This is a genomic window from Acidovorax sp. LjRoot38 (assembly GCF_964252975.1).
Lineage (GTDB): Bacteria > Pseudomonadota > Gammaproteobacteria > Burkholderiales > Burkholderiaceae_C > Acidovorax > Acidovorax facilis.
Genome location: NZ_CAXUPT020000001.1, coordinates 512497 through 569282, shown reverse-complemented (window position 1 = coordinate 569282; position 56786 = coordinate 512497). Strand labels below are relative to the sequence as shown.

General features: G+C 62.9%; 49 protein-coding genes and 4 pseudogenes (2 of these 53 only partly in view). 20 read left to right on the top strand and 33 right to left on the bottom strand.

All coding sequences use genetic code 11. The features are described 5' to 3' along the window. The 3 genes from ACSQ22_RS02555 to ACSQ22_RS02545 all read right to left on the bottom strand — a co-directional run. On the bottom strand, positions 1 to 888 hold the 5' portion of the coding sequence (locus tag ACSQ22_RS02555; RefSeq protein WP_255424298.1) for a heavy metal translocating P-type ATPase. 1509 nt of this gene lie to the left of the window's left edge; the window shows 888 of its 2397 coding nt (coding positions 1-888); its start codon is at positions 886 to 888; the stop codon falls past the left edge of the window. Between the two features lie 220 nt (positions 889 to 1108). Further along, positions 1109 to 2446: a heavy metal sensor histidine kinase gene (locus tag ACSQ22_RS02550; RefSeq protein WP_082836287.1), complete on the bottom strand. Its 1338-nt coding sequence runs from the start codon at positions 2444 to 2446 to the stop codon at positions 1109 to 1111. Beyond that, the gene (locus ACSQ22_RS02545; protein ID WP_063459324.1) at positions 2443 to 3129 is read right to left on the bottom strand and encodes a heavy metal response regulator transcription factor; all 687 of its coding nucleotides are present in this window, start codon (positions 3127 to 3129) and stop codon (positions 2443 to 2445) included. The genes ACSQ22_RS02550 and ACSQ22_RS02545 overlap by 4 nt, the downstream gene beginning before the upstream one ends. Before the next feature lie 156 nt (positions 3130 to 3285). Between ACSQ22_RS02545 and ACSQ22_RS02540 the strand changes: the two genes are divergently transcribed. The 7 genes from ACSQ22_RS02540 (at position 3286) to ACSQ22_RS02510 (ending at position 11882) form a co-directional block, all read left to right on the top strand. Continuing rightward, complete coding sequence (locus tag ACSQ22_RS02540) at positions 3286 to 3624, top strand: DUF4148 domain-containing protein (protein WP_069103149.1); 339 nt, start codon at positions 3286 to 3288, stop codon at positions 3622 to 3624. Positions 3625 to 3698: 74 nt separating this feature from the next. After that, on the top strand, positions 3699 to 4058 hold the full coding sequence (gene czcI / locus ACSQ22_RS02535; protein ID WP_082836286.1) for a cation efflux protein, CzcI family: 360 nt from the start codon (positions 3699 to 3701) through the stop codon (positions 4056 to 4058). A gap of 157 nt (positions 4059 to 4215) precedes the next feature. Further along, positions 4216 to 5571, top strand: a complete 1356-nt coding sequence (locus ACSQ22_RS02530; protein ID WP_082836285.1) for a TolC family protein — start codon at positions 4216 to 4218, stop codon at positions 5569 to 5571. A 2-nt stretch (positions 5572 to 5573) separates the two neighbouring features. After that, positions 5574 to 7190: an efflux RND transporter periplasmic adaptor subunit gene (locus ACSQ22_RS02525; RefSeq protein ID WP_082836284.1), complete on the top strand. Its 1617-nt coding sequence runs from the start codon at positions 5574 to 5576 to the stop codon at positions 7188 to 7190. 15 nt (positions 7191 to 7205) lie between these two features. Next, positions 7206 to 10394, top strand: coding sequence for a CusA/CzcA family heavy metal efflux RND transporter (locus ACSQ22_RS02520; RefSeq protein ID WP_063459323.1), 3189 nt, complete (start codon positions 7206 to 7208; stop codon positions 10392 to 10394). A 63-nt stretch (positions 10395 to 10457) separates the two neighbouring features. Then, a complete protein-coding gene (locus ACSQ22_RS02515; protein WP_063459322.1) occupies positions 10458 to 10838 on the top strand; it encodes a hypothetical protein in 381 nt (126 codons plus the stop codon). A 408-nt stretch (positions 10839 to 11246) separates the two neighbouring features. Next, entirely contained in the window at positions 11247 to 11882 is a 636-nt protein-coding gene (locus ACSQ22_RS02510) for a hypothetical protein (protein ID WP_233559556.1), read from the top strand. Positions 11883 to 11915: 33 nt separating this feature from the next. On the opposite strand, the pseudogene ACSQ22_RS02505 reads toward ACSQ22_RS02510, so the two are convergent. Beyond that, positions 11916 to 12125 (bottom strand): annotated as a pseudogene (locus ACSQ22_RS02505) (EamA/RhaT family transporter); the annotation flags it as partial. 1 nt (position 12126) lies between these two features. Between ACSQ22_RS02505 and ACSQ22_RS02500 the strand changes: the two are divergent. The 5 genes and pseudogenes from ACSQ22_RS02500 to ACSQ22_RS02480 all read left to right on the top strand — a co-directional run. Further along, positions 12127 to 12576: pseudogene (locus ACSQ22_RS02500) on the top strand (chromate transporter); the annotation flags it as partial. Between the two features lie 19 nt (positions 12577 to 12595). After that, positions 12596 to 12964, top strand: a pseudogene (locus tag ACSQ22_RS02495) (Fe-Mn family superoxide dismutase); the annotation flags it as partial. Between the two features lie 231 nt (positions 12965 to 13195). Further along, positions 13196 to 13516 (top strand): rhodanese-like domain-containing protein, encoded by a 321-nt coding sequence (locus ACSQ22_RS02490; protein WP_051022504.1) that lies wholly within the window; start codon positions 13196 to 13198, stop codon positions 13514 to 13516. Beyond that, a pseudogene (locus ACSQ22_RS02485) lies at positions 13513 to 13932 on the top strand (chromate resistance protein ChrB domain-containing protein). Before ACSQ22_RS02490 ends, ACSQ22_RS02485 begins: the two are co-directional and overlap by 4 nt. A 101-nt stretch (positions 13933 to 14033) precedes the next feature. Next, positions 14034 to 14366 carry a hypothetical protein gene (locus tag ACSQ22_RS02480; RefSeq protein ID WP_015013008.1) on the top strand — a complete coding sequence of 111 codons (333 nt, stop codon included), beginning with the start codon at positions 14034 to 14036 and terminating at the stop codon, positions 14364 to 14366. 433 nt (positions 14367 to 14799) lie between these two features. Here the strand turns inward: ACSQ22_RS02480 and ACSQ22_RS02475 are convergent, their stop codons facing one another. From ACSQ22_RS02475 to ACSQ22_RS02410, 14 genes are all read right to left on the bottom strand, one after another. Then, positions 14800 to 15855: an EamA family transporter gene (locus tag ACSQ22_RS02475; RefSeq protein ID WP_436129332.1), complete on the bottom strand. Its 1056-nt coding sequence runs from the start codon at positions 15853 to 15855 to the stop codon at positions 14800 to 14802. Positions 15856 to 15860: 5 nt separating this feature from the next. Continuing rightward, positions 15861 to 16256: a hypothetical protein gene (locus tag ACSQ22_RS02470; RefSeq protein ID WP_015013011.1), complete on the bottom strand. Its 396-nt coding sequence runs from the start codon at positions 16254 to 16256 to the stop codon at positions 15861 to 15863. Positions 16257 to 16356: 100 nt separating this feature from the next. Beyond that, positions 16357 to 19503, bottom strand: a complete 3147-nt coding sequence (locus ACSQ22_RS02465; protein WP_291467581.1) for an efflux RND transporter permease subunit — start codon at positions 19501 to 19503, stop codon at positions 16357 to 16359. Between the two features lie 14 nt (positions 19504 to 19517). Next, on the bottom strand, positions 19518 to 20648 hold the full coding sequence (locus ACSQ22_RS02460) for an efflux RND transporter periplasmic adaptor subunit (protein ID WP_436129336.1): 1131 nt from the start codon (positions 20646 to 20648) through the stop codon (positions 19518 to 19520). 32 nt (positions 20649 to 20680) lie between these two features. Next, on the bottom strand, positions 20681 to 21313 hold the full coding sequence (locus tag ACSQ22_RS02455) for a hypothetical protein (protein WP_436129331.1): 633 nt from the start codon (positions 21311 to 21313) through the stop codon (positions 20681 to 20683). Then, positions 21310 to 22476 (bottom strand): TolC family protein, encoded by a 1167-nt coding sequence (locus ACSQ22_RS02450; protein ID WP_291467562.1) that lies wholly within the window; start codon positions 22474 to 22476, stop codon positions 21310 to 21312. Before ACSQ22_RS02450 ends, ACSQ22_RS02455 begins: the two co-directional genes overlap by 4 nt. Positions 22477 to 22724: 248 nt before the next feature. Continuing rightward, positions 22725 to 23081, bottom strand: coding sequence for a hypothetical protein (locus ACSQ22_RS02445; RefSeq protein ID WP_436129330.1), 357 nt, complete (start codon positions 23079 to 23081; stop codon positions 22725 to 22727). 158 nt (positions 23082 to 23239) lie between these two features. Continuing rightward, complete coding sequence (locus tag ACSQ22_RS02440; RefSeq protein WP_436129329.1) at positions 23240 to 23782, bottom strand: Rrf2 family transcriptional regulator; 543 nt, start codon at positions 23780 to 23782, stop codon at positions 23240 to 23242. Between the two features lie 60 nt (positions 23783 to 23842). Beyond that, a complete protein-coding gene (locus tag ACSQ22_RS02435) occupies positions 23843 to 24334 on the bottom strand; it encodes a hypothetical protein (protein WP_436129328.1) in 492 nt (163 codons plus the stop codon). Further along, entirely contained in the window at positions 24331 to 25656 is a 1326-nt protein-coding gene (locus ACSQ22_RS02430) for a hemolysin family protein (protein WP_436129327.1), read from the bottom strand. Before ACSQ22_RS02430 ends, ACSQ22_RS02435 begins: the two co-directional genes overlap by 4 nt. Positions 25657 to 25858: 202 nt before the next feature. Continuing rightward, on the bottom strand, positions 25859 to 26200 hold the full coding sequence (locus ACSQ22_RS02425) for a hypothetical protein (protein WP_436129326.1): 342 nt from the start codon (positions 26198 to 26200) through the stop codon (positions 25859 to 25861). A gap of 25 nt (positions 26201 to 26225) precedes the next feature. Continuing rightward, complete coding sequence (locus ACSQ22_RS02420; protein WP_436129325.1) at positions 26226 to 26759, bottom strand: DUF6036 family nucleotidyltransferase; 534 nt, start codon at positions 26757 to 26759, stop codon at positions 26226 to 26228. After that, complete coding sequence (locus ACSQ22_RS02415; protein WP_436129324.1) at positions 26756 to 27424, bottom strand: helix-turn-helix transcriptional regulator; 669 nt, start codon at positions 27422 to 27424, stop codon at positions 26756 to 26758. Before ACSQ22_RS02415 ends, ACSQ22_RS02420 begins: the two co-directional genes overlap by 4 nt. Positions 27425 to 27522: 98 nt before the next feature. Continuing rightward, a complete protein-coding gene (locus ACSQ22_RS02410) occupies positions 27523 to 28722 on the bottom strand; it encodes a tyrosine-type recombinase/integrase (RefSeq protein ID WP_436129323.1) in 1200 nt (399 codons plus the stop codon). A gap of 90 nt (positions 28723 to 28812) precedes the next feature. On the opposite strand from ACSQ22_RS02410, the gene ACSQ22_RS02405 reads away from it, so the two are divergent. Beyond that, the gene (locus tag ACSQ22_RS02405; RefSeq protein ID WP_063459308.1) at positions 28813 to 29820 is read left to right on the top strand and encodes a DNA-binding protein; all 1008 of its coding nucleotides are present in this window, start codon (positions 28813 to 28815) and stop codon (positions 29818 to 29820) included. Positions 29821 to 30195: 375 nt separating this feature from the next. Here the strand turns inward: ACSQ22_RS02405 and ACSQ22_RS02400 are convergent, their stop codons facing one another. Genes ACSQ22_RS02400 through ACSQ22_RS02390 form a run of 3 tightly spaced genes read right to left on the bottom strand, consistent with a single transcriptional unit; the run spans position 30196 to position 33122 of the window. Next, entirely contained in the window at positions 30196 to 30750 is a 555-nt protein-coding gene (locus ACSQ22_RS02400) for a superoxide dismutase (RefSeq protein WP_436129322.1), read from the bottom strand. 33 nt (positions 30751 to 30783) lie between these two features. Further along, positions 30784 to 32157, bottom strand: a complete 1374-nt coding sequence (gene chrA, locus ACSQ22_RS02395) for a chromate efflux transporter (RefSeq protein WP_436129321.1) — start codon at positions 32155 to 32157, stop codon at positions 30784 to 30786. Continuing rightward, on the bottom strand, positions 32154 to 33122 hold the full coding sequence (locus ACSQ22_RS02390) for a chromate resistance protein ChrB domain-containing protein (protein WP_436129320.1): 969 nt from the start codon (positions 33120 to 33122) through the stop codon (positions 32154 to 32156). Before ACSQ22_RS02390 ends, chrA begins: the two co-directional genes overlap by 4 nt. A 273-nt stretch (positions 33123 to 33395) precedes the next feature. Here ACSQ22_RS02390 and ACSQ22_RS02385 point away from each other — a divergent pair, with 273 nt between their 5' ends. Beyond that, positions 33396 to 35330: a propionate--CoA ligase gene (locus ACSQ22_RS02385; RefSeq protein WP_436129335.1), complete on the top strand. Its 1935-nt coding sequence runs from the start codon at positions 33396 to 33398 to the stop codon at positions 35328 to 35330. 75 nt (positions 35331 to 35405) lie between these two features. On the opposite strand, the gene ACSQ22_RS02380 is transcribed toward ACSQ22_RS02385, so the two are convergent. From ACSQ22_RS02380 to ACSQ22_RS02360, 5 genes are all read right to left on the bottom strand, one after another. Next, a complete protein-coding gene (locus ACSQ22_RS02380; RefSeq protein WP_436129319.1) occupies positions 35406 to 35954 on the bottom strand; it encodes a hypothetical protein in 549 nt (182 codons plus the stop codon). A gap of 136 nt (positions 35955 to 36090) precedes the next feature. Beyond that, entirely contained in the window at positions 36091 to 39909 is a 3819-nt protein-coding gene (locus tag ACSQ22_RS02375; RefSeq protein WP_436129318.1) for a sensor domain-containing protein, read from the bottom strand. A gap of 154 nt (positions 39910 to 40063) precedes the next feature. Next, the gene (locus ACSQ22_RS02370; RefSeq protein ID WP_436129317.1) at positions 40064 to 40990 is read right to left on the bottom strand and encodes a DMT family transporter; all 927 of its coding nucleotides are present in this window, start codon (positions 40988 to 40990) and stop codon (positions 40064 to 40066) included. Continuing rightward, the gene (locus ACSQ22_RS02365) at positions 40987 to 41544 is read right to left on the bottom strand and encodes a methylated-DNA--[protein]-cysteine S-methyltransferase (RefSeq protein WP_228895318.1); all 558 of its coding nucleotides are present in this window, start codon (positions 41542 to 41544) and stop codon (positions 40987 to 40989) included. Before ACSQ22_RS02365 ends, ACSQ22_RS02370 begins: the two co-directional genes overlap by 4 nt. A gap of 65 nt (positions 41545 to 41609) precedes the next feature. Beyond that, the gene (locus tag ACSQ22_RS02360; protein WP_436129316.1) at positions 41610 to 43193 is read right to left on the bottom strand and encodes a DNA-3-methyladenine glycosylase 2 family protein; all 1584 of its coding nucleotides are present in this window, start codon (positions 43191 to 43193) and stop codon (positions 41610 to 41612) included. Positions 43194 to 43350: 157 nt separating this feature from the next. Between ACSQ22_RS02360 and ACSQ22_RS02355 the strand changes: the two genes are divergently transcribed. From ACSQ22_RS02355 to ACSQ22_RS02335, 5 genes are all read left to right on the top strand, one after another. Beyond that, a complete protein-coding gene (locus tag ACSQ22_RS02355; RefSeq protein ID WP_055401757.1) occupies positions 43351 to 44739 on the top strand; it encodes a phosphomannomutase/phosphoglucomutase in 1389 nt (462 codons plus the stop codon). A gap of 59 nt (positions 44740 to 44798) precedes the next feature. After that, positions 44799 to 45575 carry a carbon-nitrogen hydrolase family protein gene (locus ACSQ22_RS02350; RefSeq protein WP_436129315.1) on the top strand — a complete coding sequence of 259 codons (777 nt, stop codon included), beginning with the start codon at positions 44799 to 44801 and terminating at the stop codon, positions 45573 to 45575. Between the two features lie 20 nt (positions 45576 to 45595). Continuing rightward, positions 45596 to 46939: a 3-deoxy-D-manno-octulosonic acid transferase gene (locus ACSQ22_RS02345; protein ID WP_436129314.1), complete on the top strand. Its 1344-nt coding sequence runs from the start codon at positions 45596 to 45598 to the stop codon at positions 46937 to 46939. A gap of 139 nt (positions 46940 to 47078) precedes the next feature. Continuing rightward, positions 47079 to 47537 (top strand): hypothetical protein, encoded by a 459-nt coding sequence (locus ACSQ22_RS02340; protein ID WP_436129313.1) that lies wholly within the window; start codon positions 47079 to 47081, stop codon positions 47535 to 47537. A 70-nt stretch (positions 47538 to 47607) separates the two neighbouring features. Further along, positions 47608 to 48150: a hypothetical protein gene (locus ACSQ22_RS02335; protein WP_436129312.1), complete on the top strand. Its 543-nt coding sequence runs from the start codon at positions 47608 to 47610 to the stop codon at positions 48148 to 48150. Positions 48151 to 48286: 136 nt separating this feature from the next. Here the strand turns inward: ACSQ22_RS02335 and ACSQ22_RS02330 are convergent, their stop codons facing one another. Genes ACSQ22_RS02330 through ACSQ22_RS02305 form a run of 6 tightly spaced genes read right to left on the bottom strand, consistent with a single transcriptional unit; the run spans position 48287 to position 55925 of the window. Beyond that, entirely contained in the window at positions 48287 to 49621 is a 1335-nt protein-coding gene (locus ACSQ22_RS02330) for a TolC family outer membrane protein (RefSeq protein ID WP_436129311.1), read from the bottom strand. Between the two features lie 56 nt (positions 49622 to 49677). After that, positions 49678 to 50019, bottom strand: coding sequence for a rhodanese-like domain-containing protein (locus tag ACSQ22_RS02325; protein ID WP_436129310.1), 342 nt, complete (start codon positions 50017 to 50019; stop codon positions 49678 to 49680). 31 nt (positions 50020 to 50050) lie between these two features. After that, positions 50051 to 50764, bottom strand: a complete 714-nt coding sequence (locus ACSQ22_RS02320; RefSeq protein ID WP_436129309.1) for a protein-L-isoaspartate O-methyltransferase family protein — start codon at positions 50762 to 50764, stop codon at positions 50051 to 50053. Positions 50765 to 50805: 41 nt separating this feature from the next. Continuing rightward, positions 50806 to 53988 (bottom strand): efflux RND transporter permease subunit, encoded by a 3183-nt coding sequence (locus ACSQ22_RS02315; RefSeq protein ID WP_436129308.1) that lies wholly within the window; start codon positions 53986 to 53988, stop codon positions 50806 to 50808. Between the two features lie 24 nt (positions 53989 to 54012). Continuing rightward, the gene (locus ACSQ22_RS02310) at positions 54013 to 55200 is read right to left on the bottom strand and encodes an efflux RND transporter periplasmic adaptor subunit (RefSeq protein ID WP_436129307.1); all 1188 of its coding nucleotides are present in this window, start codon (positions 55198 to 55200) and stop codon (positions 54013 to 54015) included. 2 nt (positions 55201 to 55202) lie between these two features. Continuing rightward, complete coding sequence (locus tag ACSQ22_RS02305; RefSeq protein ID WP_436129306.1) at positions 55203 to 55925, bottom strand: TetR/AcrR family transcriptional regulator; 723 nt, start codon at positions 55923 to 55925, stop codon at positions 55203 to 55205. Between the two features lie 95 nt (positions 55926 to 56020). Between ACSQ22_RS02305 and msrA the strand changes: the two genes are divergently transcribed. Continuing rightward, positions 56021 to 56557 (top strand): peptide-methionine (S)-S-oxide reductase MsrA, encoded by a 537-nt coding sequence (msrA, locus tag ACSQ22_RS02300; protein WP_436129305.1) that lies wholly within the window; start codon positions 56021 to 56023, stop codon positions 56555 to 56557. 73 nt (positions 56558 to 56630) lie between these two features. Here msrA and ACSQ22_RS02295 read toward each other — a convergent pair whose 3' ends face one another. Next, positions 56631 to 56786, bottom strand: the 3' end of a protein-coding gene (locus ACSQ22_RS02295; protein ID WP_436129304.1) for a hypothetical protein. Its footprint extends 291 nt past the window's final position; 156 of the gene's 447 nt are visible here — the last part of the coding sequence; the start codon falls outside the window, past its right edge; it ends in the stop codon at positions 56631 to 56633.

Here is a 56786-nt window from a genome sequence, read left to right as displayed (position 1 = left end):
CTCTTCGGGCGCCAGTTCCAGCAAGCCCTTGATAGCGTTTCGGGCCCGGTCCACTGCCTTGGCTTCGATGAGCTCCGCAATCGCGTACAAAGCCATCACCATCGCGGCTTCTGGCCACTGACCAATGAGGAATGCGCCGGTGACGGCCACCGACATCAGCGCATTGATGTTCAGCTTGCCGCGCAGCAGCGCCGCAATGCCTTTTTTGTAGGTGTCGATGCCGGCCAGCCAGATAGCCAGAGCGGCAATCGCCATGCCGGCCACTTTCCAGGCCATATGGTCGGGCGCGAAGAACGAAAGTACCTCAGCGCCTGTGGCGAACACCAGCGCGGCTACCAGCCGGGAGATGCCGCCTGCAAAACCATGTCCATGGTCGTCGCCTTCGGCTGGTTCGCCCGCCTGTCCGCCCTCGGAGCCATTGGCGCCTGGAACTGGCTGCGGATCGAAGCCCGCTTTGCGCATGGCGTCGAGTGCCAACGGGTAGGTGCCTTCGTTGGCATCGATCTTGAGCGTCCGCGCGCCGAGCTGAAAGCCCAGAGAGCGGATCCCATCCAGAGGCTCCAGCGCTCGGCGAATCTCCGCCTCCTCGGCGCTGCAGTCCATGGTCGCAATGCGAAACACCCGGCCTAGGCTACCCTGGGTGTTTGCCGCAGTGACCACGGGCTGTGGATCGAAACCCGCCTTGCGGATGGCATCGAGCGCAAGGGGCAAGGCGCGATCCTCCGCATCGATCTTCAGCGTGCGCGCGCCGAGCTGGAAACCCAACGAGCGGATTCCCTCAAGCGGTTCCAGAGCCCGCCGGATCTCCGACTCTTCGGCACTGCAGTCCATGGTGGCGATTCGGAACAGCTTGCCCTGGCCCGGGCTGCTTGTGGCTGCAGGGACCACTGCTGCGGTACTGGAACAGCCCGAGGAGCAGCAGGTGTCAACAGTGGTGGGAGGTGTGCTTGTTTCTGATTTCATAGCCCAATTGGAACCCTTCAAGTAGCTTTAAAGTCAAGCAGCAAAAAAGAATATGGCTGCTTTGTCCTGGGTAAATCGGATTTCTTAACGGTCCGTACTCAGTCGCAGGGGCACAGGATCGACCCCACCCCGTCGAAAAACAACATCAATTCGGGGGGATTTCGATTCCCACATTCGTTACCCCGTTTTCTGACGATGCAAAGGGCTTTCCCTGGTGCATGCGTGCAATAGCTCCTACTATGGCCAACCCAAGGCCATGGTTACTCTGCCCATGACTACGAGCCGGATCTGCACGGAAGAATCGGTCAAACAGCTGCGGGAGTAGCTCGGGATCGATAGTGCTGCCGTAGTTGGTGACACTGATCAACACACGGCCCTCATCGATAGTTCTGAGGTTGACTTGGACGATTGAGCCAGGGTTCGCGTATCGGGTGGCGTTGCCGAGCAAGTTCGACAGGGCCCGGCGCAACAACGGCACGTCGAAAGCGCCATGCGCATCGCCGACCACCTTAGCGGTGAGACCAGCCTCGGCCAGTGCCGCTTCGTGGTAATCCAGTACGTCAGCAGCCACTGATGCAAGAGTCGCAACGGGGGCCCGACGTGCTCCCACACCCCGATCCGCCTGGGACAGGAACAGCATGTCATTGACGATGCCCGTCAGGCGGTGCAGCTCCTCCAAATTGGACGCCAGCACCTCGCGAATATCCGCCTGCTCAGGGCGCAGCAAAGCCAGTTCATTGTTGGCAATGAGCGTGGCCAAAGGCGTGCACAACTCATGCGCCACGTCCGCATTGAAGCCTTCCATCTGGGAATAGGCCTTCTCAATGCGAGCAAGGAGCGCGTTGAACTGGTCGATCAAAGGCACGAGCTCAAGGGGCTGCTCGGCGCTGTCGAGACGTTGATGCAGATTGTCAGCCGACACTGCGCGCGTCTGACTGGCCAGTCTTCGGACGGGCGCCAGGCCCAAGTTGACCAGGGAGAATCCGCCTAGCGATACAACGACGGCCCCACCGATGGCTGCGACCAGCAAGGTAAGAGCAAGTCGGTGCAACAACTGGTTGTCGGTTTGGATATCCAGCGACAGCTGAACGCGCAAGTTCTTTGAGGGAGTCTGGTCCGTAGTCTGTGCTACTTCGAACTGCCGTTGGCGCCATACCGTCTTCGCATTCTGGTTGCGGGTGTGGGCGTAGAGAACAATCCCGTCCGCCCGCGCGACTTCGAGCGACAGATCTCCGTGCCCAACAAGGAAGTCATCGAGTTTGTGCGCAAGGTCTTCCGAATCCCCATGCTCCTTGCCATCCACTAGCAAGTGCCGAATGACGTTTTCCTTTTGCGCCAGCGTTTCCTCTTGCCGATCACGAAAGTTGAACTCGGTCACCAGATACACCGCCAGACAGACCACCCCGAGTCCGGCAAAGCTCTGCAGCGCCAGCCACCAAGACAACCGCTGGCGCAATGAGCGATGTTGGGCCAGCTCCTTCATCCGTTGCGGTCCTCCATCACGTATCCCATGCCGCGAATAGTATGGAGCAGCGTAGTGTCAAACGGCACATCGATCTTGGTACGGAGGCGCCGGATCGCGACCTCCACCACGCTGGTATCGCTGTCGAAGTTCATGTCCCACACCTGTTCAGCGATCTCAGTGCGAGAAAGCACTTCGCCTTTTCTTCTCAGAAACAGAGTCAGCAGCAGAAACTCCTTCGCAGTCAACTCCAAGCGCTGGCCACACCGGGACGCTTTGCGCCGTACCAGGTCTAATTCCAGGTCGCCCAACCGCAGTTGCGTGGGCTCTGCGGCATCCCGCGCGCCATGGGTCCGCCGCAGCAGCACCTGGATGCGGGCGCTCAGTTCGGAAAACGCAAAGGGCTTGACCAGATAGTCGTCGGCACCCGTCTTGAGTCCCAATACCCGATCCTCGACGCGGACCCTTGCTGTCAACATCAAGACCGGAGTCTGCTTGGTCTTGCGAAAGGCCGTTAAAAGGCTGAAGCCGTCGATCCCTGGGAGCATCGCGTCCAAGACCAGCAGATCGTGCACGCCTTCCAGAGCCATGTGAAGGCCATCTACCCCGTTGTGCGCAACGTCCACCACGTAGCCAGCCTCTCCCAGGCCCTTGCGCAGGTACTCGGCCAGCTTGACTTCGTCTTCGATGAGCAGAATTTTCATGCCGCCATTCTCGAAGAATGCGGCCAGTTGGTAGTTTACAAATTTGTAATCTGGCTGTTGGCGCCGTGTCGCGCGCGGATTTTTACAGTGTCTCCGTGTCGAAAGGCATAGTCCCGGCAGATCGCCGAGGGCTAACTGATATCAAGGGACAACACCATGACTGTTCGCAAACCCCTCGCCCTCACTCTGATCGCCTTCACAATTGCGGCTCCAGGATTTTCATCTGCCTCGTCGCTGTACCATCCTGCTGGTGGCGAAGTGGGCATGACCACACATCCCGACCACATGCAAAGCGCAATGTCCCGTGGCGATGTGCTTCAGGCTGTCGAAGTAGCGCGCAAGGATGGCACGCTGGCAGTCCTTTCGCGCGGGGGTGCGCTGCCAGTCAAAGCAACAGGCTCAACAAAGACGCGTGAGCAGGTCCAACAGGAATTTCTCAACATGTCGGCAGCTGAAAAGAAGGCGCTTCTGGACATGAACGGCGGCGCTCGCTGATTTCCCAACCCAGTGCCCTTCAGCGGCCATCCAAGCCTCAGTACGCCCTTCATGACGCATGCTAGACTTCAAAAATGCGCCGCTTGATCGCTGTTTTTATGCTTGCATTGCTTCCGTTCCAGTTCAGCTGGTCTGCGGTGGCTGCTTATTGCATGCATGAGAGCTCAACCGCGCAGTCGCAGCACCTTGGGCATCACGAACACAAGCATGAAGCCAAAGGCGGGACTGGTCAGGCCGAAAAGTCCAGCCAGGGAGCCGATGCATTTGATGTTGACTGCTCAGTCTGTCATGGCGCGGGTATCGGGGCCTTGAACTGGTCAGATGCAAAGCCAGTCTTCATCCATGAAAGCCGCGTGGAGCCTCCTTCAGGCAAGCGCCTGCTGGCTGTAACCCCCACGCCCCCAGACCGCCCTCAGTGGTCCGTCCTCGCCTGATCGGCGGGGGCATCTCACTTTTCTTTTTCAGTCTTGTCCGCCATCGCGGCCGAAGCAGTTGCGTGTGTTGCAGCTGGAGTGACTGACGAGTTGCCAGGCAGCTGCACGGTTGCCAGTCCGCCGATTCCCTCGTGTTTTGAAATCACTGGAGAATCGGATGTTCAAGGGTACTTACCTTCAAGAGATGCCGCACGCATGGCGCGGCGGTAGAAAGATCAAGCTCGCGGCAGGCGCCGCAGCTATATGGCTGAGCGCCTCGGGCGGTGCCTTTTCCCAGGGCCTGCCACCAGGGCCAGCCGTTGGCGAACGAGCACCTCAGTCTGCTGCAGCGGCCGCAGCTGAGCCTTTGTCGCTGGCCAAGGCCATCGAACTGGCCCTGGAGGGAAATCCGGAGGTGGCTGCGGCAAAGCGCCAATGGGAGGCAACCGAAGGACAGGTTCTTCAAGGACGCTCGCGCCCCAATCCAGAGCTCGCGTACTCGCTGGAAGACACACGCTCCAAAACACGTACGCAAAGCTGGCAACTCAATCTTCCCGTAGAACTGGGTGGAAAGCGTGCGGCACGCACTAAGGCGGCCGAAAAAACGCGCGAGCAAGCACAAGCCCAACTCGCCGAGCTGCAAGCCACCGTGCGGGCCAATGTCGCTGCCGCTTACTTTGATGTTCTGACTGCGCAGGAACGATTGGTACTGGCCAGAGACAGCGCAGCGCTGGCCAAATCCTCAACGGATACCGTCTCAAAGCGTGTAGCCGCTGGCAAAGTATCCCCTGTGGAAGAGTCCAAGGCCCGGGTTGCAGAAGCCGGCGTTCGCGTCGAACTCGCCCAGGCCGCGAGCGAACAACGCAATGCTCTGTCCCGCCTGTTCGCGCTGTTGGGACAGATCGATGCGCCTTACACCGTGCTGGAGGGCAAGGCCGAGAAACTGCCCTCGGTCCCGAGCCTCGCCGATCTCCAGCCCTTGATTTCTTCTGCGCCAGGCGTGGTACTTGCGCGAATCGAGGTGGATCGGCGCAAGGCATTGACCGCCCTGGAGCAAAGCAAGCGCGTGCCCGATGTCACCGTCAGCGTCGGCATGCAGCGCAGCAACGAAACGCAGCGCAACGTCCTTCTTTTCGGGGTCTCTGTGCCTCTTCCCGTCTTCGACCGCAACCAAGGCAACCTCCTGGAGGCGCTGAAACTTGAGGACAAGGCCCGCGATGAGCTGCAAGCAGCCACCGTGCGCCTGCACAGCGAAGTGGCGCAGGCACGAGAGCGCCTTTCCACGATCACCGCAGAGGTTCAGTCACTGCAGCAGGAAGTTCTGCCCGGTGCGAAGTCGGCCTATGACGCCGCCACCATTGGGTTCGAGAACGGTAAGTTCAATTTCCTGGAAGTGCTCGATGCCCAACGCACTTACTTCACAGCCAAATCCCAGTACCTCAAAGCCCTTGGCGAAGCACACCGTGCAGCGGCTGATATCGACCGCCTGCTCGGGGCCAGCATGGTTCCCGGCCTGATCGCAACGCAACACTGAGCATGACCATGAACACGAACTCCAGCAAATCCACCATCAGTAAAAAACACCTGATCGCCATTGCAGTAGTCCTCGCAATAGGGGGCGGCGCGGGAACCTTCATCTTGCAAGGTGGCGGCAAGCCCAAAGCCGCAGCCACCGAGGACGATGGCCACGGTCACGGCGGCCATACCGAGGCCAAGGGACACGGCGACGGCGAGCACCATGGCAAGGGTAGCGAAAAGGGCCACGACGATGACAAGGGGCATGCCGATGGTGAACACCATGAAAAGAGCGAAGCCAAGGGACCACATGGCGGTACCGTGTTCAAGGAAGGCGACTTCAGCTTGGAAGCATTGTTGTCTGAAGACGGTGGCGAGCCTCGACTGCGAATCTGGCTGTCCGACAAAGATAAACCGCTGCCCCTGAATGCTGCAACGGTCACGGCAACTGTGACCCGCCCGACAGATGAAAAGCAGAAACTGACGTTTGCCGCTGAAAAAGACAGTCTTGTCAGCCGAGAGATCGTTGCTGAACCCCATGCTTTCGACATCGAGATCATTGCGCAGACTGCCACAGAGCCTTTCATGTTCGTGATGAGCAAGGAAGAAGGAAAGATCGAACTGACCGATGCCCAGATAAAGGCTGCATCCATCAGCCTGGACGCTGCTGTGAAAGCCAACATCAAGACGGCGTTGCTCCTTCCCGGGGAGATACGCTTGAACGAAGATCGCACGTCTCACGTTGTTCCCCGGCTTGCGGGAGTCGTGGAAAGCGTCAATGCCAGCTTGGGCCAAGTGGTCAAGAAAGGGCAAGTTTTGGCGGTGATCGCGAGCCCGACTGCTTCCGAGCAACGCAGCGAGCTGCAGACGGCCCAAAAGCGCTTATCGCTGGCAAAGACCACCTACGAGCGAGAAAAAAAGCTGTGGGAGCAGAAGGTGTCTGCCGAGCAGGACTACCTGCAGGCCAAGCAGGCCTTGAGCGAAGCAGAGGTCGCAGTAGCCAACGCCAATCAGAAACTGAGCGCGATGGGCCTGTCCGCCTCGTCGGTAGCAGGACTGAACCGTATCGAGTTGCGAGCGCCCTTTGATGGCATTGTCATCGAGAAGCACCTTAGTCTCGGCGAAGCCGTGAAGGAAGATGCTGCGGTTTTCACCATCTCGGACCTTTCCCAGGTGTGGGCTGAGATCAATGTTCCGGCGAAAGATCTGCCATCGGTTCGTGTGGGCGAAAAGGTCACGATCAAGGCCACCGCCTTTGACGCCTCCGCTACAGGCACTGTCGCTTTTGTAGGAGCGCTCATTGGCGAGCAAACCCGCACGGCAAAAGCCCGCGTGGTTCTTGACAACCCCAAGGGCGCTTGGCGCCCCGGCCTGTTTGTCAATGTTGAGGTGGTGTCCGAAGAAACGGCAGCGCCTGTAACCATCTCGGCCGACGCCGTCCAAAACGTCGGGGAAAAGCCGGTGGTCTTCCTCAAGGTTGATGGAGGCTTTATCGCTCAACCCGTGAAGCTGGGCCGAAGCGATGGCAAGCGGGTCGAAGTCCTCTCGGGTCTCAAAGCCGGTATGCCCTACGCCTCGACCGGCAGCTTCGTCGTGAAGTCTGAACTCGGCAAGGGATCTGCCGAACACACGCACTGATCGCGGAGCGCATACATGTTTGAAAAACTCATTCGATTCTCGATCGAGCAGCGATGGTTGGTGCTTCTAGCGGCCCTGGGCATGGCGGCGCTTGGCGTCATCAGCTACCAAAAGCTGCCTATCGATGCGGTCCCTGACATCACGAACGTCCAGGTTCAGATCAACACACAGGCCGCAGGCTACTCGCCTTTGGAGACTGAGCAGCGGGTTACATACCCCATTGAGACGGTCATGGCTGGCCTGCCAAACCTGGAGCAGACCAGGTCGCTTTCGCGGTACGGTCTGTCGCAGGTGACCGTCATTTTTAAAGACGGAACCGACATCTATTTTGCTCGGCAGCTCGTCAACGAGCGTATCCAGGAGGCGCGCGACAAGCTGCCTGCCGGCATCACGCCAGCGCTGGGGCCCATCTCGACCGGGCTGGGCGAAATCTATCTCTGGACTGTCGAAACCAAGGACGGGGCGAAGAAGCCCGATGGCTCACCCTATACCGCAACAGACCTGCGCGAGATTCAGGACTGGATCATCAAGCCACAGCTGCGAAATGTTCCTGGCGTGACCGAGATCAATTCCATTGGCGGCTTTGCCAAGGAATACCAGATCGCGCCCATCCCTGAACGCCTGGCTTCTCTGGGCGTGACACTGCAGGATGTGGTCACTGCGCTGGACCGCAACAACGGCAATGTGGGCGCGGGCTATATCGAAAAGCGTGGCGAGCAGTATCTGATTCGTGCACCTGGTCAGGTGAAGTCGCTGGAAGACATCGGTAACGTGATCCTCAGCAGCGCCAACGGTGTTCCTGTGCGCGTTCGCGACGTGGCAGAAGTTGGCATTGGCCGGGAACTGCGCACAGGTGCTGCAACAGACAACGGACGCGAAGTGGTCCTCGGCACGGTGTTCATGCTGATCGGCGAGAACAGCCGGACTGTCTCGCAGGCGGTGGACAAGAAGATGTTGGAAGTCAACAAGAGCCTCCCAGAGGGGGTGCACGCGGTGACTGTCTACGACCGTACCGTGCTTGTTGACAAAGCCATCAGTACGGTGAAGAAGAACCTGCTGGAAGGCGCGGTTCTGGTGATCGTGATCCTGTTCCTCTTTCTGGGCAACATCCGTGCCGCCATCATCACGGCAATGGTCATCCCCTTGTCGATGCTTTTTACCTTCACGGGTATGGTTCAGTACAAGGTGAGCGCCAACCTGATGAGCCTGGGAGCGTTGGACTTCGGCATCATCATCGACGGAGCGGTGGTGATCGTTGAGAACTGCGTACGGAGACTTGCCCATGCACAAGCGCACCACGGTCGGCCACTGACGCGGGCTGAGCGCTTCCATGAGGTGTTTTTGGCATCCCAGGAGTCAAGGCGTCCATTGCTGTTCGGACAGCTCATCATCATGGTGGTGTACCTGCCCATCTTCGCGCTGACAGGCGTTGAAGGGAAGATGTTCCACCCCATGGCATTCACGGTGGTCGCGGCACTGCTGGGCGCCATGGTTCTGTCGGTGACATTCATCCCCGCAGCGGTGGCCCTGTTCATCGGCAATCGGGTCAGCGAGAAGGAAAACTTCCTGCTGGGCCATGCCAAGCGCTTGTATGGTCCACTGCTCGACCGTGTCATGGCCGCCAAGGCGGTCGTACTGACCGCAGCTGCAGTTGCGGTGATCTTGTGCGGGTTGATCGCCACGCGTATGGGCAGCGAGTTTGTACCCAATCTCAATGAAGGCGACTTTGCGATCCAGGCGCTGCGCATCCCAGGCACCAGCCTTTCCCAGTCAGTCCAAATGCAGCAGCAAATTGAAAGGACCTTGAAAGAGAAATTCCCCGAGATCGAGCGCATCTTCGCCAGAACCGGTACTGCGGAGATTGCCTCGGACCCCATGCCGCCGAACATTTCGGACGGGTACATCATGCTCAAGCCAATGGCCGAATGGCCCGAACCTCGAAAAACCCGCGACGAATTACTCGCGGCGATTCAGGAAGTCATCGGGAAAATCCCGGGCAACAACTATGAGTTCTCCCAGCCCATTCAGCTGCGCTTTAACGAGCTGATCTCCGGGGTGCGCAGTGACGTAGCCGTGAAGATCTTCGGTGACGACATGGATGTCCTGAACAAGTCCGCAGAAGAAGTCTCCGCAATGCTGCAGAAGATTCAGGGCTCCTCTGAGGTGAAGGTTGAGCAGACGACGGGGCTTCCGATGCTCACCGTGAACATCGACCGCCAGAAGGCTGCTCGCTATGGTCTGAACGTTGCCGACATTCAAGACACCGTGGCCACCGCTATCGGTGGACGCGAGGCCGGCACTATGTTCGAGGGCGACCGCAGATTCGACATCCTGGTTCGTCTGCCTGAATCCCTGCGCAACGATCTCGAAGGGATGAAGCGCCTTCCTATCCCGCTGCCGCGTTCTGCCAATGGGACAGAGGCCAAAACGAACTTCATCCCGCTGGGCGAGGTAGCAACATTCGAGCTTGCTCCTGGCCCCAACCAGGTGAGCCGAGAAAACGGCAAGCGCCGCATCGTCGTGAGCACCAACGTGCGCGGGCGCGATGTGGGCTCTTTCGTCGCAGAGGCTGAGAAAGGCCTGGCCCAGATCAAGATTCCTACCGGCTATTGGACGAGCTGGGGCGGAACCTTCGAGAACTTGCAGTCGGCCACGCAGCGCCTGCAGATCGTCGTGCCGGTGTCCCTGCTGCTGGTTTTCGTGCTGCTGTTCGCTATGTTCGGCAACGTCAAGGATGGTCTGCTGGTCTTCACTGGCATCCCATTCGCTTTGACGGGGGGCATCCTGGCGCTTTGGCTTCGCGACATTCCGATGTCTATCTCTGCGGCTGTCGGCTTCATCGCGCTTTCTGGGGTGGCCGTGCTCAATGGTCTGGTGATGATTTCGTACATCCGCAGCTTGAGGGAAGGCGGCGTTGGTCTTGACGAAGCAATCCGTGACGGCGCGCTCACCCGGCTACGGCCGGTTCTGATGACTGCCCTGGTGGCCTCGCTGGGCTTCATTCCAATGGCCATTGCGACAGGCACCGGCGCTGAAGTCCAGCGTCCCCTGGCCACCGTGGTGATCGGCGGAATTCTCTCGTCCACGCTGCTCACGCTTCTCGTGCTGCCGATTCTTTACCGTCTGGCCCACCGGCCCGATGAGGAAGATGAGGACGTGTCCGCTGAGCCCTCGCATCCCCCAGACGTGTCCGCGTCCGCGTAGTTGAAACGGTCCCGCTCGCTGATCGTGGGGCCGTCCCTTTTCTCCACCCCCAAAGGAACTGTCATGAAACTTTCCCAACTCATTCTCGCCCTGTCTGTGTCGATCTCGGGCGCAGCCTTCGCTGCGGACAATCACGGCCACGACCTAAAGCCGATGCACGGTGGTGCTGTCGCAGAAGCCAAGGAGGTCGAGTACGAATTCGTTGCCAGCGCCGACAAGCTGCAGCTCTATATGCGCGACCATGGAAAGCCCGTTGCCGTTGCGGGAATGACCGCCAAGGTCACGCTGCTGGCAGGCAGCGAGAAACAGGATGTCCAGCTCCAAGCCGGTGACGGCAAGCTGGAAGCCACGGGCAGCTTCAAAGTCCCCGCCGGTACCAAAGTCGTCGTCGCCGTCTCGAAGGCTGGCAAGTCGATTGCCTCCGTCCGCTTCACGCTGAAGTAGTACACGAAGGCCGGCTGGGGGGATTGCCTTCGCAACGCTTCCAGAAGTGATCCCACTTTCCGCAGTCCGTTCACGTCAAAGCAGCTGACTACATATCGGCGAGTTCGGACCGCCCATCGGCAACATGCCTGTGCTGGAGGCCAAAAAAGGAGCGATCCATGTCAATGCAGGCTGCACAGGTCGCGCTCTTTGCCAAGCTGTTCTGGATTTGGATCGGCTTGTTGACCTCCGTGTTTGTGTTTTGGAGGCTGCGGCGTATCTGGCTCAAACGCCACCCGCCAATGGCGGTGAGAGTCAAGTACAGCCGACGCTTGGCCAAGAGACTGAGGGATCGACAGGCAATGCGTTTCAAACACCGAAAAACACCGAAATCGCGGCACCGCCATATGCAATCCAAGGAGGCAGACCGTGGGTGACGGTACCGGGGTCGCTGATGAAGCTTCAGGCAATACGCAACAACCTCCACAGCAAAAAAACAGATCCATGACAAAAATACCTGCATATTCAGGCACCCGCCGCCTCTCCGTGATCCTCAGCTCTGTGCTGGCAGCTAGCCTGCTGGCGGGTTGTGCTACCTCTACTGGGGCCGATCCCTCCGCCGAAGCGCCATACTGCTACAAGACCAGTAAGGGCAGAGTAGTCGCGTGCACTCGGGTACCCGCCCCCAGCCTGAATGCCGACGCTCAGGCGAAGCGCTTTACTCCCGATCCGAATGCGCTCACCGTCTACGTCGTACGGCGCAACTGGGGAGATGGCGGGCGGTTTGTGAAGATCAGCGCGGATAACGCAATGGCCGCCGAGACTCTCCCCAACACGATGGTGCGCTTCAAGTTGAAGCCAGGAACGCATACGTTCACCTTGGATTTCGAAGGAGAGCGTCAAGTCGCAACCGTGGATGGTAAAGCTGGTGACCTACGATTTCTTCGGATCGATGGAACGGTTTGGGCATGGAAGAGCACGTTTGTATGGGCGACTGACGGCGAGGATGCAATTCGGGAAAGGGCTTACAAGGCTCGCCTGGTCGCCGACCTGACGGTCAAGTGACCTCGGGGGAGCAGACAAAAAAATACCGGGGGTTCAGTGAACGTGTTGATGGTGCACGTCAGGAGCATGGGGATGGGCGTGGGTCATAGGTTCATGGGTGTGCTTGTGACTGTGGCTGCCCTTTGGCATCACATCGTGCACATGTGAATGGTGCCCATCGTCGTGCCGGTGGGCATGCTCATGCTCAAGCACTTCGTGTGTGTGCTCGTGACCATGGCCTTCCGCCAAGTGCAGTACCACTCCCGTGGTTAAGGAGTACGCATGGCTCACGGATCGCCAGTTCGTGGACGCCGTGGCCGTGGCCATGATCACCCCCGGCCCGGTGGTTATCACGACAGGATTTATCGGCTTCCTCATCAGCGGCTTCTGGGGCGCGGTCGTCGCGGCGTTGGCAACCTTTATGCCCTGCTACTTGCTCACCGTGATTCCCGCGCCGTACTTCGAGAAGCATGGCAAACATCCTGGTGTGCTGGCGTTCGTTGACGAAGTGACTGCTGCTGCCGTGGGCGCCATTGCCGGTGCGGTGGTGGTGTTGGGCCAGCGATCCGTTGTGGATTTACCCACAGCTGCGCTGTTTCTTGCCACCGCTGCCGTCCTGTGGCGGTTCAAGAAGCTGCCCGCGCCTGTGGTGTTGCTTGCCGCTGCCTTGATGGGTCTGGCCGTGTATCCGCTTGTGGCCCACGTCCAACCCTGACCATTTGACGGAGAACCCCATGAACTACCAAATCCGTCCGCTGACGCTGAACCCCGATCAACTCTCTGGCTTTTCGAACCGTCTAATCACCAGCCACCACGAAAACAACTACTCGGGTGCGGTCAAGCGCCTGAATGCCATACGCAACGAACTCGCAGCGTTGGACTGGAGCAATGCTGCAACTTTCACCATCAATGGCCTCAAGCGCGGGGAGTTGATCGCCGCAAATTCAGCATTCCTGCACGAGCAGTATTTCGACAATCTGGGGGGCAACGGTGTATTGCCTTCCTGCGGGTTGTCCATTGCGCTCACGCGTGACTTTGGCTCCGTGGACGCTTGGCGCAGCCAGTTCACTGGGCTGGCCAAGGCCATGGGGGGCGGATCGGGATGGGCCTTGCTGTCCTGGTCCTCCCGCGAGAGCCGCCTCATCAACCACTGGGCGGCCGACCCACACGCACCTCCTGGCCGGCGCAACGCCCGTACTGGCGCTGGACATGTACGAGCATGCGTACCAACTGGACTTCGGGGCCAAGGCGGGCGCCTATGTGGATGCCTACATGGCGAAATCCAGTGGGACAAGGTCTACAAGCGCTAAGGCGCTGCTGTCGAGGCGGATGCGTTGGCATTTGGCATCGACACAGGCTCTGCGCTGGCCGGTGCGGCAGGTGCGTTTGACTTGCGACTTGAGGAGGACTATCTGCAGAGCCCGCAGGTCATTGCCGGAGTGTCCTCGCGCGATCCGTCGCGCGTGTTGGAGTGGAGCCAGGAACTGGACGCCACGAAACCTGTGCGGCTGTATTGCTTGCGCGGCAAGGACATTGGCCGCTCTACGTTCCTGGCGCTGCGGGCACGCGGCATGAACGCGCGCTACCACGTGGGCGGCATCGAGGCCTGGCAAGCCGCTGCCCTGCCTCTGGAAACGCAAGGAGGTGCCGCATGAAATGGGTCACCCGCGAGCGGCCCAAGATCGACCGCATTGCCTGCCCCTGGCTGATTGCCCGGTTCATCGACAAAGAGCCGGAATTCCTCTATAAGCCTACAGCCTCGGTGCTTCAGGTGGCCCAGGACACGGGAGCGATCCCCTACGACGTGCGCGGCGTCGAATTGACCCACGACGGTGACCTGTGCAGCTTTGACGCCTTTCTCAAGAAGTACGAACTCACCGATCCCGCCCTACAGCAACTGACCGTGATCGTGCGGGGCGCAGACACATCCAGGCTGGACCTGGCGCCGCAGTCTGCGGGCCTCTAGGCGCTGTCGCTTGGCCTGTGCAAGACCTTCAGCGATGACCTTGAGATGCTAGGGCATGGCATGGTGATGTACAACGCGCTCCATGCTTGGTGTAAGTCCTGCTAGGCAGAAACCCACAATTGGCCCCCGAGTATGGCCGCATGACGGCGGGTGCTAGGCGGTGGCTCAGCCGCTTTACCAAGGCGTTGTGAGCGCATTTCCTGTGCATGACGCTTGCTCCGTTGGCCTGCGCGGCGCCCCCGGAAACGAAACTGACCACCGCGCAGATCCGCGCCACGCTGGGCGGGCACCATGTCACCGACGGACGCCATTGGGGGCATGACTATTTCCTGGACGGCCGCCTAGAGCGTTCAGAAAACGGCCGCACACGCGCCGGACGCTGGAGCACGCAGAACAACCAACTCTGCCTGCTGCTGCCCGAGGTCAGCAAGGTCTCGCCCGTCTGCTTTGACGTGGTGCGCGTGGGGGAGGAATTGCAGTATCGCGATGCGGGCAGTGTGGTGTACGCAGGCACGGTCAGAAAGAGTCCGTCTCGTTGAGGCTCCTCGTCAGTCTCTACGGCGTTTGCCCCGCCTTGGCCCCACGCGGGGCCTTCGGCACTATTGGAGGTTGGTCACACTTCCACGCGTTGAAGTAAACCTCATCGCCCACGGCCATGCCGGAGCCCGCGTCAACTCTGGCGAAGTGCCCACGGGTTCGGGTGACTTCCCGCCATCGGATGACTGCAATCTGGTCGGTGGGGCCGAGCTCCATTTGCCGGCAGCGAGAGCCGCTCACCTTCAAGAATTCGTCCGCTTGGATTAATTTGGTAACTTTGCCGACCCTCCAGCCTTCGGACCAAGCGTACCGGTCCTCGTAGACAGGTGTGCTGCAGCCGGAGATCGCAAGGAATGTCAGCGCAGCAGCTGACAAGAGCATTGATTTTTTCATCATGAAATTTCCTTAGCCGCTGTCTCGGTACCGCTCAATGAGTCAATGCCTGTGCTGATGGTGCACATCCGGCGCATGGGGATGGGCGTGGGTGACCGGCTCATGGAAGTGCACATGGCTGTGGCTCCCCGTGGGCATCACGTCATGAACGTGCGAATGGTGTCCATCGTCATGACGGTGGGCGTGCTCATGCTCCATCGGCTCGTGCGTATGTTCATGCCCGTGGCTCTCGGCCAAATGCAGCAGCACCCCCGCAAGCATCAGAAGACCACCGAGCAGCATCAACCACCCCGCAGACCGTTCACCGAAGCCGAACGCTACAGCCGCACCGATGAAAGGTGCAAAGGCGAACAAGGAGCCAGTCCGCGCCGCCCCAAAAGCCCGCTGCGCCAGAAGGTAGAACCGAAGACTCAAGCCATACCCTGTGGCCCCCACGGCAAAGAGCCCTAGAGCTGCCGTCAGGGGTGGCAAAGGCTCTCCCCACGCAATGGCAAGACATGCTGTCGCAGCAGTACCCAGCGAGGCCTTCGCCATCACCACCTGGCCGGGATCGCGTTCGGCCAGTCCCCGGGACAGGGTGTTGTCCACGCCCCAGGCCACCGTCGCCAGTAGCACCGCAAGCAGACCGAGCAGCTGCGTGCCGCCCTGCAGGCCCTGGTCCATGACCAAAGCCATGCCACCGGCCAGCAAAAGAAGCATGGCTGCCCACACACGGCGGTCCATGGTTTCGCTATACAACCACCACGCCAGAGTGGCTGTGAACAGCGCTTCCAGCGTGAGCATGAGCGACGCGCTGGCGCCACTCGTGTGTTGTAGCCCCCAGGACAGGGCGACAGGACCTAGGGCAGCGCCAAACCCCGCCATGCCGATGAGGCGCCAGGCGTCGGATCTTTGCATCCTTGCCTCGTGGGCAGCGGTCCGCAGGGACAAGGCACCAACGACAGCCGCCCCTGCATACAGCAGCGCGGCCGTTGTGAACGCGCCCAGCCCGGCACCCAGGCGTTGAACCAGCGGGGTGCTGATGCCAAACAGGGCTGCAGCCAGCAAGGCCAGCAGACCACCTTGCAGTGCAGGCAAAGACAGAGAGCCGCGCGCCATGGGCCTTACTTCACCGTGAATCGAACAGTGACGGTCTTTTTGCTGTTGGTCGTGATCAGCGCAACCACCTTCGTCCCTTTGACCAACTTCACGCCCTTGGCCTCCAGCTTGTTGCCGCCTGCTGATTTCAGGGGCGCCTCTGCCTTTTCGGTACCGTTGAGCACGGTAACCTTGCCGCCAAACTTGGATGCGTCCGCATCCTCGTCGTGGTCCACGATGTAGATTGCCGCACCTTCAGCGGTGGCGACCAGCTCGAACGACAGATCGGAAGCGGTCTGCACCACGCCGCCGTGAGCGGGTTCGGCTGAACCATGGGCCATTGCCGCAGGCGCACTCGCCAGGGATGCCATCACGATTGCGGTGGCTGCCATCAGTTGGGAGAAGTTCTTTTTCATGATCATTTGGGATTCCTTCAGTTGAGTTTGTTTCACTGGCGCGCTTCAAAAGGCAGCGTGCCCAGGCCTATCAGAAATTTGCGGAAAATTCAGCTGGAGCCTGGGGTCAGAAGGCCTCCTGGCTTGTCGGTTCGCTTTCAGCTTGTGCGCTGCCGCCCTCAATCAAGCGCCGGGTCGCACTTTCGCCGAAAAGCCAGAACATCACGGGCGTCAGCAGCGTGTCCAGCAAGGTCGAGCTGACGAGTCCACCAAAAATCACGACCGCCACCGGATGCAGGATTTCCTTACCAGGTGCATCGGCCGCTAGCAGCAGCGGGGTCAGCGCAAAGGCAGCCACCAGCGCCGTCATCAACACCGGGGTCAACCGCTCCAGCGAGCCGCGCACGATCATGGGTTGGCCGAAGACCTCTCCCTCGAACTTGCACAGGTTGATGTAGTGGCTGACCTTCAAAATCCCGTTGCGCGTGGCAATGCCCGCCAGTGTTATGAAGCCCACCATGGATGCAACAGACAGGCTCACCCCCGCCAGCCACATCGCTACTACGCTGCCGATCAGCGCAAGCGGAATGTTGGCCATGATGATCCCGGCCAACACCGCCGACTTGTAGCGTACATACAGAACGAGAAAGATCATTGCCAAAGACACCAGCGACAAGCCGACGATCAGTTGCATCGCTTGCTCCTGGGCCTGGAACTGGCCTTCCAGACTCAGAAAGGTCCCCGGTGGCAATGGCGTCTTTGCCATCACCGCACGAATGTCTGCAATGACGCGGCCCATGTCGGAGCCGTCCGTGTTGGCATAAACGACGATGCGCCGACGACCGTTTTCTCGGCCAATCTGGTTGGGTCCATCGGTTTCCTGGACCGTGGCGATGGCAGACACCGGTATCTGCCCCGCAGGCGTGTCGATCAGCGTGCGAGCCAGATCCTGAGGACTGCGTTTGTCATCGGGCAGGCGCAGCACCAGTTCATAGCGGCGCAGGCCGTCCACAATCTGCGCACCATGGGCACCATCCGTCAGGGCCTGCAGCACCCGCACCGCCTCGCCCGGAGACAGCCCAACCTGCGCGGCCTTGCGGTGGTCCAGCCGTACCGTGATCTGGGGGATCAGCACCTGCTTTTCCACCGTCAGATCCACGAGCCCTGGAACGCCCGAGAGTCCCTGGCGCATCTGTTCGGCCAGGCCCCGCAAGGTGTCCGTATCGTCGCCGAAGATCTTGAGCGCGATCTGCGCCCGCACCCCTGACAAGAGGTGATCCAGGCGGTGGGAGATAGGCTGGCCAATGGCCACCTGGGCTGGAAGGACGGCCAAACGGGCACGGATGTCTGCCATCACGGCCTCGCGGTCCCGAACGGACCGCTTCAGGTCCACATCAATCTCGGCCGAATGCACGCCTTCGGCATGTTCATCCAGCTCGGCCCGCCCCGTCCGGCGCCCCACCTGGGTGACCTCGGGAACCTCAGCGATCAGCGTCTCGGCCAACGCCCCCATGCGATTGGCTTCCGCCAGCGCAGTGCCTGGGTTGAACACCATGCCCAACACCAGCGAACCCTCATTGAAGGCAGGCAGAAAGGCGCGTGGAAAAAACGGGACGCTTGCAGCTGCTGCAGCTACCGCCAGTGCAGCGACAGCCATCAGCACCTTGGCGCGAGAAAACGACCAGCTGAGCACTTGCGCATCCCGCCGCTTGAGCCAGGCGACCAGGGTGCTGTCACCATGGTTCAACCGTTTCATCCCCGGCAACAGGTAAAGGCACAGCACGGGCGTAACCGTCATTGAGACCAGCATCGATGCCAGCACCGACACGATGTAGGCGATGCCCAGGGGCGTGAACAGGCGACCCTCGATGCCCGGCAGCGCAAACAGCGGCACAAACACCAGCACCACGATGGCGGTGGCGTAGACGATGCCCGAGCGGACTTCCACGCTCGCCCGGCGCACGACCTCCAGCATGGACAGTGGATTGCCCTGGGCACGGTTCTGCTTCAGCCTGCGCAGGATGTTCTCCACATCCACCACCGCATCGTCTACCAGCTCGCCAATGGCAATCGCCAGGCCTCCCAGGGTCATGACGTTGATGGACTGATCCAGCAGCCGGAACACCATGGCTGTCACGGCCAGCGACAAGGGTATCGCCACGAGCGAGATCAAAGTGGTTCGCGCGGACAACAGGAAGGCGAACAACACGATGGCCACCATGATGGCGCCGTCCCGCAAGGCCTCGGTCACGTTACCGATGGACGCCTCGATGAAGTCAGCCTGGCGAAACAATACCTTCGGAGCAGCCAAGCCCACGGGCAGCCCCTGCTTGAGATCCCCCAATGCCGCTTCGATGGCGTGGGTGAGCTTGACGGTATCGGCCGCAGGCTGCTTTTGCACACTGACGATGACGGCAGGCACGCCGCTGTATCCGGCGTCGCCGCGCTTCATGGCTGCAGCGAACCGGACATTGGCCACCTGTTCCAGCAAGATGGCCCGGCCGTCCTTCCAGGCCACCGCCACGCCCTGCAGGTCCTCGACACGGCTGGTACGGCCGATGTGGCGGATGAGGAATTCACGGCTGTTGAGGTCGATGAAGCCACCTCCCGCATTCCCCGCAAAGCCTCGAAGGGCCTGCTCGATCTGCGTCAATGTCACCCCGAACTGTGCCATGCGTGCCGTGTCCGGCTCCACCCGCAACTGGCGCACTTCGCCGCCGATGGGGATGACCTGTGAAACCCCTGGAATCGACAGCAGTCTTGGGCGCAGCACGAAGTCCGCGTACTCACGGGCCTGCATGGGTGTCGCTGCGGCGGCCTTACCATCGCCTGCTGCCAACGGCAGTGCGATGAGCATGACTTCGCCCATGATGGAAGACACCGGTCCCATGACGGGCGTAATGCCTCCGGGGAGTTGCTCCCGCACCAGTGCCAGGCGCTCCGCCACGAGCTGGCGGTTGCGGTAGATGTCCGTCCCCCAATCGAACTCGGCATAGAGGATGGACAGGCCCACGCCGGACGTGGAGCGCACGCGCGTGACCCCCGGCATGCCGTTGAGCGCGGTCTCCAGAGGGAAGGTCACCAGTTGCTCGACTTCTTCGGGTGCCATACCTCCTGCTTCCGTCAAGACGGTGACCAGGGGTTTGTTGAGGTCGGGAAACACATCGACCGGCGTGCGCCATGCGGTGATGGCCCCGTAGACCATCAGCAGCGCCGCGACCGCCAGGACGAACAGGCGGTTGTGAAGGCTGTTCCTTACGATCCAATTGAACATTGCGTGGGCTCCGTTCAGCGGATCTGTGCGATCAGCGGCGCACCTTGCACCACCACGCGGTTGTCAGCGCCCAGGCCCTGCGTGACGACCACCGTGGCGGCGTCCAGGGACCGGTACTGCACCGGCTGGGGAATGTAGCGCTCTGCACCGGACTTGATCCAGACCACCGGCTCGTTGGCACCGTTGCGCACGACGGCCTGCGCAGGCAGGACGAAGCCCTTGACCTGCTCGTTCAGCGAGGCCACGACGGTGACGGGCTGTCCGACCGCCAGCGGCAAGGCTGTGCCCGATTGCTGCGGGACGGCCCTGAAAGTCATCGGGAGGACGCCATCACGCAGGCTGCGCGCAGCGCCGATCAGCTGCAACTTGACGCCAAGCACCCCCTGCAAGTGGGCTGTACCCGTGCGTGCGGGCAAGCCAGGATCTGCCGTAGTGGCCTCCACCAACACTCGTGCAGGGTCAATCACCTCGAACAAGACTTCGCGAGCCTCGACCACTTGGCCTTTGGTCGCGTCGGCCCTGGCAATCACCCCGGAGACGGGAGCCCGCAAGGCCTCTCGGGCCGCAAGGCTCGCGCCAATGCTTTTCTCGCGCGCGGTGAGGCTCTGTAGCTCAGCACGTGCGGCCTCGATCTCCTTGCGCGGCACCGTGCCTTCAAGGGACTGCAGCCGCTGCACCCGCTGTGCGGCCAGTTCCCGGCCACTGCGCAACTCGGCCAGCTGGGCCTGCTGGTTGGCCTGGGCATAGGGCTCGGCGTGATGGGCCACATAGGCCAGCACCTCTCCTTGCCGCACGGTCTGGCCGGCGACCGGCAGACCGCGTGGTCCCGCTTCGATCCGTCCCCCATGGATCGCCTGGACACGACCACTCGCATTGGGGTCCACGACCACACGGCCTGACAACTCGATGGTGGCGGCGGCCTGGGTTTCAGGGGTCAACTGTGTGCGGATACCCAGGCGCCGTTGGGCGAGCATCGGAACGTTGACACTGCCGTCTGGCAACCGCATCAAACCGGATGCGCTGACCGCCGTGGGGGCATCTAGATGCTCACCGTTCGGCCCATGGGCACCTGGCGCTGCGACGGCAACAGGTGGGAACATCGCCGCGATGCACGTGATGACACTCAAGCCGAAAACATGAAACATGCTGGTTGCCTTGGTTTTTTCCATCGATGAGTTCACAGCGAACCTCCTTTGGAGGACGTACCTGCAGCCTTTGGCGTGCGACCAAAGAACCAACCGACCGCCGCCAAGACGACCAAGGCCAGAGCCAGCCAGACCGTTCGGGAGGGCCCATGGGCGTGCCCGTCGTCGTGGGAGTGGCCATGGTCGTCGAGCACGGCGCCCGCGACCGTGAGGGTGCCGTCCAGAAGGTCGGAGTCATTGCCCGCCAGTACGGTGATCACCATGGGATGGTCACCGGGCGCCGCCAGGGCCTTGAGCATGTTGGCATCGTCGATGGCGTAGTCGCCCATGTCCGCATGGAACTTGGCAGGGGCCTTGAGATTGGCTGTCTCTACTTCGACGGTGGCATTGAGCACAGGTTCGTTGGTGGCAAAACGGTTGATCAGGATGGACAACTCTCCGCCCTGCAGTCGGCCCACCAACTCGAAGGCTTCCGAGCGCGCTTCAAAACTAGGCACGGGGCCGCTGTTGGCACCAGCTTGAGCGGGGGCATCCAAGTGCTCGCCATTAGGACCGTGCGCTCCTGGCGCGGCATAGCTGGGTGTTCCGGCAAGCACCAGCAAGGCCAAGCCTGCTCCCAGCAATGAGAGGCGGTAACGAGAGGGGAATAGATTCAAGAGATTCATGGAAGGATTCCGAGAGATTGCTGGAAGCGGGCGCGGGCCAGGCCCAGAGCCACTTGCTGGCGCGCGAAGCTGGTGTCGGCCTGGGTAGCTGCAGCGAGCGCGCGCAACAACTCCGGCAGCGGTGTTTCTCCAGCTTTGAAAGACCGATCAATGAGCGTGGCACGCTCCCGCAGGAGTGCCGAGCGCTGGCGCTCTGCCTCCAGTTGCTGCTCGGCCGTGTGCACCGCAGCCTGCGCCATCGCTGCGTCAGCAGCCAGCCGCTCCTCGGTTCGCTGTTTCGTGGTCAGCGCTACGTCCAGCTCACTCAGTGCGGCAGCTTGCAGAGGTTGGTTGCGGCTCGCTGTGCCCAGGGGAATGCGCAGGCCGACGCCGATGCTGTTTTGAGCCGACTCACCCCGCCCGGGGGTGTCTTGTCGGATGCGCAGCAAGAGCTCTGGAGGGTCGCGCCGCGTGGCGGCCACCACGTCCAGCCGCTTGCGAGCGCGCTCAACCGTCAGTGCAGCGACACGCGCATCGGGGTGCGTTTCAACGGCGAAGTGCGCCCCGCCTGGTGAAACTGCGGCACCATCAGAAACCGGGACAGACGTGAGATCAGGCGCCAGGGCTATGCCCGTCAGGGTCATCCATTGCGACTGGCTGGCGTTCAGACGCTGGCGTGCAGCCATCTGTGCAGATTGCGCAGCCAGAGCCTCGGATTGAGCGGCAAGCCCATCCGCGTGGGCCAGATCACCCGCTTTGACACGGCGCCGTACGTCGTCGGAGATCTCCTGCAGAGATCGCACTTGGGCATCCGCCAAGTCGGACTCGGCCTTTTGCGCGGCAATGCCCCAGGCGGCTTCCCGCACCAGGCCCGCGAAATGCAGGCGTCCCGCTTGAACGGCAGCCTGCGACAGCTCTACGTCGGCATCCACAGCAGCGCCGCGTGCATTGCGCTGCCCAGGCAACCACAGCGGCCACGCCAGGCCGGCCTCGGCTTCCCTGCGTCCTGCCGACGTTTGCCAGCGGTCGTCCCGGTAGGAAAACTCCACTGCGGGGGGGGCCGCCCACAGGCTGGAGATCGCCACCCGTTCGGCAGTAGCCCGCTGTGTCTGACCTTCGGCTTCTCTCGCCTGTGTGGCGCGCTGCCATGCAGCCTCGACAGCTTGTGCCAGTGTTGGAGCCACGGGCGATGCCGTGGCTGAAAGCGATGGGGCGGTATTGGACTGCGCAACCGCAGCGCCAACGAGGACGCAGCTCAAAGCACAGCCTGCGGCACAACGCACCGCAAGCCCGGAAATAACAAAACGCACGTGATTCCTGACCGATCAAAGGCGGCAAACCAGGATCGTTGACGCATCAGCGCCTGATCAAAGTAGTACCGCACCGATGAACAACCCCGCTTTCGTGTGGAAAGCGCGGCGCTAAGGGTGGATCAGGAAATCAGTCGGGGAGGTCGTCGTAAACCGTCCAGATGAGGGGACGGGCTGACGGATTCGGCGGTCACAGCCGGTGCGGGCGAGCGGTCGAGAGGAAGCGACAGCTGGGGGAAGTGGAAAAGTGCTGCGGTCCCTGGGCCTGCGTCCGCCAGCATGTGCTGGATCGACTCCTGGGAATCGTCTTGGTGCGCCACACCGTGTTCATCATGGTGGTGGGCGGAGCCTTCCAGATGCATTTCAGCATGCATCGCCTGGAACTCCCCCTCGTGGTCGAACGCAGCCGTCTGGCGGGCCGTTGCGAAGGCCTGGCAGAAGAAAGAGAGCAACAGGATGACTGCGAGCAGTCGGTGCATGAAATTGGGAGCAGGCAATTGAGAATTCGTCGCAATGATAGCCGCAGACTGCTGCTTGTCTCGCAGAAACCCACATCTAACACCTGGTATCAGGGTCTTGCAGCTATGTACAGAGGCACCGAGGAATCCGTACGGTGTAGATCCCCCTTGGACCCGCGTCACGATCTCGTGCGTATGGCCGCACCCAGCGCAAAAACCGAGTTTGGCACATTCTCACGCGGAAGTTGCCGTTTTGGCGGAGCAAGCCGTTTTGGTGTTGGCGCCGCCGCAGGTGGTTCCTCCACGGCACATCCAGTAGCGAGATGACGCTCCACCAAGTCAGCCAGAGTAACGGACCGCAAATAGTCTTCCACCGTTTGATGGAATGCTCTCCACAACTCATGGGTCATGGCCCCTTGTTGGGCGCTCATGGTGTCGTGGTCATGAGGGATGGGTTCAGATTTTCCCTGCTCAGAGGCCCGAGATATGTCCGCGACGGTAATATCGCGTGCGCTTCTTGCCAGCGAATATCCGCCGCCAGGCCCCCTGGTACTCACAACCAGACCAGCTCGACGCAAGGCGCTGAAGAGGGTTTCAAGGTATGACAGTGATATGCCGTGGCGCGCGCTGACGGTGGATAGCGCGACAGGGCCACTGCTGCAGCGAAGCGCAACATCCGTAATCGCCACCAGCGCACACCGGCTACGAGTGGTCAGGCGCATCCGTAACTCCTTGTGCTTTGGCTCAGCAAAGCGCTTGTTCCCAGGCAACCAAGCTGAGTTTCAGCCATCTGCGCATCCCTTCTCAACAACCCGCAGCAACCTGGACATGCCAATGGCGTGTGCCCACTCTTGCGCCTCAAGGACCGCCACTCCGTTGGGTGGTGCTGGACTGGTCGGTCTGACTTCAACGTCGAACGTCTCGTCCTCCTTGTCTGTTGCTACCCTGACTGCAGCTCCCAGTAGAGGGATGTCGATGGAGGGGCGTGGGCCGGCCTTTCCGTCGAAGTCAATGCGAAGAACGCAGCCAGGCAAAAGGTCGTAGCTCCATCGGCGGTCTGGATGGGCATCGACTCCCAGCGCATTCATTTGCGCAATGCGCTGGTCTTGGGTCATATCCAGGGGGTATGCGACCTTAACGTCTTGCTTGGGATAGCCGTCCATACAGGCAGCGCCCACGGTCACCGCCAAAACGGCGAACGCAAGGCGCCATCGATGAGGCGAATTGCTGCGAGAGCCAGGCAGCTTGTGATCGCCGGACCATTGCAACTTCACGATGTCGTCTCCAGCGAGATCTCGGGTTGTTCTTTCAGAGGAACGCGCGTGGCCAGGATCTTGTCGATGGTCTTGCCATCCATGTCCACCACTTCTAGCTTCCAGCCCTCCCACTCCACGCTGTCCGTCACCCTAGGCAGGGTCCCAGTAAGCAGCATCACCATGCCGCTGAGGGTGTGGTAGCGGCCGCGTTCTTCCTCGGGCACGGCATCCAGGTTCAGGCGGTCTTTCAGCTCGGGTACGGGGATGTGGCCGTCCAGCAGCCAGCTGCCGTCCTCGCGCTGCAGCGCCCAGGAGGTCTCCGGGTCGCGCGGCTGAAACTCTCCGGTGATGGCCTCGATCAGGTCCTGCAGCGTGACGATGCCCTGCACCTCGCCGTATTCATCGATCACAAACGCCATGTGCACGTCCGACAGGCGGAAGTTGTCCAGCAGCTCCATGCCCGTGATGGTCTCGGGCACATACAGCGCTGTCTGCAGCGGCTGGTCGGCCAGGCCGCCGCTCGCCTTGTCGCGCAGCGTGCGCGACAGCCACTGGCGCGCGTTGATCACGCCCAAGATGTTGTCCATGCCGCCCCGTATGACTGGGAAACGTGCGTGATCGGACTCCTCTATGCGGCGCAGGTTGTCTTCAAACGACGCATCCACATCCAGACAAACCACATCGCCACGCGGCACCATCAGCGAGCCGATCTGCCGGTCGTCCAGCCGGAACACGTTGCGCACCATGGTGTGCTCATGCGATTCGATCACGCCCGCAGTGGTGCCTTCCACCAGCATGGCGTGGATCTCTTCTTCGGTCACCGGGCTGCCGCTGGTTTCCTTCACACCCATCAGGCGCAGCAGCGTGCGGGTGGATGTGGACAGCAGCAGCACAAACGGCTTGGTGGCAATAGCCAGGAAGTTGATGGGCCGGGCCACCAGGCGGGCAAAGGTTTCAGGGTGCGACTGACCGATGCGCTTGGGCACCAGTTCGCCCACCACGATGGAGAAGTACGTGATCAGCACCACCACCAAGCCAGTGGCGGCATAGTTGCCGTAGGGAAGTGGTACACCCAAGGACTCCAGCCAGAGTGCCAAAGGACCGGCCAGTGCCGCTTCGCCCACGATACCGTTCAAGACGCCAATCGAGGTGATGCCGATCTGGATGGTGGAGAGAAAACGCGTGGGGTCTTCGCCCAGCTTCACGGCGGCAGCGGCGCCGCTGTCGCCTTCATCAATCAGCTTTTGCAACCGGGTTTTGCGGGCCGTGACCAAAGCGATCTCGGACATGGCAAACAGGCCATTGAGGAGGATCAAAGCGAAAAGTATGGCAATTTCCATGATGGAGTTTTATGGGGTTAGGTACTGGCACATCAACAGATCCGGGTGTGGACCGGAGTGCCTGAACCGAGGAAATTCAAACGAAAGCAGTGACTCATGCAGCGTGCAAGCACTCGATGGGCGATGCCCACGAGTTGCGGCTGACCATGGCATAGGGGCCGTGTGACATGTGGCCCCGAGCGTTAACTACGCGCGCAGATGATCAGGCGAAGAGGCCTGACGTCTTCGGCGGTTTGTGAGGGGGATCTGTGATCGCGGATGGCGCTTTGTTTACGCGCAGTGGGATGGCTGCGACAGGATCCGGCGTGTCCGAGGTGAGCAATGCGCGCGGTTCCAGCTGGTCTGGAAGGTCACCCTTGTCATCCATCAAGGCATGATCGTCCGCATCGGAGAACGCGACGGGAATTCCTGGGCCAGTATTCGGACTGTGCTCGGTCAGCATCTGCTCTTGAGACAGCGTAAATGTCGGATTCAAACCGGCAGCGGAAAACCCCACGCACAGTAGAAAGTGGAGAATCAGAACCGCAATGAAGCGCCGTGGCATCGTGGGTGAATTATAGGGAGGGTGGCTACCCAAGATTCTTGCCCCATCTCCGAATGCGAGCTGCAAGGCGTTTGCACTCATCCTCCATGAGTGGCATTGCAGGGACGAGGTCCAGGGCCTGCTGCAACTGAACATGACCATGCTTGAGCAACGCTCGGCAGAACACCTGATCCTTCTCGCGTGCGGCTGCCGCCTTGGACAAGAACAGATCCACCACGTCCAAGCACCAGCCAATACGGCTGTCGGTGTTTCCGTTCTGAATCTTCCACAGACGAGTCTGCCAGCCCTCGGGCAGTAAGGCTGTTTCCGGGCCTACCCCCTGGGCATAGAAACCATGGACTCGGTGGAACTCCGACCCCTCGCCAATGTTCCCGTCGATCTTGTCGGCCAACTCAGGCGCGTTACGCGGGTAGATATCCGCTTCCGCAGACATTTTGAACTCTGGCTCCGGATAGGGAATTTGGCCAAGGATCGACTGGCTTCCGACTATCACGAACTCGTATTCATTGGTGATAGTGGCGCTGGCGCGGATGAGGTGCTCAAGTTCGTCGCGGTTCAAGGCGCCGACTCCTTGCCCAGGACGATTCCCTTTTTGAGCTTGGAGATTTCGCCAAGGATCCTCATCCGTTCAGCGGTCGGCAACACTGGCGTCAAGGGCGACGCCTGCCGCAGCTCTTGCGCATGCCTGGTTCTACCCAAAGCCTTGCTCCACTTGCCCTGTTCAAGAATGTCTTTCCACTCCAACCACAGAACAGTGGAACGCTGATTGCCGGAGCCGAGCCACGTATCAAGGGTCTGTTTTGCCTCCCGCAGCACCAACGGGTGCGAGCGCACATACTTGACCGCTTCCTCGTGCAGCACCAGGCTCTGCAAATCCTGTGTGTTGTGACGCGTGTTGTCCGTATATACCCTGACCTGCACCTGAGGCGCGCTGCGCAGCGACCGCGCTGCCGCCGAGTCGGCCGGCGCTGGGTTGATCACATCACCTGCCAGCAGGGCCAGATCTGCGCCAATGCCTAACTCGGCCATGACACGCAAGTACGTCCCGATGGAGGGAGCAGGATCACCCGCCTCGACAGCACTGAGCGTCGTGCGAGAAATCCCCACGCGCTTGGCCATTTCCACGGTGCTTAGCTTGCGTGCTTTGCGCAGGCGGCGCAGCCTGTCACCGAACTGCAGCAGCAACTGGCGTTGGAGAACGAAAGAGCTATCCTGTGAATTCATATGTTCACTGTTTTACTCAAAATCCGCTGATTTGTCCAATATTCTGGACAAATTGCACGAAGCATGATTATCTTCAGCTTCGCGAGGAAGGGCAAACCTCAGGTTGTCGACCATCCCACCCTGTGCCCGCTGGAGGTTTGGTCATGGCGAGCATCATCCTCCGTATGCACATAAATACTGGTGGTAGCGATATTCGCGTGGCCCAGGTTGTCACGCACGGCCTTCAGATCCATGTTGTCGCTCTGGTGAGTCCCCGCCGTATGGCGCATCCAGTGGGCGGAGGCCTGCTCTACATGAGAGGCAGCGGCCTCGTGGTCAGGACCTAGCGCGCGCAGGCGGGCTGCGGTTTCACGGAAGATAGTCTTGACCAACTCATGCACCGCACTGCGTCCCATAGGTTTAGACCCACCAATCAACGGCAGGAGCAGTGGGGCGGAATCGCCCTCACGAGGTAGAGGTCCCAGGTCATTCGACTTTCGGTAGCGCATCAGCTCTGAGATCAACTCGTCTGTCGCGGGGATCACTCTGGTTTTTTCTCCCTTGCCACGAATCTCCAGCCACCAGCGCTCCCGTCCATCGGCTCCCCGTCGCCAGTAAAAGTCGCCCATGGAGTTGTTGCAGACCTCCGAAATCCGCAGGCCACCGATGTAGAGGAGTGAGAAGAGCCACCGATATCGGGCCGCTTGGAGAGCGAGGCGAGGCGTGCTCGTGGGAAGGGACTCAATCGTTGCGCGTACTTGCGCCCAGTGTTCGTGGGGCAGGAACCTGCTGGTCTTGGCGGGTCGCGCCACAGATTTGCGGCGGCGCAGAGCTAAGGGGTTGCCCGCCAGATATCCGGCTTGAACCAGCCAGTTGAAGAGGCTGTTGAGGATCGAGAGTGCCTGGCGCTGGCTTTGCCGGTCCAGCGGCTTGGCGAACGGACGCCAGTGGGGCGAGGACCTCGGCGCCTTCTGTGCGACCTGCATGACCCATCGATCAACCGGTTGGGGATCTTCCAGAAAGGACTCGTAGACCAGGAAATCCTCGTGGGTCAGATCGGACAGGGCCTTTCCATGCTGGTGCACACACCAAAGCAGCAGTCTTTCCGCCTCCTTGCGATAGCTGGCCAGCGTGGCCGGTGAATCCTTGTAGCGCGCCAGCCAAGCCAAAACTGCAGAGCGGTCGTCATTGGCCGCGACCTGGGGCAGGCCCTGGGCCCGATTTCGGCCACGCTCTCCGGACAGGTGAAGGGGTAGCACCAAGCCCTCCAAAGGCTCAAGATGCGCCAAAACGGCCGGTGGGACGATCAAACTGCTCATGAGCCAAATTCTATGGACATTAGAGTAATTATGTCCAGAGATTGAAAATTATCTCATTGATATATACGTTATACGTTGTATTATTTGCGAATGAGCGAAGAATCAGAAATCCAAGCCGAAGTTGAGGCCCTGCGGGAGCGTTTCAGCGACACGAAAGCGTTGTACCGCGAGGTTTGCGCGTTGCTGTTCTTCCGATACGGCATCACGCCCACAGCCAGCAAGCTCTATCAGCATGTGCGCAAGGGCTCCATGAGCGCCCCGGCCGAAGCGCTGGCCAAGTTCTGGGAGGATCTGCGCGGCAAGGCTCGGGTGGAGATCGATCACCCCGATCTACCGGAGGCGCTTAAAGTGGCCGCAGGCCAGGCGGTCAGCGTGCTGTGGACCCAGGCAACGGAGTTGGCGCGCGAGGAGCTTGCAGTCCTGCGCGTCGAGGCACACGCAGAGGCCCAGAGTGCACAGGCAGACCTGCAGGAAGCTCTGCAGCGAAGCGCCGTCCTGGAGACCCAGATACAGACCGCACAGACCAAAGTCACCGAACTGGAGACCCGAGCTCAGACCTTTGCTGCAGAGCTTGAGCAAGAACGGCGTGCGCACGCTGCGAGTACAGCGAGAGGTGAGGCGCTGTCCAGGCATGTGGATGAGCTGAAGCTGGAGCAATCGAAGAGCAGGCAGCATTTCAGCGCCGAGTTGGAAAAAGGACGTGCAGCTATTGATGAAGCCACCCAGCGATCTACCGAAGCGGAGCACCGGGCGCTTCGGGAAATTGACCGAGAGCGAACCGCGCGTGCCCAGACGGAAAAGCAATTGGAGCAATTGCGAGGCAAGCTAGCAGAGACCGAACGCGACTGTCACGCCAAACTACTCGAAGCCAATGCTGCACAGAGCAGGTTGGCGGCAGAAACAGACGGTGCTCGCGCCTCCTTGGCCGAAATCACCAGGGCGCACCAGGCGCAATCGGCCGAGCTACAGCAAGCTCTTCAGGCAGTTGCACAGCACAAGGCCGAAGCTGGCACCTTGCGTGAACTGGTGGAGCAGTTCAGACCGACGCAGAAATCTTCTCGTAAAAAGCGTGGTGGTGAAGCGCCAGAGGTCAAGTGAGCAAGCTTCTGGCGAGTCAAGGGTGACACGTCAATACAAGAAGGAATAAATGACGATTCTTTAATAACCAAAAGGCTTATGAGTCAAAACTGGCCGTATCCTGGCTTGCCCTCCTCTGAACCGGGGCGGGCGCAGCTCCTGGATGTCTTCAATGCTCAGCCCAAAGCACTCTTCGACTTCCCGCTTAGATAGCGATTTGGGCAGGGTATCGGCGCCAACGAAACGTAGGTAGTAGCTAGACAAGCTGGTCCTCCCGTGGCTGGCGTGGTCGCAAGCCTGCTGCAGTCTACGTATTCGCTACTGATAATTCCAGACAATAAAAAAGTGCGGGTTAACCCGTAGCTCTTAACCGGGTTTTCTGCACGGAAAGTGAGATCACCCCATATTGGCCATGAAGGCATCGACATACGCGCCCGCTGCAGCGCCGTGGTCGAGGTGGTAGGCATGTTCATACATGTCCAACGCGAGGATGGGCACCCCACCGGCAGCAGCCTGGGTGTGGTCGCTGGCCCACTGGTTGACGAGCGTGCCATCGCGCGGCTGGAACACCAGCAGCACCCATCCCGAGCCGCCGCCCAGTGCCTTGCCCATGGCGACAAACTCTTCACGCCAGCGCTCCGCGCTGCCAAAGCTGGCTGCCAGGGCCAGCAACATGCCGGGGGCAGGGGCGGCGCCACCGCCGCCCAGGCTGCCAAAGTACAGTTCGTGCAACAGCATCGAATTGCTGGCCATCAGCTCCTCGCGCTTGAGTCCGTTGACGACAAAGCCGGGCGTGGAGGCAAAGTCCAGCCCCGAGAGCTGCGCCCGGATGGCGTTGAGCCGCGCCACCGCACCGCCATAGTTGTTCTGGTGGTGGCTTCGCAGCAGCCTTTCGGACAGCCCGGGCAGCGTGGCCGGGTCAAGGGGAAGGGCTTGGGGACGTGCTTGCATGGGGATACTCCCGGGAAGTGGATGACAATTGGTTCAGGCCAGCCAGGGTTTGAGGAAGGTCACTGCCAACCCCACGGCCGCGCACAGCCCCAGCAGCGGCATCACCCCCAGCTTGAAGCGAAACAGCGCCACCAGTGCGCCCACGGCGATCACCGCCGACACGGCATCGAACGCCCCGCCAAAACCCTTGGGCCATAGCAGGTGGTAGGCAAAAAACAGCGCCAGGTTCAGGATCACACCCACCACTGCGGCGGTGATGGCCGACAGCGGGGCGGTGAAACCGAGCTTGCCGTGGGTGGCCTCTACCGCCGGGCCGCCCGCGAGGATGAAGATGAACGAGGGCAGAAAGGTCACAAACGTCACCACCGTGGCGGCGGCAGCAGCGCCTGCAAACAGCGCTTCCGGCCCCCACACCTGCTGCAGCCAGCCGCCCACGAAGCCGACGAAGGCCACCACCATGATCAGCGGGCCGGGCGTGGTCTCGCCCAGCGCCAGGCCGTCGATCATCTGCGGGCCGCTGAGCCACTGGTATTGCTCCACCGCGCCCTGGTAGACGTACGGCAGCACGGCATAAGCGCCGCCAAAGGTGACCAGCGCGGCCTTGGTAAAGAACCAGCCCATCTGCGTGAGCGTGCCTTGTACCCCCTGGGTGACGACCAGCGTTGCCATGGCCACCAGCCACAGCGCCAGCCCGGCCGCCAGCACCTTGGCCAGATGGCTGCGTGAGAAGCGGGCGTGGGGGGGCGTGGGGGTGTCGTCGTCGATCAGTGCTGGGCCGTAGCCCTTGTGGCCGTCGGCATGGCCGCCTCCGAGGGCAAACACGCCAGGCCAGCGTTGTGCGCCAAAGTAGCCTATCAGCCCGGCCGTCAGGACGATGGCAGGGAAGGGCGTATCGAACGCAAAGATGGCTACAAACGATGCGGCAGCGATGCCCCACATCCAGCGGTTCTTGAGAGCCCGCGTGCCAATGCGGTGCGCTGCGTGCAGCACCAGTGCGGTCACGGCGGGTTTGATGCCATAGAAGATGCCCGCCACCACCGGCACATCGCCAAACCGCAGGTACACCCACGACAGCGCAATCAGGATGAAGAGCGAAGGCAGCACAAACAGCGCCCCGGCCACGATGCCGCCCCAGGTGCGGTGCATGAGCCAGCCGATATAGGTGGCCAGCTGCTGCGCCTCGGGGCCGGGCAGCAGCATGCAGTAGTTGAGTGCGTGCAGAAATCGCTTTTCGCTGATCCAGCGGCGGCGCTCCACCAGCTCGGCATGCATGATCGCGATCTGGCCCGCTGGCCCGCCAAAGCTGATGAAGCCCAGCTTGAGCCAGAACAGGAAGGCCTCACCAAAGCTTACGGGGGTGGGGCGGTCCAGGTCGGAGGGGGTGGGCGCAGGGGTAAGGGTGGTCATGGTGCGGCACTGGTCAGCGGAGCCTGGGAGGGTGGAAGGGTGGGCGGTACGGCATACAGGGCGTCAAACACCTGCGCGGCGGCCTGGGCGAGGGCGTCGTCATCGGCATGCACTTCGCGCAGGCCGGCCAGCACGGCCTCCAGCCCCGCGGCCTCGGGCACGGGCATGCCGCCCGTGTCCAGGTAGTGCACGGCGCGGGCCAGGCGCTGCAGGCGGGAGTCGGCTTCGAGCCCAAAGCTGGCAACGAGCACCTCAAAGGTCACCAGGGCTCCCACGTGGGTGAACCGGGCGCCGTCAAAGTCAAAGCCCAGGACATCAGCAGGCGGCGATGCCGGATCGGCCAGCCACACAAAACGCGCACCCGGGTCAACGAATCGGCGGATCAGCCAGGCGCAGGCCAGTCGGTCCACCCAGGGCCGCGCCCGCGTCGCCCAGCGCTGGTTCTGGAACTGGGCGGTGTCAAGGCGCTTGATGCCATGGGCGGGCAGGGCGGCAGGCTCCCCCCGCGAGAAGCAAACGTCCAGGGCCTGCCGCAGGCTGACCAGGTCAGCATCGGCCTGCGCGGCTGCGGCGCCGGGGTAGTAGTCGATGCGGTGCAGTGCCTGCAGTGCATCGGCAACGTTGCGCTGGCGACGGCGCGCTTCGGTTTCCGTGAGCTGTGCGAGCTCGGCTTGCAAAGCGCTGACCGTGTCGCGCCACTGCGTGAAGGCTTCCGTGCGGTCGAACAGCGCTTCGATCTCCTGGCGCTGCATGTTGTCAGGAGCGGTCAGGGTCAGCAGCATGGCCGTCCCCCCGTGTTCCCGCACCTCGGCGGCGATGGGCGCCAGCAGGCCTGCGTGTTCTTCAGGCAGCAGGTAGGCGCCGTCGCGCAGGGCGGCGCAACCCAGTGCCTTGAGATTGCGCCAGATGCGCAGCCGCACGGCGTTGGGCTGCGTCGGCAGCGTCATGATGAGGGTGGACCACATAGTATTGAAGTATATGCATTAAGTAGTGAAATAGTTATTTCTATATCAAAAATCGTCATCCCCAAAGATTCCTTGCATGCCGGGTGCTTCCGGTAATACAAGGGAGCGGTGCAGACGAAAAGGCATCCGGTACACAGGAACAGCGCCCAATGCAGGGCGGCAGTCGCTTTGTCCATGGAGATGTGGCGCCGTGTAAATGGATTCAGGGCCGATGCCAAGCCCTGCGTCAGTTTGCCGCAAGCCCGTTATGAATAATTATGAATTCAAAACCTGCTGTCTTGGCAGGCCGAGAGAGATGCCGAGGAGACCCCCACAATGACCGCTTACGCTGATTTCTACCGCCAGTCCATCGACCACCGCGACGCCTTCTGGAGCGAACAGGCGCAGCTGATCGACTGGAAGACGCAGCCCCAGCAGGTGTGCGACTACAGCAACCCGCCCTTTGCCAAATGGTTTGTGGGCGGCACCACCAACCTGTGCCACAACGCAGTAGACCGGCACCTGGCCACGCGCGCCAGCCAGGCCGCGCTGGTGGCCATCTCCGCCGAAACCGACACCGAGCGCAGCTACAGCTTTGCCGAGCTGCATGCCGAGGTGCAGCGCATGGCAGCCGTGCTGCAGAGCCTGGGGGTGAAGAAGGGCGACCGCGTGCTCATCTACATGCCCATGATTGCCGAAGCCGCCTTTGCCATGCTGGCCTGCGTGCGCATTGGTGCACTGCATTCCGTGGTGTTTGGCGGCTTTGCCTCGGGCTCGCTGGCTTCGCGCATCGAAGACGCCGAACCCGTGGCTGTGGTCAGCGCCGATGCCGGGTCGCGCGGTGGCAAGGTGGTGCCTTACAAGCCATTGCTGGACGATGCCATTGCGCTCTCCAAACACAAGCCCGCCGCTGTACTCATGGTGAACCGCGGCTTGGCCCCCATGCACCTGCAGCCGGGCCGCGACCATGAATGGGTGCCGCTGCGCGAGCAGCACCTGAACACCGTGGTGCCGTGCGAATGGGTGGAGTCCACCCACCCTAGCTACACGCTGTACACCAGCGGCACCACGGGCAAACCAAAGGGCGTGCAGCGCGACACCGGTGGCTACACCGTGGCGCTGGCCGCCAGCATGAAGCACATCTTTGATGCCAAAGCGGGTGACACCTACTTTGCGACCAGCGACATCGGCTGGGTGGTGGGTCACAGCTACATCGTCTATGGCCCGCTGATCGCGGGAATGACGACCATCATGTACGAAGGCTTGCCCACGCGACCCGATGCCGGTGTGTGGTGGAGCATTGTCGAAAAGTACCAGGTCACCCACATGTTCTCGGCACCCACGGCGGTGCGGGTGCTCAAGAAGCAGGACGCCAGCTGGCTCAGGAAGTACAACGTCTCCACCCTCAAGGCCCTGTGGCTGGCGGGCGAGCCGCTGGACGAGCCCACGGCCCAGTGGATCAGCGACGCGCTGCAGGTTCCCATCATCGATAACTACTGGCAGACCGAAACCGGCTGGCCCATCCTGACGCTGGCCAATGGCGTGGAGCAGCAGACCACGCGCTTTGGCAGCCCCGGCAAGGCCATGTACGGCTACCACGTCAAGCTGATCGACGAGAGCAACGGCGAAGAGCTGACCGCCCCCAACCAGAAAGGCGTGGTCGCCATCGAGGGCCCGCTGCCCCCCGGCTGCATGCAGACCGTGTGGCGCGACGATGCACGTTTTGTGAACACCTATTGGAAGAGCATTCCCGGTCGGCTGATCTACAGCACCTTCGACTGGGGCATCCGCGACGCCGACGGCTACCACTTCATCCTGGGCCGCACGGACGACGTGATCAACGTGGCAGGCCACCGCCTGGGCACGCGCGAGATCGAGGAGAGCATTGCCTCCCACCCCAACATCGCCGAAGTGGCCGTGGTGGGCGTCGCCGACAGCCTGAAGGGCCAGGTCGCCATGGCATTTGCCGTGGCACGCGATGCGTCGGGCCTCACGGACGATGCGGCGCGCCTCAAGCTCGAAGGCGAAGTGATGAAGCAGGTGGACCACCAGCTCGGCGCCGTGGCCCGGCCGTCGCGTGTGTACTTCGTGACCGTGCTGCCCAAGACCCGCAGCGGCAAACTGCTGCGCCGCGCGCTCCAGGCCGTCGCCGAGCGGCGCGACCCGGGTGACTTGACGACGATGGAAGACCCGGCGGCGCTGCAACAGGTGAAGGACCTGGTGGGGTGACGAGCCTTTTCGACCCGCAGTGGGCTCCGTGCAAAGGCCTCCGTGCTGTTCGCGTGGTGCTTGGCACGCCAGGGCTCAGGAGATTACCAGGGTGAAGTAGCCAAACTCCATGTCGGTCGCTTCGGACACTGCTGTGACGGTGGCGTTGGGATTGGATGTGGTCACGCTGTCAGTCGTGATGCCATTGATGACGGCGTAGACGGAGTAGACATCGCTGATTTCCACCGTGACCTGCACGAATGAGTCAGGCACTACGACGTCTTGCACTGGCACACCTTGGTGCGTGATCTGGAAGGTCACCGGGCCAAGGCTGGTTTTTTCGAATTGCATCTGGTTGGCAACGCTACTGGGTGTTGTCACCACTTCGAATTCGTAGGTTTGCTGGGCGCGCTGCTGCTTCACCTGCGCCAGAAAACGGGTTGCACCACTGACTGCTATCGGTGCGGAGGTATAGGTGTTGCCTTCCAGTATGGTGCTGGCCGTGATCTCGAAAGTTTCGGCCTCCGGGACGGATAGCGTCGCGCCGGGGGCGAGGCTCGGCAGGCGGGCGAGGGCCAGCCCACCCCGGTGAATCACGTACTGGGCGATGTACGAGGTGCTGTTGGTCAAAGTCAAAGCGCTCATGGGACCCCTCCGATAGTAAGAAAAGAACGGAGATTCATTTTTACCGCCTTGGCGGTCGCAACGCCCGGATTTTTTGCCATCGGCGCAGTGCGCTGGCACCGGGCCAGAGCGGGGCGAGACTCCGGCCGGAGCGCAATCACGCAGGCCGGTTTTTCTGCCACCCCACCGGCGGTTGCCACCCTGGCGTCCAGCCGGTGAAATCCTGCAGCGGCATGGGCCGGGCGATACAGTAGCCCTGGGCCTGCATGCAGCCCAGCTGCAGCAGCATCTGGCCTTGTTCGATGGTTTCCACGCCTTCGGCAATCACGCGGTAGCCGAAGGAGCGGGCCAGGCCGATGACCCCCTGCACGATGGCCAGGTCGCCGGGGTCGCCCATCATGCCGTGCACAAAACTCTGGTCGATCTTGAGCGTGTCCATGGGCAGGCGGCGCAGGTAGGTCAGCGACGAGTAGCCGGTGCCAAAGTCGTCCAGCGACACCGCCACCCCCAGCGCACGCAGCGCCGTCAGGGTTTGCGCCACGGCGGTCAGGTCGTAGAGGGCGGCGCTTTCGGTGATTTCGATTTCCACCAGGTGGCCGGGTACGCCTGGGTGGCGGGCGATGCACCGGGCCATCCAGTCGGCAAAGTCTGGGTTTTGCAGGTGCTGGGCGGCGATGTTGATGCTCAGCGGCAGGTGCAGTCCGTGTGCCTGCAGTTGCGCCAGCACGGTGAGTGCGGCTTCGACCACCCATTCTCCAAAGTCGATTTCCAGCTCGGTGCCCTCCAGCAGGGGCAAGAACTCGCCCGGCGGCACCAGGCCGCGTTCGGGGTGCTGCCAGCGCGCCAGCGCTTCGGCACCCACCACGGCCCCACTCCTCATGTCCACCTTGGGCTGCAGGTACAGCGTGAACTGCGCGGCGGCCAGGGCCTCGCGCAAGTGGCGGCCCTGTTCGCGCTGCAGTTGCAGGGCGCGTTCCTGCGCAGCGTCGAACTGGTGGAACCGGTTGCGCCCGGCCTGCTTGGCGGCGTACATCGCCTGGTCGGCGTGGCGCAGCAGGGCGTCGGCGTCGGCGTCATCCTGCGGGAACACGGTGTAGCCGATGCTGGCAGTGACCACCACACGCTCGGTGTCGAGTGTGTAGGGCGCTGAGATGTTGTCCATCACCCGGTGCAGCATGCGCTCGCAGTCGCCCACGGATTCAAGGTCGGGCATGAGGATCACGAACTCGTCGCCGCCCAGGCGCGCCACCGTGTCCAGCGGGCGCAGCGCGCGTGTGAGGCGGCCACCCACCACCACCAGCAGGCGGTCGCCCGCGCCGTGGCCCAGGCGGTCGTTGACGGGCTTGAAGCCGTCCAGGTCCAGGTAGGCCACACCCAGTTGCCGACCGTTCTGGCGCGCCTGGTCCATGCACTCCTGCAGCTTGCGGGCCAGCAGCACGCGGTTGGGAAGGCCCGTGAGGGCGTCAAACAGGGCCAGCCGCTGCAGCAGAACCTCTTGCTCGCGCTGGGGCGTGACGTCAATGGCCACGCCCAGCATGCGTGCGGGGCGGCCCGCCGCATCGAAGCCCACTATCTTGCCCAGGTTGCGCAGCCAGCGGGCGGGGTCGCCCTGCTGGTTCACACGCCAGGTGGCGTCGAACGGGGTGCCGGGGTGGGTGGTGTGGCGGGCCAGTTCGCTGGTGATGCGGTCGATGTCGTCGGGGGCAATGCCGGCGGTCCACTGCGTGGAGGCCAGTGGGGTGTGGGGCGTGTCCAGGCCTCGCATGGCGTGCCAGCGGCTGTCGCCGGTGACGGTGCCTGTGTGCAAATTCCAGTCCCACAGGCCCAACGATGCCGCCGAGATGGTGAGGGAGAGCAGTTCCTCGCGTTCCCGCACCTGCTCTTCGTTGCGTTTGCGGTCGGTGATGTCGTGCACCGAGAACAGCCAGCACGGCTCGCCATCGAATTCGGTGGCGCGCATGGACTGCAGCACGGTGCGGGGTGGGCCGCCACGCACATTCAGGTTGACCTCGTAGCTGCTCAGGTGGCCCGAGCGCTCCACCTCCGCAATCAGCTTTTCGCGGTCGTGCGCGGTGAAGATGCCCAGCTCGACCGCAGTACGGCCGATGGCCTCCTCGCGCGGGATGCCCAGCATGTCCACCCAGGCGGGGTTGATGTCCACATAGCGTCCGTCGCGGCGGTGCGACAGGCCCATGGGGTAGGGCATGAGCTGAAAGATGCGCGAGAAACGCTCTTCGGACTGGCGCAGGCGCTGCTCGGCGCGCTTGGCCTCGTCGATGTCCTGCATCACGCCGCGTACGCGGGTCACGCGCCCGTTTTCGATCACCGGCTCGCCCATGGCGCGCACCCACACCAGCCGACCGTCGGTGTGCAGCACCTCGATCTCCATGCTCCACTCGCGGCGCTCCAGAATGCTCAAGCGGAAGTTGGCGCGCAGCGTTTCGCGGTAGGCGGGCGCCACATGGCGGTCGATGTAGTCGTGGGGCAGCGGCGAACCGGGGGGCAGGCCGTGGATGTCAAAACACACGTCTGACCAGTAGACCAGGCCCTTGCCGCGCTCGTCCTCCCAGGCACCCAGCCGGGCCAGGCGGCCGGCCTGCTGCAGCAGGCCATTGAGGGCCCGCAGCTCGTCACTGGCGCGGTGGGCTTCGGTCATGTCATGGAAAACGAACACAAAACAGTTTTCGCCATCCACAAGCACGGAGCGTGCCGACATCAGTCCCGGGATGCGTCCGCCCTCGCGCTGCGCAACCAGCGGCAGGCGGTCCACCTTGCCGTCGCGGCGGAAGGTCTCCACCAGCCGCTTGCGTTCCTGTTCAGAGGCCCAGATGTTCAGCTCGGTCGATGTGCGGCCGATCACCTCCTCGCGCGGGCGCCCCAGCACCTCGCAGAATGCGGGGTTCACGTCGATGTAGCGGCCGTCCGAGATGCGCGAGATGCCTGCGGGGTCGGGCAGCGTCTGGTAGAAGGTCGTGTACTTGGCCTCGGACGAGCGCAGCGCATCTTCTGCCGCGCGGTGGGCGGTGATGTCCACGTCCATGCCGATCAGGCTGGTCGGCCGGTTCTGGGCGTCGCGCGTGGCCACCGTGCCGCGCGACATGAGCCAATGCCAGCGGCCCTCGGTGTCCATCACCCTGAATTCGGCCTCGTAGCTGTCTTCCAGCCCGTCCATGGCCCGCGCCAGCCTGGCCGCATTGCGCTCGGCATCCTGCGGGTGGCGCCGGGCATACCAGCGCTGCCACAGGTCTGGCGCCTCCAGATCGGCGGCGGTGATGCCGAAGGTGTCGTAGAAGCTGCCGTGGCAGCGGAACTGGCGCTGCACCACATCCCACTCCCAGTGCCCGCCACCCATGGAGTCGAGCACCAGGCGCAGCCTGCGCTCTTGTTGTGCAAGGGCTTGCTGGATGTCGCTGCGTGAAAGCTCGGAGCGTGCTCCGTTGGCCAGCAGCAACCGGCCCACGCCCAGCATCAGCACCCCGGCGCCGTGGTGCCATGGCAGGCTTCGCGCCATGTCGGATGCGCCGTCGGTAGCCCACAGGCTGCCAGACACGGCCAGGGGCAGGGTCAGCGTCAGGCCGATCAGTGCAGCCCATTTGGGCACCTGCAGGCGTGCCCCTACATGGCGCCACAACAACCCCGTGGCCACCGACACGCACAGCACGGCAACGGCTGGCACCGCATCGGACATATCAGTGCGCACCGCTGCCACCAGGGCGATGAGCGCCGCAATGATGGTCGCCGGAAACCTGAAAAAGAGCGCCAGAAACGCCGCCACCGTGGGGTAGGCCACCACCCGCAGCTCGGGGGCGTTCCAGCGCAGCGCCTCAAAAGAAATCCAGGAAACGAGGCCGCCTGCCAACCCCAGCAGCAGCAAGGTGCGGCGCGACGGGTGCAAGGACTCGCGCGGCGGCAGCCAGGCCAGCACCAGCAGCAGCGACATCAGCGCCGTGGCGGCCAAAAGGGTGTTGTTACCCATGGAAAACCCCTGGGCAAGCCCCTTGCGGCGGGGAAGCCGCAGACCAGGAGTAGCAGGGGGAGCGGCCGGGGATATATGTGGCAGTACAGCGCCCGGTGCCGTTGACGGACTTGGTCAGATGGCAAAAGCCCGAAGAAAACCCCATGGGCCAAGTTTAGGGCCGTTCTGAGGCGGGCAGGGCGGGCCTGAGTGTCCTGATAAGTCCGGTTGACAACAATGTGCCGCACACGATGACCACGGCGCAGCCCACCATCCAGGGCGTGATGCGTTCGCCCAGGAAGACCGTGCCGTACAAAACCGCAAACACGGGGGTTATGAAGGTCACGGCCAGCGCCCGGCTGGGGCCGGCACTGGCGATGAGGCGAAAGTACAGGATGTAGGCAATGCCCGTGCACAGCACCGCAATGGCAATGATGGCGCCCCAGGCGCGCAGGCCTGGCATCTGCGCAGGCCAGAACCACAGCGTGGGCAGGGCCAGTCCCAGCGCCGCGCCCAGCTGGCTGCCGGTAGCGGTGGCCAGCGGTGGAATGCCCGTGAGGTAGCGCCGTGCAAAGCTGGCCGACAGCCCGTAGAAGCCCGAAGCCAACAGGCAGGCGGCAATGGCCCATTCGGCGCTGTCACTCTTGAACCCGGTGCCCGCTGGCGCACGCCAGGCCAGCAGCGCCACTCCCACAAAACCGAGCGCCAGGCCCGCCCAGCGCAGGCGGTTGATGCGGTCACCCAGCCACATCCAGGCCACCAGCGCGCCAAACAGCGGCACGGTGGCGTTGAGGATGGAGGTCAGGCCCGTGGCAATGTGCAGCACAGCCCAGGAAAACAGCGCAAATGGAATGGCCGAATTGATGACCCCCGCAAACAGGATGGGCCGCCAGTGCTGGCGCAGCGCAGGCCAGTGGCCCTGGCGCAGCATGATGGGCCACAGGAACACCGTGGCCAGCGCCACGCGCAGCCCGGCCGTGGGCAGAGGGCCGAAGTCGGACGCACCCAGCCGCATGAACAGAAAGGACGCGCCCCACAGCGCCGCCAGCAAGATGAATTCGCCGATCCAGGTGGAAACGGGCTGGTTGCCGGGGCTGTTCATGCATGTCCTTTGCGGAAAGCGTTGGGTGCGCTGGGGGAGGTGGAGGGCAGCGCATTTTCCAGCGTCAGCAAGACCGCTTTGCGATCAAGGCCACCGGCATAGCCCGTCAGGCTGCCGTCCGATCCCACCACGCGGTGGCAGGGCACCACCACGCTGATCGGGTTGCGCCCCACGGCGGCGCCCACTGCGCGCACGGCCAGGGGGCGGCCCAGCTGGCGGCTCAAGGCGCCGTAGCTGGTGGTGGCACCCCGGCCGATGGCCAGCAAGGCACGCCAAACAGCCTGCTGAAACGGCGTGCCACCCGAAAGGTCCAGCGGCAGGTCAAACCCCGCACGTTGCCCGGCGAAGTACTGCTGGAGCTGGTGGGCGGCTTCCTCCAGCACGGGGTGGCTTGCCGTGTCAGCCCAGGCCGTGGGGCCATGAAGCCGCTGGCTGGGCTCGTGGCGCTGGCCTTCAAACCAGACACCGACCAAGCCGGCGGGCGACGCCGCCAGGCGCACGGGCCCCAGCGCGGTGGAGGTGCGCATTTGCACGGTGTGGGGGTGAAATTGCATGACTGAATGAACGATTTTTAGATGAAATTGGCCTCCAGCGCTTGATGGATAAGCGCTAGCAGCTCCTACTTTGATAGTGATGGAGCTGGTGGCACGGCACCCGCCGGGGTGCCCGCTGCCCAGGCGCGCAGCACCGCGTAACTGCGCCAGGGCCGCCAGGCCTGCGAGGCCTCGCTTGCGGCGCGGGCCGGGTTCTTGTGCCCCTGCACGCCCAGGGCCTTGTGCAGCGCCACATCCCCGGCCGGAAACGCATCGGGCCAGCGCAACACGCGCATGGCGATGTACTGGGCCGTCCAGTCGCCAATACCGGGCAGGGCGCATAGCGCGGCCGTGGTGCTGGCCACGTCGGCGCCCGCGTGCAAGGCCAGCGTGCCGCCATCCACGGCGCGGGCCAGCGCCACGATGGCAGCCTGGCGCTGGCGCACGATGCCCAGCTGGCCCAGGGTGTCGCCGTCGGCCGCTGCCAGCGTGGCAGCGGTGGGGAACAGGCGGTTCAGCCCGGGCCAGGGCGTTTCGATGGGCTCACCCAGCCGCTCCACCAGCCGCTGGCCCAGGGTGCGCGCAGCGGCCACGGTGATCTGCTGGCCCAGCACGGCGCGCACGGCCAGCTCAAAGCCATCGAACGCACCGGGCACCCGCAGGCCGTCGCCCTGGGGGAAGTGCGGGTGCAGCACGGCGTTGATGGCCGCGGGGTCGGCGTCCAGGTCGAGCATGGCGCGCACGCGGCGGATCACGAGCGGCAACACGGGGTACAGGCTGTCGCTGGTCTGCAGCAGCACCTGGTGCCGGGCCCCGTCAAAGCGTGCGCTGAACCATCCCGTGGTTTCGCCGGGCAGGCCGGTGCAGGAGGCGGGCAGACGCACCGTGCGCCGCAGCGTGGTCTCCTCCGGCAGCACCCATTCCACACCGTGGAACTGCCGCCGTTCAAAAAAGGCCAGCAGCGCAGGCACATCAAACGGCGGGCGCCAGGCCAAGCGCAAGGTGCTGGTGGGTTGCGCCCCTGCGGTGGTGCCGCTGCGCCGCAGCTGTGTGGGGTTCAGGCCGTAGTGCCCCGAAAACGCCGCATTGAAGCGCCGCACGCTCGCAAAGCCGCTGGCCAGCGCCACCTGGGTAACGGGCATGGGGGTATCGGTGAGCAGTTGTTTGGCGGTCAGCAGCCGGCGCGTCTGCAGGTATTGCAGCGGCGATACGCCCAGGGCCGCCTCAAAAATGCGGCGCAGGTGCCGGTCGCTCACGCCCAGGCGCTCGGCCAGCCGGGCCACGGTGGCGCTGCCTTCGCCCGGTGCGGATGGGGCGGGCCACAGGTCGGGCGCATCCAGCAGGCGCACGGCCTGCTGCACCAGGATGCCACTGGCGTCCTGCACCGACCACACCAGCGCCTGCGGCGCCAGCTCGGGCCGGCAGCGCAAGCAGGGGCGAAAGCCCGCGTTCTCGGCCTGTGCGGCCAGCACAAAAAAGCGGCAGTTCTCGCGCCGGGGCGTGCGCACGGCGCACACGGGGCGGCAATAGATGCCGGTGGAGGTCACCGCCGTGAAGAAATGCCCGTCAAACCGTGCATCCCGCGCCAGCACCGCCAGGTAGCGGCCTTCGTCCAAGGCGGTGTCAGGTGCCTGGGCAACGGGTGGGGTGGGGGGGGAGGGCGGATTCATGGGCTGGATCATAGGAGCCGGGGGTGTTTTCACTGGCCGTTTTCGGACATGTGCCTCAGCCCAACGCGAGGGTTTGCCCCCAGTCCCCCCGGAGGGCGCGCCTACAATGCAGCGGACTTCCAAAAACAGCCCAACTCCCTACGCGAAAGGCCCCTGCGTGCAGCCCACACCCGCCATTTTCAAAGCCTACGATATCCGCGGCATTGTGCCGTCCACGCTCAACGAAGAAGTTGCGCTCGGCCTGGGCCGGGCCTTTGGCACGGCAGCCCGCGCCGAGGGGCAGACCACCGTGGCGGTGGGGCGCGACGGGCGCCTGTCGGGCCCGGCCATCTCGGGTGCGCTGATCCAGGGGCTGGTGGAGGCGGGCATCGAGGTGATCGATGTGGGCCTGGTGACCACGCCGCTGCTGTACTTTGCAGCCAGCACGCTGTGTGCCAGCGGCATCCAGGTCACCGGCAGCCACAACCCCAGGGACTACAACGGCTTCAAGATGGTGCTGAACGGCCGCGCCATCTATGGCGAAGAGATCCAGCAGCTTCGCCGCACCATGGAGCAGGAAACCTGGCAGCTGCTGCCCGGCGGCTCGGTGCGCCATGTGGACGTGCTGCCCGCGTACCGCGAACGCATCGTGGGCGATGTGAAACTGGCCCGCCCGATCAAGATCGTGGTGGACTGCGGCAACGGCATCGCGGGCGCCTCGGCGCCGGACATCTTCCGCGCCCTGGGCTGCGAAGTGATCGAGCTGTTCTCCGAGGTGGATGGCAACTTCCCCAACCACCACCCCGACCCGAGCAAGCCCGAGAACCTGCGTGACTTGATCGAGGCCCTGAAGGCCAGCGACGCCGAGCTGGGCCTGGCGTTTGATGGCGATGGCGACCGCCTAGGGATCGTGACCAAGGACGGCACCAACATCTTCCCCGACCGCCAGATGATGCTGTTTGCGCAAGACGTGCTCTCGCGCGTGCCCGGCGGCGAGATCATCTTCGACGTGAAGTGCACCCAGCGCCTGGCGCCTGCCATTGCGGCCGCTGGCGGCGTGCCGGTGATGTTCAAGACCGGCCACTCGCTCATCAAAGCCCGCATGAAGGAGACCCACTCCCCGCTGGGCGGCGAGATGAGTGGCCACATCTTCTTCAAGGAGCGCTGGTACGGCTTTGACGACGGCACCTACGCGGGCTGCCGCCTGCTGGAAATCCTGAGCAAGTCCACCGACCCGAGCGCCGTGCTCAACGCGCTGCCCACCAGTTTCTCCACCCCCGAGCTGAACGTGGCCTGCGCCGAGGGCGAACCCCACCGCCTCACGGCCGAGCTGCAGGCCCTGGCTGCAGAGACCTTTGCCGCGCCCTCTCAGATCAGCACCATCGATGGCCTGCGCGTGGACTGGCCCGACGGTTTTGGCCTGATCCGCGCCAGCAACACCACGCCGGTGCTGGTGCTGCGCTTTGAGGGCCACACCACCGAGGCCCTGGCCCGCATCGAAGCGGCCATGCTGGCCCTGCTGCACCGCGTCAAGCCCGATGCGCACGTGGGCGCCGCCAGCCACTGACGCCGTATCGTCGAACCCGCCGCGCCCCTCTTTCTGTATTTGTTGTTGAACCGCCCCGCATGAAACCGTCACTGTCCACCCCCTTGCGTGTTGCCGCTGCCCAGTCGCCCTCGGCGCCGGGTGATGTGGCGCGCAACGTGCAAACGCACCTGGCCTTTGTGCGGACGGCGGTGCACGAACGTGTGCTGGTGCTGGTGTTTCCCGAGCTGTCGCTCACGGGGTATGAACCGAACCTGCTGGCGGCCAACGTGCTGTCGGCCGACCATCCCGCGCTGGCTCCCTTGCGGCAGTCTGCTCAGCAACATGGCATCACCCTGGTGGTGGGCGCCCCGGCTGCGCCGGTGGTGGCGGGCGCCTTGCCCGCCATTGGCGCCTGGGTGCTCGGGGCCGACGGCAGTGTGGCGCTGTACCGCAAGCGCCACCTGCACCCGAGCGAGGAGCGGTTCGCCAGTGCTGGCACCGACGACGCCCAGGTGCTGTTGCTGGCCGGTGAACCCACGGCGCTGGCCGTGTGTGCCGACATCACCCATCCCGAACACGCAATGGCCGCCAGCAATGCGGGCGCCGCGCTCTACGCGGCGGGCGTGCTGATTTCCGAGAAGGCCTATGGGGCCGAATCGGCTCTGCTGCAAGGCTATGCCCGCGACCACGACATGGCAGTGCTGGTGGCCAACTACAGCGGGCCCTCTGGCGGCTACGTGAGTGCGGGCCGCAGTGCCTTCTGGGCACCCGGTGGCCACTGCGTGGCAGCCGCGCCCGATGACAGCCCCAGCCTGGTGTGGGCGGCACGGGGCGACAGCGGCTGGACGGGCGGGGTGGTGGAGCTGGTCGGCTGATCCGCTGATCGATCCCCCGCATGAACGCTGCCCGCGCCCTGTATTCGCTGGTGACCTGGTGCGCGCAGCCCCTGCTGCGCCGCAAGCTGCGCCGCCGCGCCGTGGCCGAACCTGGCTATGCCCATGCGGTGGGCGAGCGTTTTGGTCGTTATCCGGTGCCCATGGACAGCATGGTGTCGCACCACAGCGTTGATCCGATAGGCCAGTTTGTCTGGGTCCACGCCGTATCGCTGGGCGAAACCCGCGCCGCCGCCATCTTGCTGGCCCAGCTGCGCGAGCAGCTTCCGGGCATGCGTCTGCTGCTCACCCACGGCACGGCCACCGGGCGGGCCGAGGGCGAAAAGCTTCTGCTGCCCGGCGACGTGCAAGTGTGGCAGCCCTGGGATACACCGGGCGCCGTGGCGCGCTTTCTGCGCACCTTTCGCCCGGCCATCGGCATCCTCATGGAAACCGAGGTCTGGCCCAACCTGGTGGCGGGCTGCCACCAGCGTGGCGTGCCGCTGGTGCTGGCCAATGCGCGTTTCAACGCCAAGTCGCTGCACAAGGCCCAGCGCCTGGCAGCGCTGGCCCGGCCCGCCTATGGGGGGTTAACCGCTGCCTGGGCCCAGACCGAAGACGACGCCACCCGCCTGCGGGCCATCGGCGCCCCGGTGCGCGGCGTGTTTGGCAATCTCAAGTTTGACGTGGTGCCCGACGCCCGCCAGATCGCCCAAGGTCGGGCCTGGCACACCCACACCGGGCGCCCCGTGGTGCTGCTGGCCAGCAGCCGGGAGGGCGAGGAGGCGATGTGGCTCGAAAACTTCAAGCCAAAACAGGCGCCAGCGCTTGATGGGAAAGCGCAAGAAGCTATCAATAATATAGCGGTCAGCGTGCAGTGGCTCATCGTGCCGCGCCACCCCCAGCGGTTTGACGAGGTGCAACAGCTGCTCCAGCGCGCTGGGCTCACCGTATCGCGCCGCAGCCACTGGGCGGCAGAACCCGAGGCGGCCGAAGTGTGGCTGGGGGATTCACTGGGCGAAATGGCGCTGTACTACGGCCTGGCCGATGTGGCCTTGCTGGGTGGCAGTTTTGCCCCCCTGGGCGGCCAGAACCTGATCGAGGCCGCCGCCTGCGGCTGCCCTGTGGTGCTGGGGCCGCATACCTTCAACTTTGCCGAGGCCGCCGAGCTGGCCTGCGCGGCAGGGGCTGCGCAGCGCGTGCCCGATATGGCCGCAGGCATGGCAGTGGCCACTGATTTAGCCACGGTTGCCGCGCAGCAGGCTGCCGCCAGTGAGCGAGCCACGCTTTTTGCCACGGCGCACCGGGGGGCAGCGCGGGCCACAGTGCAGGCAATTTTGGAAATCGTACAACCCGACGCACGTTGATAGGGTGCCCCTTCGGTACCTGCTACAGCATCGGTCTGCCGGAGCGGTGACGGACTGCCGCCGCAAATGCGCTGAGAGATACAGTAAATGCACCCAATCCGCTGATTGCAAAATACACGTAGATTTGTGAGTGCAAAAAATGAGCAGCTTCCTATCCTGGGTTCGCAATACTGTAGCTATTACATTGGCTTCAGCAATAGCTTCTGGCGGATGTATTGCGGCTTCTCTTGACAAGAAATCAAATTGTGAACATTCGATATTGAATGAGTCGGCGAGCGTTAACTTTGTCGCGGGTTTGCCAGTTTACGTGTCACCAAAAAATTTTATTGTCTCTACCGGCTGCCAGACCATGTGGGATTCCAAAGGTCGCATTACGATGCAGATAATTTTTAGCAAAGGAAAGGTTGTTCAGTACATTGAGTACGCAAATAATGGTATTGCAGAATTGATTTGCAAGTATGCCGAAGGAGCTGCACTTCCAAAAACTTGCCCGAACTTGAATACTCTTGCAAATGGTTTCGCCGTTCTTAGTGATGAGATCGAAAATTCGCTGCCAATATTTGATGATCTGCGCCGCAAGACGGAAGTGCATAGGTAATTCTGCGTGGGAATCTGGCTACGCCTAAAAGCAGATTCATGATTTAAAACTCGATCGATCAATCGAATTGATGGAGTCGAATATTTTGGGGGCGCTTAAATTGGAGATCCGCCGCAGCGTTGGACTGACAACTGCGAATTTGTTTGCAATGGTCCTTGCAAGTCTGCTTTCAAATTTGGCGGTGGCGGCAGAAACACCCGCTTTTGCTCTAGCGGTGACACCAGCCAAGGGCTTGGTTGGCCCTCGACTAAGAATGGAGCTGAAAAATATCAGCTCCGATTCGAAGGTGATTTTTCAAGGCGCACTGCCCTGGGTAGACGGAGTGTCAGCTGCTCGACTTGTTGGTTTCAGCGGTAACTTGGAAGAGGGCGATGAAGCGTTGACACCAATCAGGCCCGCTGGAGCCTTATTTCACAGTTTGACTGAAATCGTGATCGATTCAGGTGCGTCTTTGATAGGCAACGTTGATCTCGAAGAACGCTTCCCTGGAATAAATGAGCTACTTCGAAAGGAGTCTATTATTGTGTACTGGGTATATCGTCCGTTAGACGCAAGTCTCGTCAAGCATCAGGAGTTGACGGGAGCCGTGTTTTTGCAAAGACACTCCGAATAGGGTTGCCTATATGGATGAGTATTAATCAAACGAGATTATTGGAGCGCAGCTTCTGATATGTCGTGACCCGAGCGGCTCCAAAACGTCGATTGGTGCATCATGTAGGCGCCCTGGGGACGCCCTCACAAGTTTTTTACTACTTCACCAGCAAGGCGTTGATCGCCTCAACGTCCTGCTGCGTCAGCGTGCCCGCCGCCTGGCGCAATTTCAGCGTGCCGAGCAGCACGTTGTAGCGGGCCTGGGCCAGGTCGCGCTTGGTCTGGAAGAGCTGGCTTTGGGCATTGAGCACGTCGATGTTGATGCGCACGCCCACCTGGTAACCGAGCTTGTTGGCATCGAGCGCACTCTGGCTGGAGGCTTCGGCAGCCTCCAGGGCCTGCACCTGGCCCTGGCCCGACTGCACGCCAAAGAAGGCGGCGCGCGTGGCCTGGGCCACGTTGCGGCGCGTGGTCTCCAGGTCGGCGCTGGCCTTTTCTTCGAGCGCCAGGGTTTCCTTCACGCGGTTTTGCACCGCAAATCCGGCAAACAGCGGCAGATTGAAGGCCACGCCCACGCTGGCGCTGTTGGTGCGGTTGTTCACGCCGGGCGCCGTGATGGTGCCATTCGGATTGCGCGTGACGTTGTAGCCCACCTGCAGGTCCAGGGTGGGCAGGTGGCCGGTTTCGGCCTTTTTGGTTTCAAGGCGGGCAATGTCCAGCGCGATGGCGGCCTGGCGCACGCCGGGCTGCTGGTCGCGTGCAGTGTCCACCCAGGTGGTCACGTTGTCGGGCTGCACCGTGGGCAGTTGCACGGGCAGCGCCAGCGGCTGGGGCTTGGTGCCGGTGATGCCCACCAGCTGGTCCAGTGCCAGGCGTTTCACGCGCAGGTCGTTTTCGGCCGCGATTTCCTGGGCCACCACCAGGTCGTAGCGGGCCTGGGCCTCGCGCGAATCGGTGACGGTGGTGGTGCCCACCTCGAAGTTGCGCTTGGCGGAGGCCAGTTGCTCCGACACGGCGGCTTTTTGCGCCTGCACGAAGGCCAGGGTGTCCTGCGCGGCCAGCACGTCAAAGTAGGCCTGGCTCACGCGCACCAGCAGGTCTTGCGTGGCGGCATCCAGCTGCGCCTGGGCCACGTCAATGCCGCGCTGGCCTTGCTCCAGCGTGATGCGGTTGGCGGGGCGGTACAGCGGTTGCGAGGCCTGCACGCCCACCGTCTGTGTGGTGCCGGTGTTCTCCACGGGAGGGCGGCTCAGTTCCACATTGGCGCGGCTGAGCCCGGCCGTGAGCGCGGCGCTGGGCAGAAGGCCGGCGCGGGCCTGGTCGGCGCGGCGGGATGCTGCGTCGAGCTGGGCTCGGGCCGACTGCCAGGTCGTGTCATAGGTGCGTGCCGATTCCACCAGCTCCAGCAGGCTCTGGGCATGCGCCGGGGCGCTCAGCGCCGCGCCGAGCGCCAGGGACAGAAGTGACAGGGAGAGGGGCCGGTGCGGAGTCATGGGGGTCCTTCGGAAGAGTCTGCGGTTCGATGGGAGAGCGGGTGCCAGGGGCGTGATCAATAGCGGGGCACGGTGGGGTCGTTTTCGTGCGGCCAGGCATCAATGCCACCGGTGATATTGGCCAACTGTTCAAACCCGTTGTGTTGCAGGAACGATGCCACCCGCAGGCTGCGTGCGCCGTGGTGGCACAGGCACGCAATGGGGCGGGCGGGGTCCAGCTCGGCCAGTCGCCCGGGCAATTCGCCCATGGGGATGGCCACCAGTTCAAACCCGTCGGCGCGCACGCTGGCGGTCTGCAGCTCCCAGGGTTCGCGCACGTCCAGCACCAGGGGCTGACTGCCTTCGGGCGCGGAGGCAAACCAGGCAGACAGCTGGGCGGGGCGGACGTGATCGATCATGCAGAACTCCGAAGAAAGCCGAACAACAGGGTCAGAACGTAAAGCCGGAAGGTTCCGGGAAGTTCACCAGGCGCGGGGCGATGGTGTCCCAGGGCGAGGTGGTCTCGAAACGGTCGCCGGTGCGGCGGGTCAGGGTGAAACGCATCACGGGCTCGCCGCCCACGATGGCGCCCAGACGGCCACCGTCCTTGAGCAGCGAGAGCAGGGCGGTGGGCACTTCGGCCACCGAGCCGCTGAGTACGATCACGTCGAACGGGCCGTCGGGAATGGCGTCGCGGGCGCCGTCGTTCAGGCGCACATCGGCGTTTTGAACACCCGCATCGCGCAGGTTCTCACGGGCCATTTCGGCGAGTTCGGGGTTGATTTCGAGCGACACCACGCGCTCGGCGCGGGCGGCCAGCAGGGCGGCCATGTAGCCCGAACCTGCACCGATCTCCAGCACGCGGTCTGTTGGCTGGATTTGCAGGTCTTGCAGGATGCGTGCCTCGACGCGCGGCTGCAGCATGCTGTGGCCCAGGCGCACGGCCTCTTCGGCGTCGTTGCCCAGCAGGGGCACTTCGATGTCCATGAAGGCCAGGCTGCGGTAGGCCGGGGGAACAAAGTCTTCGCGGCGGACCACCGCCAGCAGGTCGAGCACGTCAGCGTCGAGCACATTCCAGGGGCGGATCTGCTGCTCGATCATGTTGTAGCGGGCCTGGGCAATAGGGTCGCTGATGTTGGCGGACGTGTTCAGGGGCAGGTTCATGGGATTTCTCCGTGGGGCAGATGCAAGGCCGATCGGGACGATCAGGACAAACCTTCGATTTTAGGCGCTGCCGGGGCGCGTCCCATCTTGCGAAGGGCCCACTGGGCCAAGTCGTCCATGTAGCAATACACCACCGGCACCACCACCAGGGTCAAGAGGGAAGAGGTAATGACCCCGCCAATCACAGCCTGGCCCATGGGCGCGCGCTGCTCCGAGCCTTCGGACAACGCGAACGCCAGTGGCACCATGCCGAAGATCATGGCCAGAGTGGTCATCAGAATCGGGCGCAGCCGCACCCGGGCGGCCAGCAGCAAGGCGTCGGCACGGGGCAGGCCGGGCACGGTCTGGCCCTGGTCGTTCACATGCTCCTCGCGGGCACGGATGGCAAAGTCCACCAGCAAGATGGCGTTCTTGGTGACCAGCCCCATCAGCATCACCACGCCAATGATGGAGAACATCGACAGCGTGGAGCGAAACATCAACAGCGCCAGCACCACGCCAATCAGCGTGAGCGGCAGCGAGGTCATGAGCGCCAGCGGCTGCAAGAAGCTCTTGAACTGGCTCGCCAGGATCATGTAGATGAAGATGATCGCCATGGCCAGGGCCGAAATGGCATAGCCAAAGGACTCGGCCATGTTCTTGGTGGAGCCGCTGAACTGGTAGCGATAGCCGGGCGGGAAGCTCACTTCCTCCAGCGCCTTCTTGATGTCGTTCGACACTTCACCGGCCGAGCGCTTTGCCACGTTGGCGTTCACCGCCACTTCGCGGGTCAGGTCGCGGCGGTTGATCTGGTTGGCGCCGGTGGATTCGGTCACGCTCGCTACCTGGTTCAGGCGCACGATGCGCGTAGTGCCGTCGGTGGCCGCCAGGGCAAAGGGCAGGCGCTCCAGGTCGGCGGGCTGGGTGCGGGCTTCGGGGGCCAGGCGCACGTTCACATCGTAGGTCTGGTCATCCGGGGCACGCCAGTTGCCCACCGTGGTGCCTGCCACCAGGGTGCGCAGCGATGCTGCCATGGGCGCCACCGACAGGCCCAGGTCCGACGCTACGTCGCGCTTGACCTCCAGTGCGATCACCGGCTTGTTGGGCTTGGCGCTGGTGTCCAGGTCCACCAGCCCGGGAATGTCGCGAATTTTTTCGGTGACCACCTTGGTCAGGCGCTCCAGTTCCTGCAGGTCGGGGCCTTGCAGCGAGAACTCCACCTGCTTGTTGCCACCCACGGCGTCCAGCAGGCCCACGTGGGTGATGGTGATGCCGGGCACGGTCTTGAGGCGTTCCCGCAGCACGTCGGACATCTGGTCCACGCTGCGGCTGCGGTCCTTGCGGTCCACCAGGCGCACGTAGATGTTGGCGTAGATCTTGCCCTGGGCGCTGCCGGTGTTGATGGTGGCCAGTGTGTAGCGCACTTCCGGCATCTCGCGCAGGATGCCCTCCACCTGTTGTGCCTTGGCCTCGGTGGCCTCCAGCGACGAACCCACGGGGGTGTAGAAATTGAGCGAGGTTTCGGAGAAGTCGGCCTTGGGCACGAACTCGGTGCCCAACAGCGGCACCATGAAGATGCTCAGCACAAAGATGGCCAGCGCAATCGCCATGGTGGTCAGCTTGTGCACCAGCGACCACCGCAGGATGCGCTGGTAGCCCTCGGCCAATGCATCGGTGGCACGGTCGAACCAGCCCGTGACGCGGCCAATGGTCTTGTCGTAGAAGGTGACGGGCTCGATCTTCTGGCCGTGGGCATGGATGCTCGGGTCGTGCCAGATGCTCGACAGCATGGGGTCGAGCGTGAAGCTCACAAACATCGAGATCATCACCGCCGCCACGATGGTGATGCCGAACTCGTGGAAAAACTTGCCGATGATGCCGCCCATGAAGCCAATGGGCATGAACACCGCCACGATGGACAGCGTGGTGGCCAGCACCGCCAGGCCAATCTCCTGCGTGCCGTCCATGGCGGCTGCGTAGGCGCCTTTGCCCATCTGCACGTGGCGCACGATGTTCTCGCGCACCACGATGGCATCGTCGATCAACAGGCCCACGCACAGGCTCAGCGCCATCAGCGTGATCATGTTGATGGTGAAGCCGAACATGTTCATGAACAGGAACGTGCCGATCAGCGCAATCGGCAGCGTCAGCCCGGTGATCACGGTGGAGCGCCAGGAGTTCAGGAACAGGAACACGATGAGCACCGTGAGGATGGCCCCCTCGATCAATGTCTGGCGCACGTTGTTCACCGCCACGCGGATCGGGCGGGCGCTGTCGCCAATGGTCTCCAGCCGCACGCCGGGGGGCAGCTGGTTCTTCAGCTCCACCACAGCGGCGTTCAGGCCGTCCACCACCTCGATGGTGTTTTCGCCCTGCGACTTCTGCACCGACAGCAGCAACGTGCGCTGGCCGTTGTACAGGGCCAGGCTTTCAACCTCCTGCGCGCCGTCGTTGACGCGGGCCACCTGGTCAAGCCGGACCGGCGCTCCGTTCTTGCGGGCGACGATGATCTTGCCGAAGTCTTCGGGGCGTTCCATGCGAGCGTCGATCTGCACCACGCGCTCTTGCGCGAGGGACCGGATGGAGCCCACGGGCAGGTCCTGGTTCTCGTTGCGCACGGCCTGCGCCACCTGGTCGGGGGTCACGCCAAACGCTTCGAGCGCCTGCGGGTTCAGGTAGATGTTGATCTCGCGCTTGGTGGCGCCCACCAGGTTCACGGCGCCCACGCCGCGCACGTTCTCCAGGCGTTTCTTCAGAATCTGCTCGGCCCAGGTGGTCAGCTCGACAGCGCTGCGACCGGATTTTTCGTCCGGCAGCACTGCGAGCGACCACACGGCGCGACTGGCCGGGTCAAAGCGCAGCACGCGGGGTTCCTTGACCTCGGTGCGCAGCTGGGGGCGCACGGTGGCCACCTTTTCGCGCACGTCCTCGGCGGCCTTGCGGCCGTCGATGTGGAGCTGAAACTCGATGATGACAACGGCCGTGCCTTCGTAGCTGCGCGAGGTCAGGGCGTTGATGCCTGCAATCGAGTTGACGCCTTCCTCGATCTTCTTGGTGACTTCGCTCTCGACGATTTCAGGCGACGCACCGGGGTAGTCCACGGTGACCACCACCACCGGAAAGTCGATGTTGGGGAACTGATCGACTTTGAGGCGCTGGTAGGAGAACAGGCCAAGCACGACGATGGCAAGCATCACCATCGTGGCGAACACGGGGTTTTTGAGGCTGACTTTGGTGAACCACATGGCGGGTCGGGGTAGTCAGGGTGATCAGGGAGCAGCGCGGGATGCCGCTGCCAATGCAGGTGCAGCAGCGGCTGTCGCAGCTGATGCAGCCACCGCCACGGCCGTGCCCTCGCGCAGCAGGCCGATCCGGCCCGCAATCACCACCGTGCCTTCGGGCACACCTTCGACCGCCACCAGGGTCTGACCGCCCACCACGGCGCGGGTTCCGGTCTTGACGGGTGCATAGACCACGCGGCCATCTTTCAAGGTTTGGAGGTAGGGGGCGGGCTTGTCGGTGCGCACGGCGTCCAGCGGCACGGCCAGCACGTCGGCCCGCCCGGTATCGAGCGTTCCCTGCACAAACAGGCCTTGCCGCAGCGGCGTGGCGCCGGGGGCTTGCTCTACCCGCAGGTAGACGGGCACCGTGCGGCTGCCTGCCTGGGCGCTGGGGTTGATGCGCACCACGGTGGCAGGCACCGGGGCTGGCATGCCCTCAATGGTGAGCTGCGCCTTCTGGCCCACCTGCACTGCCACGGAATCCGCCGGGTTGAGCAGCGCTTCCAGCTCCAGCCGCGACAGGTCCACCACCTCGATGATGCGGGCGTCCACTGCCACGCGCTCGCCGGGCTGGGCCAGCCGCTGCGCAACCTGACCGCTGATGGGGCTCTTGAGCACGGTGTCTTCCAGTGCCTTGCGGGCCACGTCGGCGGCGGCCATTGCGGCCTGGTGGTTGGACTGCGCAGACTCGAGGCTGGCTTGCGAGGTAACCAGCGCCGTGGCCGAGATGAATCCCTGGTCCACCAGCGCGCGGTTGTTGGTGTACTGGCGCTGGTTGATATCCACCTGGGCTTTGGCGGCGTCGGCCTGCTGCTGCGCTTGGCGCAGACGAGCGCGCGCCTCGGTGGGGTCGATGCGGGCCACTTCCTGCCCGGCCTTCACGCTGTCGCCTTCGCGCACCGTCAGCCCCTGCAACTCACCGCCCACGCGCGCCTTGACCATCGCCGAGTCCACCGCCCGCAAGGCGCCCGATACGGGCACGCCAAGCGCCAGGTTCTGCCGCCGCACCGACAACACCTCTTGGGCTGCCAGTTGCAGCGGCGCCTGGGCGCGCTGGGCCGTGGTTTCGGCCAATGCCTTTTGCTGCGCCTGCCGCGCCGCCATGGCCCGCCACACGCCGCCGCCGAGCAAGACAACAACGACGGCTACCACCATCCAGGGAATCCAGCGTTTCATGGTCAGGAGCCGCGTGAGGGCGGCGCAGAAGAAATGTGAGAGGGGGAGGGCACGGGAGAAGAAGGGTCGGGCCGCACCAGCAGCCCGTTCAGCACATTGTCGATCTGGGCATCGATATACAACTCAGGCCGCAGGCCCAGCGAGTCTGGAATACAGGCCCCCACCGAGTGTTTCCACATCATGAGGAAGATCATGGGCGCCAGAACCACATGCACGATGTAGTCCAGTGGCACGGGGCGGAACTCGCCGCGCTCGATGCCGCGTTCGACGATGCGGCGGATCAGCGCCTGCCCCGGCAGAATCACCTCCTGCTGGTAGAACTCGGTGATCTCCGGGAAATTCTGGGCCTCGCTGAACATCAGCTTGGTGATACCCGAGGCCTTGGTGGCGCCTATGCGCTCCCACCACACCTGGTAGCAGTACCGCAGCAGATCGCTGGTGGTGCCGACAAAGGAATCAAGCTCATCCCGCCACTCTTCAAAACGGCCCGCGATGTTCTGGCGCACCACCGCCTTGAAAAGCTCTTCCTTGCTGGGAAAATACAAAAACAGCGTGCCCTTGGAGACGCCTGCACGGGCCGCCACTTCATCCACCCGTGTCGCGGCAAACCCTTTTTCGACAAACAGGTCCAGCGCGGCCTCCAGCAGCTCACCCGGGCGGGCTTCCTTGCGGCGCTCGCGTTTGGTGCCGACGGTGGCGGTGGGGGGAAGGGAGGTGGAAGGCAAGGAAGGGCTTCGTTAATGACTGACCGGTTAGTAATGTAGCAAGCACGGGATAGGGCGTCAATTCATAATGGTCAAGTTTGAACCCAAGGACCACCATGACTTTGCAAACCATCACCCTGGGCGGCGGCTGTTTCTGGTGCACTGAGGCGGTCTTCGACCGCGTGCGCGGCGTCACCGACGTGGAAAGCGGCTACACCAACGGCCACACGCTGAACCCCAGCTACGAACAAATCTGCCGGGGCGACACCGGCCACGCCGAGGTGGTGCGCCTGACGTTTGACGCCGACGAGATCAGCCTCCAGGAGATCCTGGAAATCTTCTTCCATACCCACGACCCGACCACCCTCAACCGCCAGGGCAACGACGTGGGCACCCAGTACCGCAGCGGCATCTATTACGAAGACCCTGCGCACGGTGACATTGCCAACGACATGATTCGCCAGATGTCGCAAGACAAGCTGTTTGGTGCACCGATCACCACCGAGGTGAAGCCGCTGCAGAACTACAGCACGGCCGAGGCGTATCACCAGGACTACTTTGCGAACAATCCGAACGCGGGGTATTGCGCGTTTGTGGTGGGGCCGAAGGTGGAGAAGTTTCGCAAGACGTTTGCGCGGTATTTGAAGGGTTGAGAGACCGCCGAGCAGTCTTCTCGGCAGCAAAACCAACACGGGTCCAAGCCAATGGATAGATTAACTAGTCAATCTATCCATTGGCAGTCGGGTGGAGCAAATAAAGCCCCAGCCCCAGCGCGAATATTATTCCCGCCAAGACGATGGCTCCCATTTTGTGTTGCAGATGATCTACGGCGTCAAACGCTTGCCAATGACCTTGCACGGCAAGTCGATGGCGCTTGAAGAC

What these genes read in the sequence shown, in the direction of transcription:
- ACSQ22_RS02380 (WP_436129319.1), bottom strand. Translation starts at nt 35,954, where the DNA reads ATGAGCGCTTTGACTTTGACCAACAGCACCTCGTACATCGCCCAGTAC.
- ACSQ22_RS02545 (WP_063459324.1), bottom strand. Translation starts at nt 3,129, where the DNA reads ATGAAAATTCTGCTCATCGAAGACGAAGTCAAGCTGGCCGAGTACCTG.
- ACSQ22_RS02540 (WP_069103149.1), top strand. Translation starts at nt 3,286, where the DNA reads ATGACTGTTCGCAAACCCCTCGCCCTCACTCTGATCGCCTTCACAATT.
- ACSQ22_RS02425 (WP_436129326.1), bottom strand. Translation starts at nt 26,200, where the DNA reads ATGCCACGGCGCTTCATTGCGGTTCTGATTCTCCACTTTCTACTGTGC.
- ACSQ22_RS02365 (WP_228895318.1), bottom strand. Translation starts at nt 41,544, where the DNA reads ATGCAATTTCACCCCCACACCGTGCAAATGCGCACCTCCACCGCGCTG.
- ACSQ22_RS02475 (WP_436129332.1), bottom strand. Translation starts at nt 15,855, where the DNA reads ATGGCGCGCGGCTCTCTGTCTTTGCCTGCACTGCAAGGTGGTCTGCTG.
- ACSQ22_RS02525 (WP_082836284.1), top strand. Translation starts at nt 5,574, where the DNA reads ATGACCATGAACACGAACTCCAGCAAATCCACCATCAGTAAAAAACAC.
- ACSQ22_RS02320 (WP_436129309.1), bottom strand. Translation starts at nt 50,764, where the DNA reads ATGAACCTGCCCCTGAACACGTCCGCCAACATCAGCGACCCTATTGCC.
- ACSQ22_RS02445 (WP_436129330.1), bottom strand. Translation starts at nt 23,081, where the DNA reads ATGCACCGACTGCTCGCAGTCATCCTGTTGCTCTCTTTCTTCTGCCAG.
- ACSQ22_RS02390 (WP_436129320.1), bottom strand. Translation starts at nt 33,122, where the DNA reads ATGTGGTCCACCCTCATCATGACGCTGCCGACGCAGCCCAACGCCGTG.
- ACSQ22_RS02430 (WP_436129327.1), bottom strand. Translation starts at nt 25,656, where the DNA reads ATGGAAATTGCCATACTTTTCGCTTTGATCCTCCTCAATGGCCTGTTT.
- ACSQ22_RS02315 (WP_436129308.1), bottom strand. Translation starts at nt 53,988, where the DNA reads ATGTGGTTCACCAAAGTCAGCCTCAAAAACCCCGTGTTCGCCACGATG.
- ACSQ22_RS02470 (WP_015013011.1), bottom strand. Translation starts at nt 16,256, where the DNA reads ATGATCATGAAAAAGAACTTCTCCCAACTGATGGCAGCCACCGCAATC.
- msrA (WP_436129305.1), top strand. Translation starts at nt 56,021, where the DNA reads ATGACTTTGCAAACCATCACCCTGGGCGGCGGCTGTTTCTGGTGCACT.
- ACSQ22_RS02480 (WP_015013008.1), top strand. Translation starts at nt 14,034, where the DNA reads ATGACGCTTGCTCCGTTGGCCTGCGCGGCGCCCCCGGAAACGAAACTG.
- ACSQ22_RS02375 (WP_436129318.1), bottom strand. Translation starts at nt 39,909, where the DNA reads ATGGGTAACAACACCCTTTTGGCCGCCACGGCGCTGATGTCGCTGCTG.
- ACSQ22_RS02325 (WP_436129310.1), bottom strand. Translation starts at nt 50,019, where the DNA reads ATGATCGATCACGTCCGCCCCGCCCAGCTGTCTGCCTGGTTTGCCTCC.
- ACSQ22_RS02330 (WP_436129311.1), bottom strand. Translation starts at nt 49,621, where the DNA reads ATGACTCCGCACCGGCCCCTCTCCCTGTCACTTCTGTCCCTGGCGCTC.
- ACSQ22_RS02360 (WP_436129316.1), bottom strand. Translation starts at nt 43,193, where the DNA reads ATGAATCCGCCCTCCCCCCCCACCCCACCCGTTGCCCAGGCACCTGAC.
- ACSQ22_RS02370 (WP_436129317.1), bottom strand. Translation starts at nt 40,990, where the DNA reads ATGAACAGCCCCGGCAACCAGCCCGTTTCCACCTGGATCGGCGAATTC.
- ACSQ22_RS02465 (WP_291467581.1), bottom strand. Translation starts at nt 19,503, where the DNA reads ATGTTCAATTGGATCGTAAGGAACAGCCTTCACAACCGCCTGTTCGTC.
- ACSQ22_RS02550 (WP_082836287.1), bottom strand. Translation starts at nt 2,446, where the DNA reads ATGAAGGAGCTGGCCCAACATCGCTCATTGCGCCAGCGGTTGTCTTGG.
- ACSQ22_RS02310 (WP_436129307.1), bottom strand. Translation starts at nt 55,200, where the DNA reads ATGAAACGCTGGATTCCCTGGATGGTGGTAGCCGTCGTTGTTGTCTTG.
- ACSQ22_RS02400 (WP_436129322.1), bottom strand. Translation starts at nt 30,750, where the DNA reads ATGCAAGCACGTCCCCAAGCCCTTCCCCTTGACCCGGCCACGCTGCCC.
- ACSQ22_RS02350 (WP_436129315.1), top strand. Translation starts at nt 44,799, where the DNA reads ATGAAACCGTCACTGTCCACCCCCTTGCGTGTTGCCGCTGCCCAGTCG.
- ACSQ22_RS02515 (WP_063459322.1), top strand. Translation starts at nt 10,458, where the DNA reads ATGAAACTTTCCCAACTCATTCTCGCCCTGTCTGTGTCGATCTCGGGC.
- ACSQ22_RS02340 (WP_436129313.1), top strand. Translation starts at nt 47,079, where the DNA reads ATGAGCAGCTTCCTATCCTGGGTTCGCAATACTGTAGCTATTACATTG.
- ACSQ22_RS02440 (WP_436129329.1), bottom strand. Translation starts at nt 23,782, where the DNA reads ATGCGCCTGACCACTCGTAGCCGGTGTGCGCTGGTGGCGATTACGGAT.
- ACSQ22_RS02415 (WP_436129324.1), bottom strand. Translation starts at nt 27,424, where the DNA reads ATGAATTCACAGGATAGCTCTTTCGTTCTCCAACGCCAGTTGCTGCTG.
- ACSQ22_RS02460 (WP_436129336.1), bottom strand. Translation starts at nt 20,648, where the DNA reads ATGTTTCATGTTTTCGGCTTGAGTGTCATCACGTGCATCGCGGCGATG.
- ACSQ22_RS02530 (WP_082836285.1), top strand. Translation starts at nt 4,216, where the DNA reads ATGTTCAAGGGTACTTACCTTCAAGAGATGCCGCACGCATGGCGCGGC.
- ACSQ22_RS02345 (WP_436129314.1), top strand. Translation starts at nt 45,596, where the DNA reads ATGAACGCTGCCCGCGCCCTGTATTCGCTGGTGACCTGGTGCGCGCAG.
- czcI (WP_082836286.1), top strand. Translation starts at nt 3,699, where the DNA reads ATGCGCCGCTTGATCGCTGTTTTTATGCTTGCATTGCTTCCGTTCCAG.
- ACSQ22_RS02520 (WP_063459323.1), top strand. Translation starts at nt 7,206, where the DNA reads ATGTTTGAAAAACTCATTCGATTCTCGATCGAGCAGCGATGGTTGGTG.
- chrA (WP_436129321.1), bottom strand. Translation starts at nt 32,157, where the DNA reads ATGACCACCCTTACCCCTGCGCCCACCCCCTCCGACCTGGACCGCCCC.
- ACSQ22_RS02335 (WP_436129312.1), top strand. Translation starts at nt 47,608, where the DNA reads ATGGAGTCGAATATTTTGGGGGCGCTTAAATTGGAGATCCGCCGCAGC.
- ACSQ22_RS02455 (WP_436129331.1), bottom strand. Translation starts at nt 21,313, where the DNA reads ATGAATCTCTTGAATCTATTCCCCTCTCGTTACCGCCTCTCATTGCTG.
- ACSQ22_RS02405 (WP_063459308.1), top strand. Translation starts at nt 28,813, where the DNA reads ATGAGCGAAGAATCAGAAATCCAAGCCGAAGTTGAGGCCCTGCGGGAG.
- ACSQ22_RS02410 (WP_436129323.1), bottom strand. Translation starts at nt 28,722, where the DNA reads ATGAGCAGTTTGATCGTCCCACCGGCCGTTTTGGCGCATCTTGAGCCT.